At 70.6% G+C, this 57,381-nt stretch carries 48 protein-coding genes (1 of these 48 only partly in view); 27 read left to right on the top strand and 21 right to left on the bottom strand.

All coding sequences use genetic code 11. From position 1 onward, the window contains the following. The 9 genes from ABZ664_RS19115 to ABZ664_RS19075 form a co-directional block, all read left to right on the top strand. Positions 1-682 carry the 3' portion of an ABC transporter permease subunit gene (locus tag ABZ664_RS19115; RefSeq protein ID WP_362511035.1) on the top strand. Its footprint begins 311 nt before the window's first position, so the window shows 682 of its 993 coding nt (coding positions 312-993); its start codon lies off the left edge, out of view; the stop codon is at positions 680-682. Next, the gene (locus ABZ664_RS19110) at positions 676-1,551 is read left to right on the top strand and encodes a carbohydrate ABC transporter permease (protein ID WP_362511032.1); all 876 of its coding nucleotides are present in this window, start codon (positions 676-678) and stop codon (positions 1,549-1,551) included. The genes ABZ664_RS19115 and ABZ664_RS19110 overlap by 7 nt, the downstream gene beginning before the upstream one ends. Positions 1,552-1,603: 52 nt before the next feature. Next, on the top strand, positions 1,604-3,250 hold the full coding sequence (locus ABZ664_RS19105; RefSeq protein WP_362511029.1) for an extracellular solute-binding protein: 1,647 nt from the start codon (positions 1,604-1,606) through the stop codon (positions 3,248-3,250). A gap of 97 nt (positions 3,251-3,347) precedes the next feature. After that, positions 3,348-4,025 carry a hypothetical protein gene (locus tag ABZ664_RS19100; RefSeq protein ID WP_362511026.1) on the top strand — a complete coding sequence of 226 codons (678 nt, stop codon included), beginning with the start codon at positions 3,348-3,350 and terminating at the stop codon, positions 4,023-4,025. Between the two features lie 70 nt (positions 4,026-4,095). Next, positions 4,096-5,229, top strand: a complete 1,134-nt coding sequence (locus tag ABZ664_RS19095; RefSeq protein ID WP_362511023.1) for a Gfo/Idh/MocA family oxidoreductase — start codon at positions 4,096-4,098, stop codon at positions 5,227-5,229. 2 nt (positions 5,230-5,231) lie between these two features. Continuing rightward, positions 5,232-6,155 carry a PmoA family protein gene (locus ABZ664_RS19090; protein ID WP_362511020.1) on the top strand — a complete coding sequence of 308 codons (924 nt, stop codon included), beginning with the start codon at positions 5,232-5,234 and terminating at the stop codon, positions 6,153-6,155. Between the two features lie 84 nt (positions 6,156-6,239). Continuing rightward, the gene (locus tag ABZ664_RS19085) at positions 6,240-7,940 is read left to right on the top strand and encodes a GAF domain-containing sensor histidine kinase (RefSeq protein ID WP_362511017.1); all 1,701 of its coding nucleotides are present in this window, start codon (positions 6,240-6,242) and stop codon (positions 7,938-7,940) included. Positions 7,941-8,072: 132 nt separating this feature from the next. Continuing rightward, positions 8,073-8,927 (top strand): universal stress protein, encoded by an 855-nt coding sequence (locus ABZ664_RS19080; protein ID WP_362511014.1) that lies wholly within the window; start codon positions 8,073-8,075, stop codon positions 8,925-8,927. Between the two features lie 369 nt (positions 8,928-9,296). Next, on the top strand, positions 9,297-9,809 hold the full coding sequence (locus ABZ664_RS19075; RefSeq protein ID WP_362511664.1) for a hypothetical protein: 513 nt from the start codon (positions 9,297-9,299) through the stop codon (positions 9,807-9,809). A gap of 202 nt (positions 9,810-10,011) precedes the next feature. On the opposite strand, the gene ABZ664_RS19070 is transcribed toward ABZ664_RS19075, so the two are convergent. The 6 genes from ABZ664_RS19070 to ABZ664_RS19045 form a co-directional block, all read right to left on the bottom strand. Further along, positions 10,012-10,911, bottom strand: a complete 900-nt coding sequence (locus ABZ664_RS19070; protein WP_362511011.1) for a cation diffusion facilitator family transporter — start codon at positions 10,909-10,911, stop codon at positions 10,012-10,014. After that, positions 10,911-11,267: a metalloregulator ArsR/SmtB family transcription factor gene (locus ABZ664_RS19065; protein ID WP_362511008.1), complete on the bottom strand. Its 357-nt coding sequence runs from the start codon at positions 11,265-11,267 to the stop codon at positions 10,911-10,913. Before ABZ664_RS19065 ends, ABZ664_RS19070 begins: the two co-directional genes overlap by 1 nt. Before the next feature lie 143 nt (positions 11,268-11,410). Further along, positions 11,411-12,484, bottom strand: a complete 1,074-nt coding sequence (locus ABZ664_RS19060; RefSeq protein WP_362511005.1) for a thiopeptide maturation pyridine synthase — start codon at positions 12,482-12,484, stop codon at positions 11,411-11,413. Continuing rightward, positions 12,481-13,539: a lantibiotic dehydratase C-terminal domain-containing protein gene (locus ABZ664_RS19055; RefSeq protein WP_362511002.1), complete on the bottom strand. Its 1,059-nt coding sequence runs from the start codon at positions 13,537-13,539 to the stop codon at positions 12,481-12,483. Before ABZ664_RS19055 ends, ABZ664_RS19060 begins: the two co-directional genes overlap by 4 nt. Beyond that, positions 13,532-16,123: a lantibiotic dehydratase gene (locus ABZ664_RS19050; protein ID WP_362510999.1), complete on the bottom strand. Its 2,592-nt coding sequence runs from the start codon at positions 16,121-16,123 to the stop codon at positions 13,532-13,534. The genes ABZ664_RS19055 and ABZ664_RS19050 overlap by 8 nt, the downstream gene beginning before the upstream one ends. An 11-nt stretch (positions 16,124-16,134) precedes the next feature. Then, on the bottom strand, positions 16,135-16,293 hold the full coding sequence (locus ABZ664_RS19045) for a hypothetical protein (protein ID WP_362510995.1): 159 nt from the start codon (positions 16,291-16,293) through the stop codon (positions 16,135-16,137). 605 nt (positions 16,294-16,898) lie between these two features. Between ABZ664_RS19045 and ABZ664_RS19040 the strand changes: the two genes are divergently transcribed. Then, complete coding sequence (locus ABZ664_RS19040; RefSeq protein WP_362510992.1) at positions 16,899-18,023, top strand: transposase; 1,125 nt, start codon at positions 16,899-16,901, stop codon at positions 18,021-18,023. 43 nt (positions 18,024-18,066) lie between these two features. Here ABZ664_RS19040 and ABZ664_RS19035 read toward each other — a convergent pair whose 3' ends face one another. Then, positions 18,067-18,780, bottom strand: a complete 714-nt coding sequence (locus tag ABZ664_RS19035; RefSeq protein WP_362510989.1) for a CBS domain-containing protein — start codon at positions 18,778-18,780, stop codon at positions 18,067-18,069. A gap of 258 nt (positions 18,781-19,038) precedes the next feature. Then, entirely contained in the window at positions 19,039-19,467 is a 429-nt protein-coding gene (locus tag ABZ664_RS19030; protein WP_362510986.1) for a pyridoxamine 5'-phosphate oxidase family protein, read from the bottom strand. A gap of 310 nt (positions 19,468-19,777) precedes the next feature. Between ABZ664_RS19030 and ABZ664_RS19025 the strand changes: the two genes are divergently transcribed. Continuing rightward, positions 19,778-20,443, top strand: a complete 666-nt coding sequence (locus tag ABZ664_RS19025) for a CBS domain-containing protein (RefSeq protein WP_362510982.1) — start codon at positions 19,778-19,780, stop codon at positions 20,441-20,443. Positions 20,444-20,746: 303 nt separating this feature from the next. Here the strand turns inward: ABZ664_RS19025 and ABZ664_RS19020 are convergent, their stop codons facing one another. Beyond that, entirely contained in the window at positions 20,747-21,616 is an 870-nt protein-coding gene (locus ABZ664_RS19020) for a universal stress protein (RefSeq protein WP_362510979.1), read from the bottom strand. 332 nt (positions 21,617-21,948) lie between these two features. Here ABZ664_RS19020 and ABZ664_RS19015 point away from each other — a divergent pair, with 332 nt between their 5' ends. Further along, a complete protein-coding gene (locus tag ABZ664_RS19015; protein WP_362510975.1) occupies positions 21,949-22,836 on the top strand; it encodes a universal stress protein in 888 nt (295 codons plus the stop codon). 106 nt (positions 22,837-22,942) lie between these two features. Here the strand turns inward: ABZ664_RS19015 and ABZ664_RS19010 are convergent, their stop codons facing one another. Continuing rightward, on the bottom strand, positions 22,943-23,650 hold the full coding sequence (locus ABZ664_RS19010; RefSeq protein WP_362510972.1) for a CBS domain-containing protein: 708 nt from the start codon (positions 23,648-23,650) through the stop codon (positions 22,943-22,945). A gap of 313 nt (positions 23,651-23,963) precedes the next feature. Here ABZ664_RS19010 and ABZ664_RS19005 point away from each other — a divergent pair, with 313 nt between their 5' ends. Then, on the top strand, positions 23,964-25,676 hold the full coding sequence (locus tag ABZ664_RS19005) for a GAF domain-containing protein (RefSeq protein WP_362510969.1): 1,713 nt from the start codon (positions 23,964-23,966) through the stop codon (positions 25,674-25,676). 9 nt (positions 25,677-25,685) lie between these two features. On the opposite strand, the gene ABZ664_RS19000 is transcribed toward ABZ664_RS19005, so the two are convergent. The 5 genes from ABZ664_RS19000 to ABZ664_RS18980 form a co-directional block, all read right to left on the bottom strand. Continuing rightward, positions 25,686-26,339 (bottom strand): CBS domain-containing protein, encoded by a 654-nt coding sequence (locus ABZ664_RS19000; protein WP_362510965.1) that lies wholly within the window; start codon positions 26,337-26,339, stop codon positions 25,686-25,688. A gap of 150 nt (positions 26,340-26,489) precedes the next feature. Beyond that, the gene (locus tag ABZ664_RS18995; protein ID WP_362510963.1) at positions 26,490-27,272 is read right to left on the bottom strand and encodes an HAD-IA family hydrolase; all 783 of its coding nucleotides are present in this window, start codon (positions 27,270-27,272) and stop codon (positions 26,490-26,492) included. Between the two features lie 146 nt (positions 27,273-27,418). Next, complete coding sequence (locus ABZ664_RS18990) at positions 27,419-28,093, bottom strand: pyridoxamine 5'-phosphate oxidase family protein (protein ID WP_362510960.1); 675 nt, start codon at positions 28,091-28,093, stop codon at positions 27,419-27,421. A 300-nt stretch (positions 28,094-28,393) separates the two neighbouring features. Next, complete coding sequence (locus ABZ664_RS18985) at positions 28,394-31,042, bottom strand: GNAT family N-acetyltransferase (RefSeq protein ID WP_362510957.1); 2,649 nt, start codon at positions 31,040-31,042, stop codon at positions 28,394-28,396. 173 nt (positions 31,043-31,215) lie between these two features. Then, entirely contained in the window at positions 31,216-32,709 is a 1,494-nt protein-coding gene (locus tag ABZ664_RS18980) for an AAA family ATPase (RefSeq protein ID WP_362510954.1), read from the bottom strand. A 432-nt stretch (positions 32,710-33,141) separates the two neighbouring features. On the opposite strand from ABZ664_RS18980, the gene ftsH reads away from it, so the two are divergent. The 3 genes from ftsH (at position 33,142) to ABZ664_RS18965 (ending at position 37,124) form a co-directional block, all read left to right on the top strand. After that, positions 33,142-35,049, top strand: a complete 1,908-nt coding sequence (gene ftsH, locus ABZ664_RS18975; RefSeq protein ID WP_362510951.1) for an ATP-dependent zinc metalloprotease FtsH — start codon at positions 33,142-33,144, stop codon at positions 35,047-35,049. 120 nt (positions 35,050-35,169) lie between these two features. After that, the gene (locus ABZ664_RS18970) at positions 35,170-36,519 is read left to right on the top strand and encodes a phosphoribosyltransferase family protein (protein WP_362510948.1); all 1,350 of its coding nucleotides are present in this window, start codon (positions 35,170-35,172) and stop codon (positions 36,517-36,519) included. 146 nt (positions 36,520-36,665) lie between these two features. Next, on the top strand, positions 36,666-37,124 hold the full coding sequence (locus ABZ664_RS18965; protein ID WP_362510945.1) for a cation transporting ATPase C-terminal domain-containing protein: 459 nt from the start codon (positions 36,666-36,668) through the stop codon (positions 37,122-37,124). 6 nt (positions 37,125-37,130) lie between these two features. On the opposite strand, the gene ABZ664_RS18960 is transcribed toward ABZ664_RS18965, so the two are convergent. The 6 genes from ABZ664_RS18960 to ABZ664_RS18935 form a co-directional block, all read right to left on the bottom strand. Continuing rightward, the gene (locus ABZ664_RS18960) at positions 37,131-37,706 is read right to left on the bottom strand and encodes a hydrogenase maturation protease (protein WP_362510942.1); all 576 of its coding nucleotides are present in this window, start codon (positions 37,704-37,706) and stop codon (positions 37,131-37,133) included. Positions 37,707-37,731: 25 nt separating this feature from the next. After that, positions 37,732-39,018: a Ni/Fe hydrogenase subunit alpha gene (locus ABZ664_RS18955; protein WP_362510939.1), complete on the bottom strand. Its 1,287-nt coding sequence runs from the start codon at positions 39,016-39,018 to the stop codon at positions 37,732-37,734. Further along, positions 39,008-39,799, bottom strand: coding sequence for an oxidoreductase (locus tag ABZ664_RS18950; RefSeq protein WP_362510936.1), 792 nt, complete (start codon positions 39,797-39,799; stop codon positions 39,008-39,010). The genes ABZ664_RS18955 and ABZ664_RS18950 overlap by 11 nt, the downstream gene beginning before the upstream one ends. Next, positions 39,799-40,617 (bottom strand): FAD/NAD(P)-binding protein, encoded by an 819-nt coding sequence (locus tag ABZ664_RS18945; protein ID WP_362510933.1) that lies wholly within the window; start codon positions 40,615-40,617, stop codon positions 39,799-39,801. Before ABZ664_RS18945 ends, ABZ664_RS18950 begins: the two co-directional genes overlap by 1 nt. Then, positions 40,605-41,678 carry a 4Fe-4S dicluster domain-containing protein gene (locus ABZ664_RS18940; RefSeq protein WP_362510930.1) on the bottom strand — a complete coding sequence of 358 codons (1,074 nt, stop codon included), beginning with the start codon at positions 41,676-41,678 and terminating at the stop codon, positions 40,605-40,607. The genes ABZ664_RS18945 and ABZ664_RS18940 overlap by 13 nt, the downstream gene beginning before the upstream one ends. A gap of 124 nt (positions 41,679-41,802) precedes the next feature. Beyond that, complete coding sequence (locus ABZ664_RS18935; RefSeq protein ID WP_362510927.1) at positions 41,803-42,489, bottom strand: CBS domain-containing protein; 687 nt, start codon at positions 42,487-42,489, stop codon at positions 41,803-41,805. Between the two features lie 320 nt (positions 42,490-42,809). On the opposite strand from ABZ664_RS18935, the gene ABZ664_RS18930 reads away from it, so the two are divergent. The 11 genes from ABZ664_RS18930 to ABZ664_RS18880 form a co-directional block, all read left to right on the top strand. Further along, a complete protein-coding gene (locus tag ABZ664_RS18930; RefSeq protein WP_362510924.1) occupies positions 42,810-44,951 on the top strand; it encodes a glycosyl hydrolase family 65 protein in 2,142 nt (713 codons plus the stop codon). Between the two features lie 26 nt (positions 44,952-44,977). Beyond that, complete coding sequence (locus ABZ664_RS18925) at positions 44,978-45,769, top strand: universal stress protein (protein WP_362510921.1); 792 nt, start codon at positions 44,978-44,980, stop codon at positions 45,767-45,769. Between the two features lie 120 nt (positions 45,770-45,889). After that, complete coding sequence (locus ABZ664_RS18920) at positions 45,890-46,756, top strand: universal stress protein (RefSeq protein ID WP_362510918.1); 867 nt, start codon at positions 45,890-45,892, stop codon at positions 46,754-46,756. Then, positions 46,756-47,238: a CBS domain-containing protein gene (locus tag ABZ664_RS18915; protein ID WP_362510915.1), complete on the top strand. Its 483-nt coding sequence runs from the start codon at positions 46,756-46,758 to the stop codon at positions 47,236-47,238. The genes ABZ664_RS18920 and ABZ664_RS18915 overlap by 1 nt, the downstream gene beginning before the upstream one ends. 111 nt (positions 47,239-47,349) lie before the next feature. Further along, complete coding sequence (locus tag ABZ664_RS18910) at positions 47,350-49,647, top strand: heavy metal translocating P-type ATPase (RefSeq protein WP_362510912.1); 2,298 nt, start codon at positions 47,350-47,352, stop codon at positions 49,645-49,647. A gap of 231 nt (positions 49,648-49,878) precedes the next feature. Continuing rightward, positions 49,879-50,913, top strand: a complete 1,035-nt coding sequence (locus ABZ664_RS18905) for a 3-oxoacyl-ACP synthase III family protein (protein WP_362510909.1) — start codon at positions 49,879-49,881, stop codon at positions 50,911-50,913. Further along, the gene (locus ABZ664_RS18900; RefSeq protein ID WP_362510906.1) at positions 50,910-51,143 is read left to right on the top strand and encodes an acyl carrier protein; all 234 of its coding nucleotides are present in this window, start codon (positions 50,910-50,912) and stop codon (positions 51,141-51,143) included. The genes ABZ664_RS18905 and ABZ664_RS18900 overlap by 4 nt, the downstream gene beginning before the upstream one ends. Beyond that, positions 51,140-51,895 (top strand): 2-oxo acid dehydrogenase subunit E2, encoded by a 756-nt coding sequence (locus tag ABZ664_RS18895; RefSeq protein WP_362510903.1) that lies wholly within the window; start codon positions 51,140-51,142, stop codon positions 51,893-51,895. Before ABZ664_RS18900 ends, ABZ664_RS18895 begins: the two co-directional genes overlap by 4 nt. Continuing rightward, positions 51,892-52,974 (top strand): alpha/beta hydrolase, encoded by a 1,083-nt coding sequence (locus ABZ664_RS18890; protein WP_362510900.1) that lies wholly within the window; start codon positions 51,892-51,894, stop codon positions 52,972-52,974. Before ABZ664_RS18895 ends, ABZ664_RS18890 begins: the two co-directional genes overlap by 4 nt. Beyond that, positions 52,971-53,735, top strand: a complete 765-nt coding sequence (locus ABZ664_RS18885) for an alpha/beta fold hydrolase (RefSeq protein ID WP_362510897.1) — start codon at positions 52,971-52,973, stop codon at positions 53,733-53,735. The genes ABZ664_RS18890 and ABZ664_RS18885 overlap by 4 nt, the downstream gene beginning before the upstream one ends. A gap of 111 nt (positions 53,736-53,846) precedes the next feature. Further along, positions 53,847-57,381 (top strand): beta-ketoacyl synthase N-terminal-like domain-containing protein (locus ABZ664_RS18880; RefSeq protein ID WP_362510894.1); only part of this gene is annotated, 3,535 nt, incomplete at its 3' end.

The raw sequence follows: 57,381 nt of genomic DNA, 5'->3' as shown, positions 1-57,381 counted from the left end.
CAACACGCTGGTGCTCGGCGCCCTGACCCTGCTGTTCTGCTTCCCGATGCCGATCGTGCTCGCACTGCTGATCAACGAGGTGCGGCAGCGGCGCCTCAAGCGGTTCGTCCAGTCGATCTCCTACCTGCCGCACTTCCTGTCGATCGTGGTCGTGGCCGGTCTCGTCATAGAACTGCTCTCGGTCGACGGGCCGGTGAACCAGATCCTGCGCGCGGCGGGCGACGATCCCATCTCGTTCCTGCAGCAGCCGGAGTGGTTTCGGACGATCTACGTCTCCTCGGAGATGTGGCAGACCGTCGGCTGGGGGACGATCCTCTATCTCGCCGCGCTCACCACCATCGACGAGCAGTTGTACGAGGCGGCGAGGATCGACGGCGCGGGCCGGTGGCGCCAGACCTGGCACGTGACCCTCCCCGGCATCCGGCCGACCGCGGTCACCTTGCTGATCCTGAACATCGGCGCGTTCATGGCGGTCGGGTTCGAGAAGGTCCTGCTGCTCTACAACCCGCTGACGTACCCGACCGCGGACGTGATCTCCACGTACCTGTACCGCATGGGCGTCGTTTCCAACAACTTCAGCTACGCCACGGCGATCGGCCTGTTCGAGGCCCTGATCGGGCTGATCCTGGTCCTGTCGGCGAATCTCATCTCCCGGCGCACGGTGGGGACGAGCCTGTGGTGACCGTGGACGCCTCCAGGGGCTACCGGGTGTTCCAGGCGGTCAACGCCGTCGTTCTGGCCACTGTCGTGATCGTGACGCTGTATCCCTTCGTCAACGTCGTCGCCCGTTCGCTGAGCGACGAGACCGCCATCCGCTCGGGTCAGGTCAGTCTCATCCCTCGCGGGTTCACCCTCACGACGTACGAGTACGTGATCTCTGACCCGACGTTCTGGACGAACTACCGCAACACCGTGGTGTACACGGTCGTGGCCACGATGATCGCGATGTTCATGACCACCTGTTACGCCTACGTCCTGTCCAAGAAGCACCTCAAGGGGCGCAGGTTCCTGATCGGGATCGCCGTCTTCACCATGTTCTTCTCCGGCGGCATCATCCCCAACTACGTCCTGATCACCAGTCTCGGGATGAAGGACAGCATCTGGGCCATCGTCCTGCCGAACGCCATCAGCGTCTTCAATCTTCTGATCATGAAGGCGTTCTTCGAGGCGCTGCCGGTCGAGCTGGAGGAGGCCGCCGCGATCGACGGCATGAGCACCTACGGCATCCTGCTGCGCATCGTGCTGCCGCTGTCGAAGGCGGTGATCGCCACGATGGTGCTCTTCTACGCCGTCGCCTTCTGGAACTCGTGGTTCGCCGCCTTCCTCTACATGAGCCAGTCCGATCTCTTCCCGGTGACCGTCTTCCTGCGCAACCTGATCGCCGGAGCCACCGGCGCGTCGTCGGTGGGCGCCGACGCGATGAACATGACGGTGGCCGCCAACATCAAGGCGGTGACGGTGGTGCTCACCATCCTGCCCATCCTGGGGATCTACCCCTTCGTGCAGCGCTACTTCGTCACCGGTGTCACGCTCGGCGCGGTCAAGGGATAGCCCCGCCGCCCTCACTCAACCCGTTTCCGATTCCGAGAAATAAGGGGCTTCCATGTACCAGATGAACCGGCGTCAGGCGATGGTCACGATGGGCGCCTTCGCCGTACTCGTGGGCTGCGGCAGCGACGACTCCAAGAAGCAGGCCGACGACCTCTCGGCGAACCGGGAGGGCGCGATGCCCGGCTACGGCGCCGGTACCGGGTTCAAGGCTGCCGCCCCGCTCTCGTTCACCGTCCTGTACAACAACCACCCGATCTACCCGATCAAGAACGACTGGCTGTTCTGGTCGGAGCTCGGCAAGCGGACCAACGTGACGTTCCAGCCGAGTGTGGTGCCGCTCAGCGACTACGAGAACAAGCGCAGCCTGGTGATCGGCGCGGGTGACGCCCCGCTCATCATCCCCAAGACGTATCCCAGCCAGGAGACCCCCTTCGTCGCCTCCGGCGCCATCCTGCCGGTGAGCGACTACCTGGATCTGCTGCCGAACTTCAATGAGAAGGTCGCCAAGTGGAACCTGCAGCCTGATCTGGACACGCTGCGGCAGTCCGACGGCCGCTTCTATCTCCTGCCCGGTCTTCACCAGGAGCCCTGGGTGGAGTACTCCCTGGCGATGCGCGCGGACATCCTGGAAGAACTCGGGCTGGAGATCCCGGGGACCTGGGAGGAGTTGCGCACCGTGCTGAAGGCGATGAAGGAGAAGTATCCCGACTCCTACCCCCTGTCCGACCGCTGGGGAACCCTCACGCCCGGAGCCAGCCTGCTGAACGTCATCGGCACCTCCTACGGCGCCCCCGGCGGCTGGGGCTACGGGGAAGGGGTGAAATGGGACCCCGCCCTGCAGAAGTTCGCCTTCACCGGCGCGATGGAGCAGTACCGGCAGATGCTGGAGTATCTGCACACGCTGGTGGAGGAGAAGCTGCTCGACCCGGAGAGCTTCACGCAGTCCGACGACCAGGCGATCCAGAAACTGGTCTCCGGCAAGTCCTTCGTGATCAGTTCGAACGCGCAGACCCTGGTCAACGAGTACCGGCCGCCGCTGGAGAAGGCGAACCCCAAGGCGAGGCTCGTGAAGATCCCCGTGCCCGTCGGCCCGCTCGGACCCATCAAGTACGGCGCGGGCAACACCCGCCTGGAGAACGGCGTCATGATCTCCAAGAAGGCTCGCGACAGCAAGAACTTCGTCGCCATGATGCAGTTCATCGACTGGCTGTGGTACTCCGACGAGGGGCAGGCGTTCGCCAAGTGGGGCGTCGAGGGGGTCACCCACACCAAGGACGCGTCGGGGAAGTACAAGCTCGCCCCCGACGTCGACTTCGTCGGACTCAACCCCAAGGCGCCCAAGCACCTGCAGAAGGACTTCGGCTTCTCCAACGGCGTCTTTGCCTACGGCGGGTCCACCGAGCTGCTGCAGTCGACCTTCTCCGAGGAGGAGATCGCGTTCCAGAAGGAGATGAACGCGAGGAAGACCCTGCCGGTGCCGCCCCCGCACCCGCTCACCGACGAGGAGCGCGAGCAGGTGACGCTGTGGCAGACACCGCTGAAGGACCACGTCACCCAGAACACGCTCCAGTTCATCCTCGGCAAACGCGATCTGAGCGAGTGGGACGCCTACGTCAAGGAACTCGAGGCGAACAACATGCTCTCCTTCGTCAACATGGTGAACGGCGCCTACGAGCGGTACAAGAAGCAGCACGGGTGACGTCCCCCCTCCCGGGAGGGAGAAGGCTCCCGGGAGGGAATTCCCGCTTCACCGCCGGTCGTCCGCCAGGACGAGGTTTTCACGCTGGAGATGTTCGATGACCGACACGACGGCCGGAATCCGGTTCGGCGAAGGGCCCCTGGCGCGCGTCTGCGCGCTCGTCTACACCCTCGTGGTGGTCGAGTCGCTCTTCCTGCTCACGGCCGTGCCCGGCCTGGTCGGGCTGGTGCTGCTCGGCCGTGACGCCGGCAACGTCCCGCTGGCGGCGCTCTGCCTGATCCCGGCCGGTCCCGCCCTCTCGGCCGCGCTGTACGCGCTGCACCACCGCCGCCTGGATCTCACCGATCTCCGTCCCGGGGCGGCGTTCTGGCGTGGCTACCGGGCCAACCTCCGAGGGGTCGTGAAGCTCTGGGTCCCCTGGCTGCTGTGGATGGCGGTCATCGGATCGAACCTCGCCGTCGCCGGCGTCGGGGGATGGTGGGCGGTGTCGTCGGTCGTCATCGCCGTGGCGGCGACCCTCTGGGTCGCGAACGTGCTGGTGATCACCTCTCTTTTCGCGTTCCGCGCGCGAGACGTCGCCCGCCTGGCCGCGTACTTTCTCACCCGTTCCCCCCGGGCGTCGCTGGGCAACGCCTGCCTGCTGGTCCTGGTGGCGGCCGTCACGCTGATCGCCTCCGAGGTGGCGGCGGTGCTGCTCGCCTCGGTGCTGGCATCGCTGCTCCTGCTGAACGGCCGCACGATGATCGCCGAGGTGAGGGAGAGATTCACGGCCTGAGCGCTCGGCGTCGAGAGGTCGCCTCCACCGTCAGGTGGCCGCCGTCAAACCCAAAGGAGTCTCACATTCGATGACGAAGAGAACACCCGTACGGGTCGCGATCGTCGGCACCGGCGGAATCGCGACGATCTGTCACCTGCCCGCGCTGAAAGCCCAGGGCGACCGGGTACGGATCGTGGCGGCCTGCGACGTCGACACCGAACGCGTCAAGGCCTTCTGTGCCGAGAACTCCATTCCCGGTGTCCACACCGACCTGGCCGAGATGCTGGACGTCGCCCGGCCCGACCTGGTGCACCTGTGCACCCCACCGGGGCTGCACGCCCGGCAGGCCGAGCAGTGCCTGCTCGCCGGGGCCTGGGTGTGGCTGGAGAAACCCCCGTGCCTGTCGCTGGCCGAGTACGACACGATCACCGCGGCCGAGCAGGCCCGCGGCGCCTACGCCAGCGTCGTCTTCCAGCACCGGTTCGGCGCGGCGGGCCTGCACGCCGCGAAGCTGATCGCCTCCGGTGAGCTGGGCCGTCCCCTCGTCGCGCACTGCAGCACCACCTGGTACCGGCCGCACTCCTACTTCGAGGTGCCCTGGCGCGGGCGCTGGGACACCGAGGGAGGCGGCCCGACCATGGGCCACGGCATCCACCAGATGGACCTGTTGCTGGCGTTGCTCGGCGACTGGTCGGAGGTCACCGCCATGGCGGGGCGCCTGGACCGCGACGTCCAGACCGAGGACGTGTCGGTGGCGAGTGTGCGTTTCGAAAGCGGGGCCCTGGCGACGATCGTCAACAGCGTGCTGTCGCCACGGGAGGAGAGCTACCTGCGCGTCGACCTCGTCGAGGCGACCGTCGAGCTCAGGCACCTGTACGGCTACGGCAACGACGACTGGACCTACACCGCGGCGCCGCACCTGGCCGGCGCCGAGGACGGCGCGGCACGCCAGGAGCGCTGGTCGGCTCCCGGCTCTGAGACGCGCAGTTCCCACACCGCGCAGCTGACCGCTCTGCTCGACGCCTACGACCGGGGAGAACGGCCTCCGGTCAGCGGCCACGACGGGCGCCGCACGCTCGAACTCGTGACGGCGATCTACCGTTCGGCGTTCACCGGGACCACGGTGGCGCGCACCGACCTGATCCCCGGCGACCCCTTCTACCACCGGCTGCACGGCGACGTCGACGGCTGGGCGCCGACGGCCACCACAGGAGGAAACTGATCGTGCCCTCGACCGAATCCGCTCTGGCACTGACCCGCCTGGACGACACCGCCTTCACCCTGACCGGGCATGGCGTCGAACTGCTCGGCTACACCTTCGGCTCCGACGTCGCGCCCTCGGAGTGTCCGGCGCCCTACTTCCATCCGCTGCGTACCCTGGGCGGCCAGGTCGTCTCGGGGCACCGGCCGCACGATCACCGCTGGCACAAGGGCCTGGCCATGACCCTTTCCCACCTGTCCGGGCAGAACTTCTGGGGCGGCCCCACCTTCGAGGGCGGCCCCGGACACGGCTACGTTCAGCGCGACAACGTCGGGACCCTGCGCCACGAGGGATTCGACGCTCTGGAGTGCGACGGCCGGGAACTGACGTTCGCCGAGCGGGTCACCTGGCTGACCGCGCGCGGTGAGCGGTGGATCACCGAGCTGCGCACCGTGCGCGTCCACGACGTCGACCTCGCGAGCCGATCATGGATCCTGGAGTTCGGCACCGAGCTGACCAACGTGCGCGGGCAGGAGCTCAGGATCGGCAGCCCCACCACGGCGGGCCGGCCGAACGCCGGATACACCGGCCTGTTCTGGCGGGGGCCCCGCGACATGACCTGGGGGGGCATCCTGGCCGAAGGGGACCTCGAAGGCGAGGAGGTCATGGGACACAGAGCGGGCTGGCTCGCCTACGGCTCGCCGCACGACGAGGTCGACGCCGCCTCCACCCTGGTCTTCGAGCAGCACCCGGACAACGCCGACGCGCCCACCCACTGGTTCGTGCGCAACCAGCCCTTCCCCGCGGTCGCCCCCTCCCTCGCCTTCCACGAGGAACTCGTCCTGCCGGACGGCGACACGCTGGCCCGCCGTTACCGGATCATCGTCGCCGACGGGCTGTGGGGGCGAGACACCGTCGAGGGCCACCTCAAGGACCACCCGTGGTGATCTTCACCGCCAGGACCACGGTGTCCTGGTCAAAGAGCGGCACCCGACTGTCCTAAGCGTTGCCCGGATGCGAGACTTCGCGCTATGACGGAAAAGGAGCCGCGTTCCCTGATCCCGAACATGCGGCTGGACGAGTTGCTGTCAGAGTTGCAGGGGCGTCTGGAGGCGGTGCTGGCGACCCGTGACCGGGTGCACGCGCTGCTCGAGGCCGTGGTCGCGGTGGGCAGCGACCTGGATCTGGAGACGGTGCTGCGCAGGATCGTGGAGACCGCCACCACCCTCGTCGACGCCACCTACGGCGCGCTGGGGGTGGCCGGTGAACAGAACACGCTCGTCCAGTTCGTCCCGGTGGGGCTGAGTGAGGAGGAGATCGCGCGGATCGAGCACTGGCCGCACGGGCTGGGCCTGCTCGGGTTGCTGATCAAGGAGCCGCAGGTTTTGCGGCTGGCCCACATCACCGACCATCCCGCCTCCTACGGTTTCCCGCCCGGCCATCCGCCGATGGGGTCGTTTCTGGGGGTGCCGGTCCGGGTGCGTGAGGAGGTGTTCGGCAATCTCTATCTGACCGAGAAGCGCGGTGGCGGGGCGTTCGACGAGGAGGACGAGGCGATCGTGACGGCGCTGGCCACCGCCGCGGGTGTCGCGATCGAGAACGCCCGTCTGTACGAGGAGACGCGGCGCAGGGAGATGTGGTTGCAGGCGTCGGCGGAGGTCACCACCAGCCTGCTGTCGGGTGCGGAGCCACGCGAGGTACTCGGGCTGATCGCGCGGCGGGCGCGAGACCTGGCCGCCGCCGACATCACGATGATCATGCTTCCCGACGCGGGCCGCGAGGTCCTGCGAGTGATGATCGCCGACGGTCCGGAGTCCGGCGGGCTCGACCGGGCCGGGGTGGACGTCACGGGCTCGCTCCCCGGCCGGGCCCTGCTGGGCGGCGAGCCGGTCATGGTCGCCGATCTCGGCGAGGCGGACCTGCCCGCGGCACTCATCCGGGATCTGACGGTGGGACCCGCCGCCGCGGTGCCGCTGGGCGTGGCCGGGGTGGTGCGAGGAGTGCTGGTGCTGGGTAAGCGACCGGGCCGCATCCCGTTCAGCGGCAGCGAACTGCGGGCACTGCACTCCTTCGCCGGGCAGGCGGCGGTCGCGCTGGAGCTGGCCGAGGCCCGTCAGGACGCCGAGCGGCTGGGGTTGCTGGAAGACCGCGACCGGATCGCCAAGGACCTGCACGACGTCGTCATCCAGCGGCTCTTCGCCATCGCGATGACCTTGATGAGCATCGTGCGCTTCGTCGAGCATCCGGAGGCCTCCGAGCGGCTCCAGCACGGGATCAACGAGCTGGACGAGACCATCCGGCAGATCCGCTCGACCATCTTCGCCCTGCAGACCCCCCGCGATGCCGACGAGCCCAGCCTGCGCGCGCGGATCGTGGAACTGGTCGAGGGCGCGCGCGGGCACCTGGGCTTCATGCCCGGCCTGCGGATGGAAGGACAGCTCGACCACAAGGTGCCCGCGCCGGTCGCCGAGCACCTGCTGGCCGTCCTGCGCGAGGCGCTTTCCAACATTGTGCGCCACGCCAAGGCTTCCAAGGCCGACGTCTTCGCCGAGGCGGCCGATGACCGGCTCACCCTCACCGTCACCGACAACGGCGTCGGCCTGCCCGGCGAGGGCAAACGCAGCGGCCTGCGCAACATGCGGGAACGCGCCACGGCGCTCGGCGGCTCCTTCGAGGTCGACTCCTCCCCGCGAGAGGGGACCCGGCTGACCTGGCACGTCCCCCTCACCTGACGGGCGGGGCGGCGCCCGCACCTCGGACACGGTGACGGAGGTTCCTCGGCCAAGGGATCTTTACCGCCGTCGTGGGCCGGTCACCCGCCGCTGCGATGATGCCTTGGACACCATGGGGAGAGGGAGGACATCATGATCGTAGTAGGAGTAGACGGTTCGCAGGCCGCGCTCGCGGCCGCGGGCTGGGCGGCGCGGGAGGCCGCGGCGCGTGGTGGCGCGCTGAGCGTCGTGCACGCCATGCCCGCATGGCCCTTGGAGATCTCAGAAAAAGACCGTTACGCCGATGTGGGCCGCTGGATGCGTGAAGGGGCCACGTCCATGCTGGACGCGGCGATGGAACGCGTCCGGCAGGAGGATTCACGCGTCGTGGCGGAGCCGCGGCTGCTGGGCGGCGACCCGCGCGCCATCCTGATCGAGGCCGCCGCGGACGCGGAGCTACTGGTGGTCGGCAATCACGGGCTGGGTGGTTTCACGGGGATGCTGCTCGGTTCGGTCGCGCTGGGGGTCGTCGGACGGGCCGCCTGCCCGGTGGCCGTCATCCGCGACCCGTCCGCCTGGCCTGCCGGGGAGGTGGTCGTCGGTGTCGACGGTTCGGAGGCGGGCACGGGCGCCCTGAGCTTCGCCTTCGCCGAGGCGTCTCTGCGCGGTGTCGGCCTGCGGGCGGTGCACGCCTGGAGCCGTCCGGTCGTCGGGGGCGATCCCTTCGCGGAGGATACGGCCGAGGTCGAACGCCGTCTGCTGGCCGAGGCCCTCGCCGGCTGGGGCGAGCGCTATCCCGACGTCAAGGTCACCGAACAGCTCGAAGACGGTCACCCGGCGCGCGTCCTGGCCGAGGTCTCGGCCCGTTCCGGCCTGCTGGTCGTCGGCTCACGCGGTCGCGGCGAGCTGACCGGGCTGTTGCTGGGGTCGGTGAGCCATTCGCTGCTGCACCACGCCACCTGCCCTCTGGTCGTCACCCCCGCCCCGGCCTCTCCCGGCTCCTCCTGACCGGTCCCTCCCGCGACCGGTGTCCCCTTCGGGCGGCGGCGGTCAGGGAGCGGCATGGCCGAAGGCCGTGCGTGTCGCCGACGTTCGCGGATCCGCGAACGTCGGCGACTTCGCCGGCGTTCGCATGCGTGCCGTCCTCTTCCCGGTGGTGAGATTCCCGGTTCCCGTCGTGCTCGGCGTGACAGGGCCGAAGGTCCCGCGCCGAGGGGACGTTCGAGAGCGTGACGCGGTCCGTACGGCACTGTGGCCGGGCTCCGGGAAACGGTGTGATGAGTACGTCACGAAGACCGCTGAACATCACGCGACAACATGGAAAGGGGAGCCGTCATGGCCACCACTCACGGGCACGACGTTCACACCGGGCCGGTCATGGACACCGTCCCCGCGCCGGCCGTCAGGCGTCCGGTCGACTACGTCTGGGCGATCGCCCGGATCAGCCTGGGCTGGATCTTCCTGTGGGCGTTCCTGGACAAGACCTTCGGCTGGGGGTTCGCCACTCCCGCCGAGCGCGCCTGGATCAACGGCGGCAGCCCCACCACCGGCTTCCTCAAGGGCACCGGCGAGAACGCCCTGGGCGGACTGTTCAGCGGCCTGGCCGGACAGGCGTGGGTGGACTGGCTGTTCATGCTCGGCCTGCTGGGCGTCGGTGCCGCCCTGCTGCTGGGCGCGGGTCTGCGCGTCGCCGCCGTGGCGGGCGGCCTGATGATGGTCCTGATGTGGGCCGCCGAACTCCCTCTGCAGACCAACCCCTTCATGGACGACCACCTCGTCTACGCCGTCGTGCTGACCGGCCTGGCCCTGAGCGGCGCCGGCACCACCTGGGGCCTGGGCGCCTGGTGGGCCACCACCCCCCTGGTGCGTCGCTACCCCGTCCTCAGATAACCACCCCCGGACACATCCATCCCCTGAACACCACCCCCGGATCACACAAGGCTCGCCCCCCCGTACGGGGAGCGGGCCTTCTCGTGTCGGTCTGGGGTGGCCCGGACGTCCTCCACCGTGCCGACACCGTCATGCCGACACCGTCATGCCGACACCGTCATGCCGACACCGTCGCCGCGTGAGCGCGGCGACGGTGAGGTTCTCACCAGCCCAGTTCGTCGCAGCCCAGGTGGTCGGCCGGTTCGACCTGCAAGGTCGCGTGGGCCACGTTGTGGCGCCTGAGCAGCAGGTCGCGGGCCTGGTCCAGGACGGCGTGGCTGTCGGCGCCCTCGGAGGTGACCAGGTGGGCGGTGGCGACGTTCATGCCGGAGGTCAACGTCCACAGGTGCAGGTCGTGGACGTCGCGCACGCCCTCGACGGACTCCAGGTCCCTGGCGACGGCGGAGGCGTCCATCCCGGCCGGGACGTGCTGGCCAAGGACCGCGAACACCTGCCGTCCGAGTGAGACGGCGCGCACCGCGACGAAGGCACCGATGGCGAGCGCGATCAGCGTGTCCCAGATCGGCTGGCCGGTCGTCGCGACCAGCCAGCCGGCGACGATGACACCGACCGACCCGGCGGTGTCGGCCACCACCTCGTAATAGGCGCCCTTGACGTTCAGGCTCTCGGCCGCGCCCGCGCGCAACAGCAGCAACACGATCACGTTGATGACCAGGCCGATGGCTCCCACGACGAGCATCGGGCCGAAGGAGACCTCGGCGGTGGCGCCGATGCGGCCCACCGCCTCGGCCACCACGTACACCGCCACGCCGAGCATCAGCAGCACGGCCAGCAGGGAGGCGAACACCTCCGCGCGGTAGGAGCCGTAGCTACGGCGCCCCGTGGTGTCGGGACGGGTGGCGATGCGGGTGGCCACCAGGGCGGCGCCCAGCGTCACCACGTCGGCGGCCATGTGCCCGGCGTCCGACAGCAGTGCCAGCGAGCCCGACAGCAGCCCGTAGACCAGCTCGACCACGAAGAAGGAGCCGATCAGGGCGAAGGAGACCGCGAGCCGCCATCGGTGCCGGCCCGCCGCGTGTCCGTGGCCGTGCCCGGTGCCCATCAGCGGGTTCCGTCGCGTTCGGGGTGGATGGCCTGGGTGTGCTCGGTGTGGGCGAGCGCGAGGTCGAGCAGCATCCGCACGTGCGCGTCCTCCAGCCGGTAGAAGGCCATCCGGCCGGCCCGGCGAGCCGTCACGACGCGGTGCGCCCGCAGCAGCCGCAGCGCGTGGGAGACCGCCGACTCGCTCTGGCCGCTCACCGCGGCCAGATCGCACACGCACATCTCGCCCTCCAGCAGAGCGAGCAGCAACCGCAGGCGGCCGGGATCGGACAGCAGCCCGAACACCTCGGCGGTGTCGGTCAGATCCTGCGCGGCGGGCATCCGCTCACGCACCGCCGCCACCCGCGGCGCGTCCACGATCCGGGCTGTACACCCATCTATCGCCACGAATCGCTCATCTGAAGAACTATTCATATATAAAGATTAGCGTTCGCCGGAGGCGGCCTGTCAAGCGGTGCCGTGCCCGGGGACGGCCCACGGCCTGTCCGGCGGGTGGCGGCTCAGCCACTGAGCAGGTAATCGCGGGCCCTCTCCAGCGGGGAGACGCCGTACTCCTCCTCCACCGCCGAAGCGATCAGATGGCAGAACAGGTGCCGCTGGATCGGGGTGACGCCGAGCCGGGCCAGATGGGCGTAGAGCATGTTGACCGCGAGGCGGTGGGCGAGGAACCAGTCCGATTCGAGGATCTCGGTGCGGTGCCGGTCGGTGGACATGAGCACGTCGAAATAGTCGACCCGGTGGCGCTGGAGCACCGGCTGGTCGGAGACGTCCAGATCGATCTCCTTGCGGGCCAGCAGCGGCAGGGCGATCTCCTTGTGGCGGTGGGTGAAGGCGATCCAGTCGCGTACGTGCGGCGCCGGGTCGCCCGCGTCGATCGATGCGACCACGTCGACCACCGTCGCGCGCATCTGCCTGGCGTTCTCGCGGTACCTGGCCTCGAACGCGGCCATGATCGCGTCCCGGTTCTCACAGCACGAGGCCGCCGCCGCGACGTGAGATCGATAGGACATGTAACCGCGGCTGACCGGAGGGACGCTCACGTGCGCCACGGCGACCATGAGGTCGATGGCGACCGCGAACAGCGCGAGCTCACCCCGGCGGACCAGGTCCAGCGTGCCGAAGACGAGCCGGGTGCTCTCCGCGGCGGACGCGTCGATCAGGTTCGCCAGCGACCGGCCGCCGAAGACGCGCAACCGGTCGTCGTACGGCTCGATCTGCAGGGAGTTGTCCGGATACCACGGCCGCAACGGCCCGGTCTCGTGCTCCCGTACGGCGAGCAGGCGGTGGGCGGCGAGGTGCTCGTGCTCGTCGAGGCGGGTGGTGGAGGGATGCTCACGCAGATAGCCGGTGATCGCTTCGGTCGCGACGGGGAGGATCTCGCGTTCCCAGTCTCGCGGGGTCGCGCGGAAGTTGAGCCGCAGGTGCGGCCCTCGGCGCCAGTGGCGGACGAGGTAGGGCTGCTGGATGAGGCCGTCCAGACGCTGGAACAGCGGGCGGACGCAGTCCAGGATCAGCGCGTCCTTGTCCTGGTCGTAGTAGCGGATCTGGATGCCGTGCCAGGGGAGTTCGCTCACGAGGTTTCCTCGCATCGTGCCGCCCCCTCCAGGGTGACTGCGGTGAGGTAGCGCAGGTGCGCCTCTTCGGCGATCGACAGGCCGAGACGGTTGCAGAACAGGTGGACGCACCGGTCCAGCACGCTCAGGATGTCGTGGCGGTCCGTGTCCGCCGGGGCGTCGACGGCGCCGGAAGTACGGAACGCGCCCTGGGCGCGGACCGGGGAGAAGCGCCCGGCCCGCTGGAGCGCGACAAGGCGCCGGTGCAGGGTGTCGACCGAGCGCCACCAGGCGCCGGGCGAGTCGTACGCGTCGCCCGTATCGAGGACGCCGCCAAAAGATGGCCCGCCGACGGAACGGCCGGCCGTGGCGTGGTTCTGGGAGGAGACGGCGCGGGCGGCGATGAGCCGGCACCTTTCCGCCTGCGCGGTGAGGGCTTCGCGCTGCCTCGTGAAGATCTCCACCTGCCGGGCACGGGCCGGTGCCGGATCCCAGCGGTCACGTTCCCCGGCCAGCAGAGGGCCCAGGCGGCGGGGGTCGGGCTCCCAGGCGATGAGGGCGAGCATCATCGCGGAGAGGGCGTGGCCCAGCCGCCGCCGGTGGTCGTGCTCGCCGCGCAGGATCGCGAGCGCGATCCGGCTGGAGTCGGTGAAGTGCCGCTCGACGGCGGCGATCGCCTCCGGCCCGCCGAACGTCGCGTACTCGGGCCGGTAGGCGACGGCCTCCACGTGGTCGTCGGGCCGCAGCCGCCGGTCGTAGGTGTCCATGCCCTCCCGCCCGGCGAACTCCCGGGCGAGCAGCGCGTAGCCCTCGCGGTCCCACGGGTCCGTCGTCGGATGCGCCGCGAGGTGCTCTTGGAGCACGGCTGTGGCGCGTTTCTCGATCGTCGTCGCGTCGCCGGGGACGCGCGGCAGCAGGCGGAGCCGCAGATGCGGGCCGCCCTCCCAGTACCGCAGGAAGAAGAACCGGTCGAGCCGTTCGTCCAGCTCCCGCACCAGGCCGTGGACGGCCGTGCCGAGCAGCAGGTCGGTGTCGGTCCGGTGGAAGGCGTGCAGGGAGATCCAGCGGTCAGGCATGGCCCACCTCGACCACGTACTCGCTCACATGGCGGCGGCGATCGGGGTGGTCGCCGTCTCCTCCGAGGTCGGCCGCCGCCTCGAAGTCCGGGAGCGGCTCACGAAAGACGACCATCGATCCGCTCGCGTCCAGCCCTCGGTCGAACAGCGCGACCAGCGCCGGATCGGCCAGATCGAGATAGGTCGGTTTGGCGAGCCGCCCCACGCGCAGCCTGTCGCGGACCGGCGCGCCGGGATCGGCAGAGGAGACGAAACAACGTTCCGGCAGGGCGTGCTCGGCGAACCAGGCCGCGAGCGCGAGCAGGTGCGTCGCGGCGGAGTCGCCCCTGCCCCGGCGCGGGATCTCGCGCACCGGGACGTACCAGGCGGCACGGGCCACGGTGACCCGGCCGACCGACACCCGGGCCGTACGCCCGACGCGGGCCGGCACCGCCTCCGGCGGCCGGGAGAAGATCGGCTCCAGCCCCATCACCGGGCTGGGCATGTCGCCGAAGAGCTGGAGCAGGAGGCGTGCCGTACGCGGCAGCAGCATGGGCGCGACCATTCCGGTGTACACCGGCAGGAGCGGGGTGTCGTGCCCGGCGTGCGTCAGAACGAGACCGCCGGCGCCTGGCTCGTGCCGGACGGCGAGGTCACGCAGGCCGAGCACGGCCGGGCCACTCGGGACCACGCCCGGATAGCCGATCTCCTGGGTCGCCACCGCGGAACGCAGGTTGACGTTGCTGCCGAACAGCCCGGTGATCTCCACCGGCACGCCGCGTTCCGTCCCGAGCGGACGGTTCTCACCGGCGGGAACCCCGGCGACCCGCAGCAGGCGGTGCACGCGGCTGCGCATCGCGCCGTGCCCGGGACCGAACCCGTTGAGCACCAGCCGAACCGGCGTGTCCTCCGGCGGGCCGATCGTCTGCACGAAGCATGACAGCGACCCGACGGGACGGACGAACGCGGGACGGCCGGCGGTAAGACCGGCCAGCACCGTCGGATCGACGGTGAGCGGGTCCGGGGTCTGGGGCAGCAGCCCGCGCACCGCGGCCAGCGCCGCCGCGCGGGCGTCTCGAAGCTCGTCGAGCCGGGGCACGGCGGGCGTCCGGCCTTCTGGGTGCCGCTCCTGCCACGGATACATGAGCGCGTGCAGTTCACCGGCGAGGGTGCCGGGTACGGCCCGATGGGTTCGCTCGGCGAGCGTTCGGTGGAACCGGCCGAACGACACCCGCGCGCCGGCGCCGAACCACTGCGCGAACAGGTCGGCGGCGAGCAGCCGGGCGACGCCGTCCCGATCGAAGACCGCGGCGAAGTCGGTGATCGCGTGCAGGTCGCCCAGGGCGGGACGCCAGGCGGCCAGGCCCAGCCGAGGTCCGGGCGTGGTGACCACCGCGTTCTCGTGGAAGAGGTTGCGGTCCGGCAGGCGGTCGGCGTCGTCTTCGGCCAGCCGGGTGAACGCTGAGCGCACCTTCCGTCGCAGCGCCTCGCGTTCCGACACGCGGGCCGCCTCCGGGTAACGGGCGAGCGCCTCCTGCGCGGCGGCGAGCGCCTTGCCCGCGGGATGTGTGCCGAGCCGATCGGTCAGGTCGGCGAGGTGCGCGGTGGCCTGGTCGGCGACCGGGGGATGGAGTTCCAGCACTCCCAGGTCGAGCAGCCGGCCGAGCGCGTCACCGGCCCCGGTACGGAGATCGCCGTACGGCGGGCGCAGCAGCCGCCGGAGCGGTTCGGAGGCGGCGATGCCGTTGTAGGCGTCCTCCTGGCCGGTCACGTACCACAGGCGGCCGTCGTCCTCGTCGAGGCTCGGGTTGGGCCTGATCTCGAAGAGGTCCGCGAGGCCGTCGTCGGCGCGGGCCAGGTCGGTGAGCAGCCGCAGCAGCAGGGGGACATTCGGCTCGACCGCGCTGCGCCACGCCCACGGCCCGTCCCAGCGGACCGGCTCGCCGTCGTCGCTCCACCGTCCGAGAGCCGCCATCATGAAGGTCGCGTGCGGGCTCGTCTTCGCCACGACGCGGGCCAGGTAGCGGCTGAGGCGGAGCGCGACCTGGCGCGGCGGGGCGGTGCCGGGCGGTGCGGCCAGCCACCGGCGCAGCGCGGCGGACATCGCCGGTCCCGCCTGGAGCACGCCGTGGCCGAAGGCGTCGGTGCCGACCCATCGGCGCAGCGCCTCGTAGGTGCCCCGGCACTCCTGATCGAGCTCCTCCGGTAGCCGCCGGACGAGCGCGTCATGCCGATCGAGGTCCGCGATCCAGGCCGCGACGCGCGGAGCGAGGCCGGAGCCGACCTCCACCGGCCAGGCGCGGCCCGCCGGGCGTCTCGCGTTGTACAGCGCCCGGCGCAACGCCACCAGCGCCGGCCGCTGCGGGCCTGGCCCGACCGCTCCGATCACCGTCTCCAGCTCGTCCGCGAGCCGTCGGCCCTCGTCGGCCAGCCGATCACGAATCGCCAGGATCTCCTGGACGCTCCGCCACGTGGCCGTGCACCTCAGCTCCGCGAGCGCCGCCACCGGTAGCGCGGCGATTCTGGCGACCACGGTCGCGTCCACCGTGCGATGAGCCGCGTCGATCTCGACGCGTCCCGGCAGGCCACGACGCGTCGAGACCATGTGCGGGGAGCCTAGACGAGCCAGCTCGTGCGCCCGGTGATGCCCGAGGCGCCCACTTCGGTGTTACCGAGACCCATGCCCAGGGCCTTCACGAGATCCTCGCCGGGGAGCTCGACCGTCATCACGTCGAGCGCCTCCAGATCGAGGTGGAGTGGTTCGTTCGTCGCCATCTGCACTCCCATTCCTGCCCGCCGGAGCGGGCTGTGTCGGTGACGATCGTTATCGTAGGCGCGGTCAACGATCTCGTCACTCGGTGGAAGGGGGAATAAATGACCGGGAGGCGCGGAGGTCGAATGTTAATCGCCCCTCGGTGTCGCGGTGATGAGTGTCGTCGCCTTTTCCACCAGGCATGAATAACCATCAGTGAGATCGCCGAACCATTTGGTTCCACGATGGTAAGAGATTGCTGTCCATCGAAGTAGGGGCATTTATCGGTGCCCATGGAGGGTCTTCGGGCAAGCGGCAGAGTGGTCCTTTATTAAGCTTCGGAAGGCCGATGTGATTAACGGTGAGTCATCGCGTGTTACGTTCTTGTTTCGCTGTCGCACGGTCGTGGGATCGCGAAGCCGAATCGCGTGGCCTCGCGCTTTCCGGCGACCGGGTCGCGTTCTTCTTCCAGGATCGTTCGCCGCTCGGGAGGATCCTGGCCGGGACGCGTGAGGGGCGGGGGAGCGACCGGTTCAGCATGTCACTTGCGAGGAGCCCCGGGCCTTCGGGCCCGGGAGGAATCGCATACGGACCGCACGTGTCGGCCTGAGTGGTTACGCTTCGCAGCGTGAAATTCGTGGTGCAGGTCCGGCTGTTACCCACGCCCGCCCAGGAGGCGGCGCTGGCGGACACGCTGCGCCTGTGTAACGAAGCAGCCAACCTCGTCGCCGGTATCGCGTGGCAGACGAAGACGTTCCGCAACTACGACCTGCGCAGGCACACCTACGGCCGGCTCAAGGAGATGGGCCTGTCGGCCCAGCCCGCCCAGCACGTCATCAAGAAGGTCACCGACGCCTACACGACGGTGAAGGCGCAGGCGAAAGCGAAGCTGCGCAAGCCGCTCGCCAAGCCGGTCGCCTTCCGCGCCGACGCCGCCCAGCCGCTCGACGACCGGTGCCTGTCCTGGCAGACCGCTGAGCGGACCGTGAGCATCTGGACCACCGGCGGCCGGATGAAAGGCGTCCGATTCGGCTGCTCCGATGAGCAGGCCCACGCGCTGGCCGCCTACCGCAAGGGCGAATCCGACCTCATCCACCGCGACGGCCTGTGGTTGTTGATCGCCACCTGCGATATCCCGGACACCGAGGTCATCGAACCCGACGGATTCCTCGGCGTCGACCTCGGCATCGCGAACATCGCCACCACCAATGACGGCGAACACCACTCGGGCAAGCACTTGAACGCCGTCCGGCACCGCAACCGAGAGCTGCGGCGGCGCCTGCAGGCCAAGCAGACCAAATCCGCCAAACGGCTGCTGAAGGCACGCCGCCGAAAAGAGGCCCGCTTCGCCCGCGACGTCAACCATGTCATCTCCAAGCAGATCGTGACCGAGGCTGCACGCACCGGACGCGGCATCGCCCTGGAAGACCTCCAGGGCATCCGTGAGCGGGTACGGCTCCGCAGGCCCCAGCGGGTCACGCTGCACTCGTGGGCGTTCCACCAACTCGGTGCGTTCATCGCCTACAAGGCCGCCCGTGCCGGGGTCGCCGTGGTCCACGTCGATCCCGCGTACACCTCGCAGGGGTGTTCGGCGTGCGGCCACATCGACAAGAAGAACCGGCCCGATCAGGCCACCTTTTCCTGCATGTCGTGCGGCTTCGCTGAGCACGCCGACGTCAACGCGGCCCGCAACATCGCCGCACGCGGCGTTGCGAGCTGGGCAGTGAGTCACGCTGCCGACGACGCGGCCTGAACCGTCGAATCCATCGACGGCGAGGAGCCGCAAGCTCGGTCGTTTACGACCGAGAAGCTGACCCTCCGCTCCAGGTGTCGTCGTCCTGGAGCCAGCGCACCTCGTTCACCACGTCGACGACGCCGTTGACGCGGCCGACCACCCGGGCCGCTATCTCGGCTTCGCTGCGACGTTCCATGGTGCCCGTCAGGGTGACGACACCATGGTCGACCCGGACGTTGACCTGCGCGGTCTCCATCCGCAGGGAGCGGCCGAGGACCTCCTCGCGCACCTCGTCGGCGATGTCGGAGTCGGGCCGGACGAAAACCCTGATGAGGTCGCGGCGGCTGACGATGCCCACCAGGCGGCCATCCTGGTCGACGACGGGGAGCCGCTTGATGCCGTGCGCCTCCATGAGCCTGGCGGCGCCGACCGTCGGCGTCTTTCCGGTGACGGTGATCGCGGGGGAGGACATCAGCTCGGCGGCGACGTCGCCCCGCGCCTTGGCCTTCGGGGCGCGGACCTCCTGGTTCAGCCGGTGCCGCAGCCGGGCGCGCAGCGGCGGCTGGTAGCCCTCACGGTAGTACTGCTCCCGGAACTCCTCCTTGGCGAGCAGATCCGCCTCGGAGACGATGCCGATGACACGGCCCTCCCCGTCCACGACGGGAACGGCGCTCACCGCGCACGCGATGAGCGTCTCGGCGATGTCCTTGAACGGGGTGTCGGCGGTGACCAGCGCCACGTTCCTGGTCATGACGTTCTCTACCTTGGTGCGCATGGCATGTTCTCCACCCGTGATGGTGCGGGCCTGCTCGCCCGGCTCGAAGGTCCGCCGGGCGGAGTTCTCCGGGAACGGCCCCTTTCCGCTCCCTGCGGACAAGTGATGAGTGTGGTCATCTGCCCGGCTCCGTGACCGTCTCTTCTCATCTCCATCTCACGCCCGGTGGACGGCGGGATGTAGGGCCGGAGGTCCCTGTCCGGCCGCCATTGGTCGCTGCCACCGGACGCGGCTGTGGGCGGTGCCGGAAACGGGCTGTCAGGTCTCCCGCTCGTCATGCCTGGACGAGAGGAGGCGGCCGGTTATCTGCTCGGCGCGTACCACGATGTAGTGGTCACGGTTGGCCGGCGCCCAGGTGCGCAGGGGGAGTGCGGACAGGCGCTCGATCTCGTCCGGTTCGCGTACGGCGCGTGCGGGGCCGACGGCGGTGACCGACCAGCCGGTGCGGGCGGTGAGGTCGAACTCGTCGGCCTCGAAGGCGACGATCGCGTCGCTGGCCGCGGCGGCGAGCTTGGATCCGAAACCCGTGCGGATCACGATGTTCTCGCCGTCGAGCACGAAGTTGACCGGTTGCACCGCGGGCAGGGCCCGGTCGGTGAACACGATGCGCCCGATCGAGGCCGACGCCAGGAGCGTGACGCACTCCTGGCGCGAGAGGATCTGCAGACCTGCCGAGTCGAGCTTCATGCCCTCAAGGCTGCCCGGTCGCTCTCCAGCGACGTTAGGGGCGAAAGTCCCCTTCATCACCGACGATCTGCCCTCAGGCCGGGCGCCGACGGGACATCGGGCGATGACGCGTACCGGGTCCGGGACGAAAGACTCTGCCCTCACGCGGTGAGATCGGGACCTGTGGCCCTGGAGCGGACCGCCGGGAGGGATGTCTGATGGGAGAGAAGACGGAGGATGCCACGCGCATCGCGGTGTGGCGATCGTCCACTCCGGGCGGCGCCCGGAGGGCGGGAGCATCCGTGAGGACTCGCAGGAATTGGAGAAGAAAATGTCGATCACCGTGAGTGACGTGATGGGGCGCACCGCCATCGCCGTGCGGCAGGACGCGGGTTTCGCCGACATCGTGGCCGTGATGCGACGCTTCGCCGTGGGCGCGGTGACGGTCGTCGACGTGGAGCGCCGTCCGGTCGGGGTGGTCTCCCAGGACGACCTGTTGCTCAAGGAGAGCGACGCGGTGCGTCACAGCATCTCCATCTTCGAGAGCGCCGCTCGCCGGCGCGAGCACGAGAAGGCCGCGGCGGTGGTGGCCAAGGACCTGATGACCTCGCCCGCGATCACCGTTACGCCGGGCATGCCCGCCAGGGAGGCGGCGCGACTCATGCACGACAAGAGGATCCAGCAGCTTCCGGTGATCGACCCGGTGACCGGCCGCCTCGCCGGCATCCTGCACCGGGCGAACCTGTTGCGCGTCTTCGACCGCGCCGAGGCCGAACTGCGCGCCGAGGCCGAGGCGGTCGCCAGCGACCTGACCACCGGATCCGAGGTGGTCATCGGCGTCGAGAACGGTGTGGTGACGCTCGACGGCAAGGTCGAACGCCGCTCACAGGTCGTCCAGCTCGTCGAGGCGATCCGCCTGCTCGAAGGCGTCGTCGACGTCACCTCACGGCTTGAGCACGGTGACGACGACCTGCTCGTCCTCCCGCCCCTGCTGTAGGCCCCTCGGGATCATCGCCGGACACGGCGGGGCATGCTCTGCGCCGCCGTGTCCGGCGGCGGTCGCGCGTGTCCGGAAGGTTCGAAGGGGTGAAAGACATTGCTGATCTACTTTGTAAAGGGAGCGGGTTAGTTCAAAACCGACAAACAAGACAAAAAGGACTAAAGGGAGCGCTGAAAAAGCAGGGCCAGCGTGCGCTACGTGAGGGCCGGCCATCGTTCGCTCGTGAGGTGCCCGGTGCCGGGACATGTGCTTTCTCGTCGTACGGCAGGCGGTGCCACGGCGGTCTCGCGCCGGGAAGGCTCAACTCCGGGGAGCGTGCGAGGTGCGATGGACGGCGACGGGCGCCCGAGCGTGGTGGAGCAGGGCGCGTACGGTCGAGTTGAGGAACATCGCCCGGTCGCGGGCGCCCACGACGACCAGCTCAGCGGTCTCGGAGGCGTCGATGAGCGCCTTGGCCGGATGCTTGTGCACGACCTGCTCGATGAGGGGCACGTCGGGGAACCTCTCCCGCCAGCCACCGAGCGACTCGGCCAGCAGGCGGGCCTCCTCGTCGCCGACGTCTTCGACGTCGTAGACGAGTGGCTGCATGTCGCCGGGTGCTCTGCTGGCCGGGTGGGTCCAGGCGTGGACCGCTCGCAGTGGGCGCCGGTGCAGGGACGCCTCGCCGAAGGCGAACTCCAGGACGGGGTCCTGGTCGGCACGTCCGGTGGCGCCGACGACGATCTCGCTGCCCCGGGTGGTGTGCGGTTGATTGACGATCACTACCGGGCACGGGGATCGGGCGGCCAGGTCGTGGCTGACCGAGCCCAGTAGCAGCCCGGCGAATCCGCCCAGGCCTCGGTGGCCGACGACGACCAGCTGTGCGTTCTCGGCCACGGCGGCGATCGCCTCGGCGGCGTTTCCGTCGAGGATCTCGGTGGTGACCTTCAGCGCGGGGTCGTGGGAGCGGACCTGTTCGGCTGCCCGGTGAAGGAGCTCCTCGCAGGCGGCTTCCTCGGCGGGGCCCCAGTGGCCGGGTTGGGGGACGAGCGGGACGTCGTAGGCCCAGCGCAGGGCGGCGTGGACGACGCGTAACGGCGCCTTTCTCAGGGTCGCCTCTCGCGTTGCCCAGGTCAGGGCCTGTAGCGAAGGCGTCGAGCCGTCGACGCCGACGATGATGGGTGCTGTCATGGTCACCGCCCTCGGTGCGTTGTCAGGGGTCGGTGCTCTGTCCCGGTGGCTGGGGCCGGGATCTGGCGGGTCTTGCGTGTTGCACGCCCCTGGCCCGTCTCATTCTTCGTGGCTCCGTCGTTCGCCGGGTAGGGACGAAGGTCCCCTGGGTTTCCTCGGGGGCCGCCTCGTCGCCCGGCCGGGTGAGGGTGGGTGGAGGATCAGGGTTCGTCGCCTGGGTTTCGCGGGTGGGCGCCGTGGGGTGAGCAGGGCGGAAGGTCCCACCGTGGTGGGACCTTCCGCCCTGCTCTTCTGCGTGTGCCCTGGCGAGCATGGAGAGGGAGGTGAGGGCGATGAGCGATATTCGTGAGGTTGTCGTCGGCTATGACGGTTCCGACTTCTCCATGCAGGCCCTGGAGTGGTCGATGGACGAGGCCGAGCTCGGGAGGTTGCCGCTGAAGGTGGTTCACACGTGGCGGTGGCCGTATGGGGAGGCCGATGAGGATGCCAGGCTTCACCTGCGTAACGCCGCCGAGCATGTGCTGTATCACGGGGCCGACTGCGCTCGCGCGTGTAGCACGCTGACCGATATCACGACGGATCTGTATGAGGGCGCGGCCGCCGAACGGCTGGTCGAGCTGTCGGAGCGTGCGGCGATGATCGTCGTGGGTTCTCGGGGCATGGGCACCCTGGCCAGGACCGTTCTGGGGTCGGTCGCTGGGTATGTGGCGGCTCATGCGGGGTGTCCGGTGATCGTGGTGCGCGGGCCCGGTCCGATCCCGGTGCCGAGGGAGCGTGGTGCCGTGGTTCTGGGGATGAGCGGCGACACCCCTGACGGGGTGATCGAGTTCGCTTTTCGTGAGGCCGCCCTCAGGCGGTTGAAGCTGACGGCGGTGCATGCCGGGCGCCTGCAGCCGTTGGTGCACGACACGCGGGTCGCGGCGAACGCGGCGGAGGACGGCATGCTGGAGCGGCTGGGGCCATGGCGGATCACCTGTCCAGGAGTGTTGGTCCGTACCTGTTTCGCCGCGACGTCCGCGAAGGACCTGCTGGAGGACGTGTCCAGGGAGGCGAGCCTGGTGGTGGTCGGCGGAGCGCGTGATCACGGCAGGCTCGGCTCGACCTCGAGGTCGGTTCTTCAGCATGGCTTCTGCCCCGTGGCGGTCGTTCCCGCAGGCTGGGAGAGTCCGTCGCGGAACGAGCCCGTCCTGTCGGGTTCCGACACCTCCGGTGATCTCTAGGGTCTCTTCGGGGGTTCGGAAGGGCTGATGGGGTGAGGGCTTCAGGTCTTCGGGAGCCGCCCGGGTCACGGCCGAGGGGCTGAAGAACCCGGGGGAGGTGAATTTTTTACCTTCGGTGTCTTGTCCGGGCTGGGACGTCGTCGACGTCCCACTCCAGGTTGTCGATCACATCGACGACTCCGTTCACCCGCTGGGTTATCCGTACCGCGAGTTGGGCGTCCTCGCGTCGGTGCATGTGGCCGCTCAGGGTGACGACGCCGTGCGCGACGGTGGCGGTGGCGGTGTTGGGGGCGGCCCACAGGGAGTGTCCGAGAATGTTCTCCTCCACCTCACGGGCGATGTCGGCGTCACCGCGGACGAAGACCTTGAGCAGGTCGTGGCGGCTGACGATGCCCTGGAGCGATCCGTCGGCATCCACTACCGGCAGCCTTTTGACTCCGTGTTCGATCATGAGGCGTATGGCGGACACGACGGAGGCGTGCTGCTGGATCGTGATCGCGGGGGCGGTCATCAGGTCGGCGGCGGTGTCGCCACGGGCCTTGGCGCGGCCGTCGCCGCCCTTCTGGCCCAGGCGGTGGAGTAGCCGGATGCGTAGCGGTGGCTGGTAGCCCTCGCGGTAGTAGCGCTCCTTGAAGCCCTCCTTGTGGAGCAGGTCCTCTTCGGAGACGATGCCGATGACGTGCCCTTCGTCGTCGACGACGGGAAGCGCGCTCACCGTGTGGGTGATGAGCGCCTCGGCGACGTCCTTGAACGGGGCGTCGCCCCTGACCGACGTCACCTTCGTGGTCATGACGTCTTTGACCGTGGCGTACATCGACGACCTCCTTCGGGACACGCGGGTCCTTCGTGGTGTGATGGGCGGCCCTGCGCGGATCGGGGGCGGCTCGCCGCTGTCCGCCGGGTTCCCGGATCTCCATCTCACTGCCGGGAGGGCCGTTCGGGCAGAGGCCACAGGTCCTCGATGTGGAGGTCTTTCGGCCACCGGGTGCCGGGATCCCGAGCGGGCCGACGAGGTCGTGTCTTGTCGGTCAGGTGTTCGTCATCGGAGGGTAAACAATGGCCGGAAGAGTGGACACGGTCTCCTTGGCGGGGCGGGTGTCCGCGTGCCCGGGTGCGAAACTTGGGGTATGGCGAAGATCGAGCCGGGTGCGTTGATCACGCACATGCGCCTGGACGAGCTCTTGGCGGAGTTGAGGGTGCGTCTGGAGGCGGTGCTGGCGACCCGTGACCGGGTGCACGCGCTGCTTGAGGCCGTGGTCGCGGTGGGTGGCGATCTGGATCTGGAGACGGTGCTGCGCAGGATCGTGGAGGCCGCCACCGCGCTGGTGGACGCCACCTATGGGGCGTTGGGGGTGGCCGGTGAACACAGCACGCTCGTTCAGTTCGTTCCGGTGGGGCTGAGTGAGGAGGAGATCGCGCGGGTCGAGCACTGGCCGCATGGGCTGGGCCTGCTCGGGTTGCTGATCAAGGAGCCGCAGGTTTTGCGGCTGGCCCACATCACCGACCATCCCGCCTCCTGTGGCTTTCCGTCCGGCCATCCGCCGATGGGGTCGTTTCTGGGGGTGCCGGTCCGGGTGCGTGAGGAGGTGTTCGGCAATCTCTATCTGACCGAGAAGCGCGGTGGCGGGGCGTTCGACGAGGAGGACGAGGCGATCGTGACGGCGCTGGCCACCGCTGCCGGGGTGGCGATCGAGAACGCTCGCCTGTATGAGGAGACGCGGCGCAGGGAGATGTGGTTGCAGGCGTCGGCGGAGGTCACCACCAGCCTGCTGTCGGGTGCGGAGCCACGCGAGGTGCTCGGGCTGATCGCGCGGCGGGCGCGGGAGATGGCAGGGGCCGATGTCGTGGCTGTTCTGCTGCCTGATGAGGGTGGCCGGGTTCTGCGTACGTTGATCGCCGAGGGGGAGGCCTGTGATCAGGTGGCTCATGCCGAGGCGTTGATCGCCGATTCTCTGGCCGGTCGCGCTTTCGTCACCGGTGAGCCGCTCATGGCGACTGATCCGGGCGAGGTGAAGGTTCCGGTGGTGATAGCCGGATACATCTCGCTCGGCCCGGTGGCCGCGGTGCCGATCGGAGCGTCGGGAGGTGTGCGGGGGGTGTTGTCGCTGGGTAAGCGTTCGGGGCGTCTCCCGTTCAGCGGGGATGAGCTGCGCACCCTGCACTCTTTCGCGGGGCAGGCCGCGATCGCCTTGAAGCTGGCCGAGAGCCGGATGGACGCCGAGCGGCTGGGTCTGTTGGAGGATCGCGACCGGATCGCCAAGGACCTGCACGATGTGGTGATTCAGCGGTTGTTCGCCGTGGCCCTGACCTTGATGAGCACGGTGCCGCTGATCGAGCGGCCGGAGGTCTCGTCGCGGCTGCGTGGCTCCATCGACGAGCTCGATGGCACGATCCGGCAGATCCGTTCCACCATTTTCGCCTTGCGTGCCTTCCCTCAGGAGGGCGATCCCGGTTTGCGTGCGGGGATCGTGGCCCTGGTGGAGGGGGTGCGCGGCGAACTGGGTTTCATTCCGGGCCTGGAGATGGGGGGCCGGCTGGACGGCGCGGTGCCGGAGCCGTTGGCCGAGGACCTGCTGGCCGCGTTGCGTGAGGCGTTGTCCGATGTGGTGCGTCATGCCGAGGCCTCGAAGGTGGAGGTATCGGTGGACGCCGGTCAGGAGCGGCTCGTCTTGACCGTGGTCGACAACGGGGTCGCCGTGTCCGCGGACGGCGGGCACGATGGGCTGCGTGATCTGCGGGAGCGGGCCGAGCGGCTGGGTGGGTCCTTCGTCGTCGGCTGCTCGCCGGAGGGTGGCACCCGGCTCATTTGGAGCGTTCCACTGGGTGAGGGCAGGTCGTGATCGCGAAGTTCACAGCCGTTCTTCGGTGCGGGTGTTGTCCCGGTCCCAGGCGAGTTCGTTGATCACGTCGATGACTCCGTTGATCTGGCGGGTCATCTCCAGGGCGATCCTGGTGTCCCCGCGCAGGGTCATCCGTCCGCTCAGTGTCACCATGCCGTCCTTGACGGTGACCTGGACGAGGGAGGTGTCCATCCACAACGAGCGTGTCAGGACGTCCAGGCGGACTTCGCGTTCGATGTCGTGGTCGGAGCGGATATATGCCTTCAGCAGGTCGCAGCGGCTGACGATGCCCGCCAGGCGGCCTTGTCCGTCGACCACCGGGAGCCGTTTGACGTCGTTCTCCCTCATGAGGTGGCCGGCGTCCGTCACCGGGGCGTCCTTCGAGATCGTGATCGCGGGGGCGTGCATCAGCTCCCTGGCGACGTCGCCTCCGGTTCGGTGTGCGTAGGGCTGCCGTTCGTGCGGAGTGGGTGGTGGAAGGTGCTCGCCGGAGAGCGTGTCCTTGGCTTCCTGTCTGCGGAGCAGGTCGGCCTCGGAGACGATCCCCACCACGTGGCCGTCGCCGTCCACGACCGGCAGGGCGCTCACCGTGTGGGTGAGAAGCGTTTCCGCGATGTCCTTGAAACAGGTGTTCTCGCCGACAGAGATCATCTTTCGGGTCATCACGTCCTTGACGGTGAGGTGCATCTCGCCTCCGAACAGGTGGTGACACGGGCCGGCCTGGTCATCGGGGCTTCCGCGCTCGTCGGCCGTGACTCGTCCATACGGGCAGCATCGTTCGGGTTCGCGGCGTTTTCCAGGGTCCAAGGGCTCTTATGAGCCGGGACTGTCGGCTCTAAGGGGGTGCGGGGCGCCTGAGCGATCAGGGGGCGGTTTCAGTCGTAGTTCGGCCAGGTCGGTGACGGTCAGGTCGGCTCCGGCGGCCCGCAGGGCCTGTCCCCGGGTGTGCCGATCGACGCCGATGACGAGTTTGAAGTGGCCTCGCCTGCCGGCTCGCACACCGGCCAGGGAGTCCTCCACGACGGCCGCCCGGCTCGGGGCCACCCCCAGTCGCCGGGCCGCGTACAGGAACAGTGCGGGATCGGGTTTGCTCGCGAGTCCAAGCCGGGCGGCGGTCACGCCGTCGACCAGGATGTCGAACAGGCCGGTGGCGTGCGCGGCGTCGAGCACCCGTGCGCAGTTGCGGCTCGCGGAGACGGCGGCGGTGAGTACTTTTCTGCGTCGCAGTTCGCGAACGAGTGCAAGGGTCGAGTGGAAGGGGGTCACGCCGCGGGTGTCGAGTTCGGCCAGGAAGAAGGCGTCCTTCGAGGCGGCGAGATTCGCCGCCGTGTCCGGATCGATGGTGATGTTTCGGGATCGTAGAAAGTCGTTCACCCCGTCCAGCCGGGATTTGCCGTCGACGTGAGACAGATAGTCCTCGTCGGCGTCGAACATCCGGAACGGCTCGCCGGACCGTTCGGCGTGCTCGCACAGGAAGGCGTCGAAGATCTGTTTCCACGCGGCGGCGTGCACGGTGGCCGTGTCGGTGATGACCCCGTCGGTGTCGAAGATCATCGCGGAGATCTCTTCTAGGTCCACCACTGCGGGAGGCGTCATGGAGCGGTCCCTTCCCGCCGGGTGCGGCGGCTGCCCGATCCCGCCGTCGGGGCCGGTCGGCCCTGACGGTCCCGCGGGCCGGCGCCCTTTCCCAAAGGCGACGTGCCGGAGGTGGACGGTCGCCCGGGCGGCCGCACCGGTGTGGATCACGGGCCGTGCAGGATGCGGCGGCCGGTGATCTCGGAAGGGGTGATCTTGACGTAGAGTTCGCGGTCGCCACCGGCCCAGGGGTGGACGCCCAGGGTCATCACGGCCGCCTGTTCCTCGGCGGTGGTGACATGATGGACGCCGCCTCGGATGAGGACGCTCCAGCCCTCGCGGTTGGCGTCGTCGATTCGATCGACCTCGAAGGCGACTTTGAACTCGACCCCCTTCACGCCGGTCCTCAGGCTCTCGTCGAGCGGGCCGCCGAAGGCGGTACGGAAGATCACGCAGCCTTCGTGCAGGACGTAGTTGACCGGCAGGATCATCGGGCCGCCGAGGTCGTCGAAGGCCAGCCGGCCGACCCCGCCGGGGGAGATGAGCCGCAGGCACTCCTTCGCGTCCAGGCGCTTCAGCTCAGGGTGGAGTGCGGCTCGTCCCTGCCCGGGGGGCTGGTCGACGGTCCCTCCGAGGAGTTCGGCGGTGCTGGTGTCCAGGGCGGAGGCGAGGCGCTCGATGGTCTCGATGGCGGGTGCGGCCGCCCTCTGCTCCACGTAGGCGAGGTAGGAGGGGTTGATTCCCGCGCGCTTCGCCAGTTCTTCCCGGTCGAGGCCGAGGCTTTCACGTCGCCGGGTGATCCGGCGGCCGAGGTCACCGGGAGCGGCGAGGCGTTCAGCCATGGGGTTTTCCCCTTTCAAGGTGGGTGTCGTCCGCGGAGGCGGGCGTTTCATGCCGTCGCGGTGTTTTTCAAACCTCCCCGCATGCGACGCCGGGCTCTGGTGGCCGGCCTTCGGGGAATCTCTTCACTGGGAACGCTATGGCGCGAGGAGGGGGCGGTAACAGGGTCGAAAGTCCTGTGCGCCGCGGCCAGGTGACCTTGTCGGCCGCATGTCGGCCGCATGTCGGCCGCACGCCGGCCGCACGCCGGCCGCACGCCGGGTCGCATGCCGGTCGTGTGCCGGTTGTGGGACGACGGCTCGTCAGCGGAGCCGGCGGCGCAGGGGGGAGGGGACGGGCGAGGCCGGGGCCAGCCGGATCCGCGCGTCCACCACGACGGCGTCGGCGGGACCGGCGACGATCGGGTTCAGGTCCAGCTCGGCGATCTGGGGAAGGTCTTCTGCGAGTTTCGCCACCCTGACGATGTGATCTTCCAAAGTGGCGGTGTCGGCCACCGGGCGACCCCGGTAGCCGAACAGGAGTGGGGCGCAGTGCAGCTCCCGGATCGTTTCCGCGGCGTCCTGGCCGCTCAGCGGGGGGCTGCGGAAGGCGCGGTCGGTGAGCAGCTCGGCGCTCACGCCTCCCAAGCCGACCATGACCAGAGGGCCGAAGGAGGGGTGGCGGACCGCGCCGACGATGATCTCCACACCGTCGGGGACCATCCGCTGGACGATCGCGCCGGTCATCTCCTGGCCGACCATGTCCTTCATCGCCCGGTAGGCGCCGCGAACCTCCGCCGGGGTGCGCAGCCCGAGCCGGACGCCGCCGACGTCGCTCTTGTGCACCGGTCCCGTCGCCTTCAGCGCGACGGGGAATCCGAGGTGGGTGGCGGCGAGGGCGGCCTCTTGCGGAGTGTCCGCCTCGATGAACTTCGCCACGGCTACCCCGTAGCAGCCGAGAAGCCGGGCGGCCGTCACCGGGTCGAGCCAGCGGCCCTGAGGATGGCGCGACAGGTCTTCCTCGACGAGTTCCCGTGCCGCCTGGATGTCCGTCCCCGCTGGGGGGACGAAGGGCGGGACCGGACGTGAGCGCCACCGCGCGTAGGCCGCGGCCCGGCTCACCGCCTGCACGGCCTGCTCGGGAAAGGCGTAGACGGGCACCGGGCCGGTCGTCCCGTCACGGCCCACCACGCAGGCGACGACGGTCTTGTTCGCCGAGCCGGCCACCCGTGCGATCGCCTCACGGGTCCGCTCGGGACCGGAACCGAACGGCGGGGTGTAGACGATCAGCACGGTGTCGATCTTCGGGTCTTCCAGCGCGGTCAAAGCGGCGAACTCCAGCTCCTCGGCCTGCCCGTCGGCCGTCAGGTCGACCGGGTTGGCGACGGCGGCGGCCGGGCGCAACCCGGAGCGCATTCGTCGCCGGGTGCCGGGCGACAGTTCCGGGACGAGAAGGCCGTGGCGTTCACAGGCGTCGGCGGCGAGCGCCTGTGGCCCGCCGGAGTTGCCGACGATCGCCACCCGGCCTCCGGCGGGCAGCGGCTGGGTGGCCAGCAGTCGTGCGGTGTCCAGCAACTCCTGCATGCCGTCGACGCGGATGACTCCGGCGGCGCGCAGCAGGGCGTCGACGGCGACGTCCGGGGTCGCGGCGGCGGCGGTGTGCGAGCGTACGGCCCGGTCTCCCGAGGTGCTGCGGCCGCTCTTGATCGCGACGATCGGCTTGTGCCGTCCCACCCTGCGGGCGATCCTGCCGAACCTCCGCGGGTTGCCGAAGGACTCCAGGTACAGGGCGATGACCTTGGTCTGGGGGTCGTCCTCCCAGTACTCCAGCAGGTCGTTGCCGCTGACGTCGGCCTTGTTGCCGACCGAGACGAAGGAGGAGATCCCGATGTCGAGTGTGGTGGCCCGGGCGACGAGCCCGGCGGCCACCGCTCCGGACTGTGACATCAGCGCGACGGCGCCTGGAAGCGGAGGGTGGGGCAGGAAACTGGCGTTGAGGGCGGCGCCGGTGTTGACGATTCCGAGGCAGTTGGGGCCGATCAGCCGCATCCCTCCGGTACGGCAGATGCGCAGCAGTTCCGTCTGGCGTTTCGCGCCAGGCGGGCCGGTCTCCGCGAAGCCGGCGCTGACCACGACGAGCCCGGCCACGCCGTGGCCGGCGCACTGGCGCGCGACGTCCAGGACCGCGCTCGCGGGCGTGGCCACGACGACCAGGTCGACCGGCTCGTCGATCGAGGACAGGTCGGGATGGGCGGGGACGCCGAGGATGTGAGTCGCCTTCGGATTCACCGGGTAGACCGGGCCGGGAAATCCGCCGTCGAGCAGGTTTCCCAGCAGCCGATGCCCCACCCGGTCCGGCTCGCGGCTCGCACCCACGACGGCGACCGAGCGGGGAGACAGCACCCGCCTCAGTGAGGCGCGCTCCGCCTCGTGGTCGCGCCGCTCGATCGCGGCCGTGAGCGTGTCCGTGGGGCGCAGGTCGATCCGGACGCGTATCTCGTCGCCGGTGAACTCGCGCGTCGTGGTGAGGCCGAGGTCGGAGAGGACTTTCAGCATCGTCCCGTTTCCGCTGAGCACGTCGGCCACCAGCTCGCCCACGCCGCGGGCCGCGGCGTCGAGCGCGAGGTGTTCCAGCAGAAGGGTGCCCAGGCCACGGCCGTGGACGTGGTCGTCGATGAGGACGGCCACGTCGGCGCTGTGCCGCCTCTCGTCGGGGATGTACTCCGCGACCGCGACGAGCCGCCCGGAAAGGAGGGCGACCTGGGCGTGCCCGCGGTAGTCGGGGCCGGTCAGCCGGTCCATGTACAGGTGGGCCGTGGCGCGACCTCCGGTGAAGAACCGCAGGTAGGCCGATTTCTCTGAGGTGTGGTCCACCAGGGCGTGCAGGGCCGCGCGGTCCGTGTCGCGCAGCGGTCTGATGTGGGCGATCTCCCCGGTTCGAAGCAGTACGTCACATTCGTCCAGGATCGACATGAAGCAAGCCTTTCTCGGTGCTCCGCCGCCTGTCAGGGGTCCTTCGGCCTCATCGCCCGGCCGAAGGCCACCGTCAAAGTCACCCTCAGGGTCGCTGTCAAGGTCACCGTCCTAAAGTCCGGTGACGGATCCGGGTTTCGTGTCGATCTTTTCTTCGGCCTCCGGTGGTGTCCTCAGCCGGGTTCCATCTGAGGGCGCCGGAACCGCCGGGCGACGACGGCCGAGGGAGGATGGATCGCTGCCAGGGCCCGCTCAAGTGCCTGTTCCACGGTCGTGCCGGTGTCGATCTCGGCCGCCTCCGGCCAGGGCGCCGTCCTCGCCGCCATGGTCGCGGCGATCGCCTGATCGGCGTCGGACACCCCGCCGGTTCGCCGGGTGAGCCGCCCGGCGGTGATCTGTGGCGGGGCGGTGCAGCGCAGCGCCACGAGGTCGCTGAAGGTGCGCCGGGCGAGGTGCTCGGCCGCCGCCCGGTGCTCGGCGTCGGTCCAGGAGGCGTCGAGGATGACCGGCTCGCCGTGCCGGAGCAACCTCTCGGCTCGAAACAGCAGCTCGTCGTAGGTGCGCTCGGTGCGCTGCCGGTCGTAGATGCCCTCGCCGAAGGGTGCCGCCGCCGGTTGTTCCGGCGCGATGCCGGCGAGTTCCTTGCGAACGCGGTCGCTGTTCAGCAGCGTGTGTCCGAGGCGGTCGGCGAGGGCGGCGGCCAGGGTCGACTTGCCGGTTCCGGGATTTCCGCCGACGAGGACCAGGGAGATCGCCCCCGCTCGCAGGTGGCGGAGTGTGAGCTCGGCGAGTTGCCGGGCCTCTCGCACCGGGCCGGAGTCCTCCTGCCGCTGCCGCAGGCAGGCGACCTTGGCGCGGACGAAGGCCCGATAGGCGACGTAGTGGTGCCAGAGCGAGGGCGGGGCGGGATCGGCGGTGAACTCGATGTAGTGGTGCAGGAAGACCTCGGCCAGGCGAGGTGCCCCGAGCCGCTCCAGGTCCATGGCGAGGAAGGCCACGTCGTCAAGGCCGTCGAGAAAGCGGAGCCGTTCGTCGAACTCCAGGCAGTCCAGGATCCTCGGCCCGTCGTGCAGGCAGAAGATGTCTTCTGCGAGCAGGTCGCCGTGGCCGTCCACGATGCGGCCCTCGTCGACGCGGGCGGTGAGCAGGGGTTCGCGGCCGTCGAGGAAACGCAGTGTGAGCCGTTCGATCTCCGTGACGATCTCGGGGTCGAGGACCGTGTCGGGAAACGCGCGGATCTGGTCGAAGCTCGCGTTCCAGCGGGACCGCAGTGCCTGTCTTTCCCCGTTCCGGTCGATGCGCGGGTTGTGGGGGGATCGGGTGTGCATGCTCGCGATCATCCGTGCGATGCTTCGCAGGGGTTCCTCGACCGGTTGGCCCAGACGGACCATGACGGCGAGGCGGCGTTCCTCCGGCATGCGCCGCATCACGACGAGATGATCGCAGACCTCTCCGTCCGGGCCCAGTACGTCGGCGACCCCCTCGTAGACGTCCGGGGCGAGCCGCCGGTTGAGTTCCACCTCCCGCAGGCAGGCGGCTCGCCGGGCCTCACGGGTGGTGAAGTCCAGGAAGCCGAGATCCACCGGCTTCTTGAGCTTGAAAACACGATCTCCGAGCAGGAGCACGACGGCGATGTGCGTCTCCTTGATCTGTGCCCACGGTCCCATCGGCAATGCCTTCCACGCTCAGCTCCACCCTCGGATGACCGAAACCCCGGTTGAACGGCCGGATCCGCCTTTGAGGTGATCTTGGGCGGGTGGGCGGACTCCCCATCTCCCAGTCCTTCCCCTGGTCGCGACCTGTGACGCGGCCGCCGACGGTCGGTCAGGGCGGCACAGGGAGACAGTGAAGGGCATCAAAGGGCACAGAGGGGTGCAGAGGTGCGGGGGGACGCGGGGAAACACGGTGTGGGCGGGATGGATGTGTCTGTTGCTCGCCTTGCCCGCGGCCTACCCAAAAAAGGATTTATGTCATGATTTCGGGTCTTTAGGCCCTGCACGGCCCCCGCCGGGTGGCTGAAAACTGGCAGGTGAGGGGCACATCGGGGAGGCCAGGTGGTGATCACGCGAATCCGGCCGCATGGCCGGCACAGTCGGCACATGACCGGTAAGGCGAAGCCCGGACCGCCGAACGAGCCCCCGCCGACGCCCCCTTCGTCCTCCCCGCCGCCTACCGGCTGGCGGCGCTGGCTGCCGACGATCGGCATGCTGATCGTCGCGCTGTGGTTGCTGGTGCCCCTGCTGTTCACCGGGCCGTCGAACGCGTCGTACCCCTACAGCGATTTCGTCGCCAAGGTGAGCACGGGACAGGTCAAGGCGGTGACGATCGACGATCAGGGCGCGGTGTCGGGCACGCTGAGCAACGGAACCACCTTCACCAGCCAGATCCCCACCGCGCTCAACGCCGGTCGGCTGGAGGAGCAGCTTCGCTCCAATCACGTCCAGATCACCGCGACGCGAGCGGACAACTCCCTGATCTCGCTCCTGGTCGGCTTCCTGCCGCTGGTACTGCTCATCGCCCTGTTCGGCTGGATGGGAAGAAAAGCGCAGCAGTCCATGGCCGGTGGCATGGGAGGTTTCGGCCGGTCGAAGGCGAAGATCATCGAGGCCCAGCGGCCGGCGACCCGGTTCGGCGACATCGCCGGTTACGACGGCGTCAAACAGGAGATCAGCGAGGTGGTGGACTTCCTGCGTGCCCCCGCCCGGTACGCGGCCGCCGGCGCGAAACCACCCCGAGGAGTGATCATGGTCGGTCCTCCGGGAACGGGCAAGACGCTCATCGCCCGGGCGGTGGCCGGAGAGGCGGACGTTCCCTTCCTGTCGGTCACCGGCTCGGCGTTCGTGGAGATGTTCGTCGGCGTGGGCGCCTCACGAGTCCGCGACCTCTTCGACGAGGCGCGTAAACGCGCCCCCTCGATCGTCTTCATCGACGAGATCGACGCCATCGGCGGCCGGCGTGGCAGGGCGATCGCCGGCAACGACGAACGCGAGCAGACGCTCAACCAGCTGCTGGCCGAGATGGACGGCTTCGACCAGGGCAGCGGGATCGTCGTCCTGGCCGCGACGAACCGGCCGGAGACCCTTGACCCGGCCCTGCTGCGTCCCGGCCGTTTCGACCGGCAGGTCACCGTCCCCCTGCCCAACCAGGCCGAACGCGCGGCGATACTGGCCGTTCACGCGGCCGGCAAGCATCTGGCCCCGGACGTCGACCTCGGCGTGATCGCCCGTGCCACTCCGGGATTCTCCGGCGCCGACCTGGCCAACCTCGTCAACGAGGCCGCGATCAACGCGGTCAGGGCCGGCCGCACGACCATCAACGCCAGGGATCTCGACGCGGCACGCGAGCGGGTGCTGCTGGGACGGCGGGAGACGACCAACGCGCTGCTTCCCCAGGAACGCCACTCGGTGGCCGTGCACGAGTCCGGGCACGCCCTGCTCGCCACGCTGTGCGAGCAGGCCGACCCGGTCGCGAAGGTGACCATCCTGCCCGCCGGCCTGACACTCGGCGTCACCGAGCAACTGCCCGAGGCCGAACGGCATCTCTACAGCGAGACCTACCTCACCGATCTGCTCACCGTGCGGCTGGGCGGCCGGGCCGCGGAACTGGTCGTCTTCGGTGAGGGCTCCACCGGCGCCGCCAACGATCTCGCGGCCGCCACGCAGATCGCCACCCGCATGGTGCGCGACTTCGGCCTGTCACCCGCGCTCGGTCCGGTCGGCTACTCTCCCGCGGGCCCTCAGTTTCTCGGCGAGGACGGTGAGGATCTCCAGCGCAGGCCGTACTCGGAGCGGACGCAGCAGGTCATCGACGAGGAGGTCGCCCGCCTGATCCGCGAGGCCGAGAAACGCGCGGTCGACCTGCTGAGGGTGCACCGTGGCGCCCTGGACCGGCTCGCCACGATCCTGGTCGAGAAGGAGACGGTCGACGGTGCCGTCGTCGGCGGCGTGCTGCGCGACGAGCGGCAGGCGCATCCGGACCTGAACACCGCCGACGACGTCACTGTCTGAGAGGGGGACGTTTCCCGCATACAGGGAGGTGAATCGGGACCTTCAGCCCTATCGCCGGCGTGATTTTCCCATCGACGCTGGTGAATGGGGTGTGGTTTCGCGGATTGCGAGGTGGACGGGGTGTTCGTCGATCGCCATGAGGCGGGAATGCGGCTGGCCGAGCGACTGCGCGGGCTCGTCGATGTCAAAAACACCGGGAACACCGGGCACGCCGGGGACACAGTCGTCGTGGGACTGCCCAGAGGGGGAGTGCCGGTGGCGTTCGAGGTGGCCAAGGCCCTCGGCGCCCCGCTGGATGTGATCATCGTCCGCAAGCTCGGGGTGCCGTTCCAGCCGGAGGTCGGGTTCGGTGCCCTCGGGGAGGGAGGGGTACGCGTCGTCGATCGCGACATCGTGTGGCGCGCGAATCTGACCGAGGAGGAGATGGCCGCGGTGGAGGAGCGGGAGCGCGCCGAGCTCCTGCGCCGCGGTCGCCACCTGCGAGGTGAGCGCGCCCCGGCGGATCTGACGGGCCGCACGGTGATCGTGGTGGACGACGGTGTCGCCACCGGCGGAACGGCTCGTGCCGCCTGCCAGGTGGCCCGTGCGCGCGGGGCCTCCCGAGTGGTGCTGGCGGTTCCGGTCGGAGCGCCGAGAACGATCGAGAGCCTGCGTGAGGTCGCCGACGAGGTGGTCTGCCTGCGAACACCGCACGCCTTCTACGCGATCGGTGCCTGGTACCTCGATTTCAGCCAGGGCACCGATGACGAAGTGGTCGAGTTGCTGCGGCGGGCCGAAGCCTGGGGCGGCAGGGGTGAGGAGAACGCGGGGGGAGGCGATCCTCCCGGCCCGGCCGAGGAGGTCTGGGTGGACGCCGGCCGGGTCCGGCTGCCCGGCAGGCTCGTCGTTCCCGAGAACCGCGCGGGGGTGGTCGTGTTCGTGCACGGCAGTGGCAGCAGCCGCCACAGCCCGCGCAACCGGTACGTGGCCTCGACATTCAACCGCGCGGGTCTGGCGACGCTGCTGTTCGACCTGCTCACCCCCGAGGAGGAGTTCGACCGGGGCAACGTGTTCGACATCGGGTTGCTGGCGGAAAGACTTGTCCGGGTCACAGGCTGGCTGGGGGATCAGCCTGAGGTGGCGGGCGTCCCGATCGGTTATTTCGGGGCCAGCACCGGAGCCGCGGCCGCGCTGTGGGCGGCGGCGGAGCCGGGCTGCGAGGTCGCCGCCGTCGTCTGCCGGGGTGGGCGGCCCGATCTGGCCGGTCCGCGACTTCCCGCGGTGCGGGCGGCGACCCTGCTGATCGTGGGAGGCCGCGACGAGGTGGTGATCGACCTCAACAGGGCGGCACAGGAACGGTTGCTTTGCGAGAACCTGCTCCGGATCGTCCCCGGCGCCGGTCACCTGTTCGAAGAGCCTGGAACGCTTGAGAGCGTCGCGGCTCTCGCACAGGAGTGGTTCGCCCGCCACTTCGGCCCACCGGTGAGCTGAGAGGCATCGCAGCCACCTCGCCGAGGCGAGCCGTGCCGCTCGGCCGTGCCCCGGCCCGGATGCCTGAGGGACCTTGGCCTCTAACGCGCCGGCGGCGCGAGCGCCCAGGATCTGAACAGGACCAGGGCGCGAGGTAAAGGGAGCCGATGATGGTTGCGACGGCCCGCCTGGGCGGCGCGGCCCGGCTGGACGTCGCCCATGCGAGCCCTGGACGCAGCGACTGGTTCGTCGAGTCCCTCGCCACCCAGACCTTGGTGATCTTCGCCATCCGTACCCGCCGCGTCCCGTTTCTGCGCAGCCACCCCAGCCTGCCCCTGCTGCTGGCAGCCCTCGGCGTCGTCGGTGTCGGTGCCCTGCTGCCGTCCACCCCGGTCGCCGGCGCACTCGGCTTCCAGCCCCTGCCCGCCCTGTTCTTCCTCGCGCTGGCCGTCATGGTGATCGTCTATCTGGTTCTCATCGAGTTCGGCAAGCGGTGGTGCTACCGCACCGTGCCCGCCGCACCTCCCACCCGCCCGCGCCCTCCCGGTCACCGCGTCCACCGCCGCGCGAGCCGGTTCGGCACCCCGGAGCCCGTCGCGTCCGCCGAATCCGCGAAACACCCGTGATCCGGTTCAACGGGGCCGCGTCGGCTCCGAGCGGACAAGCTCGGTCACCGTCTTGGACACGGTCTCGGCGAGCCGTTCGACGGCGAGTCCGACGGCGGGCGTCACCGGGGCACCGAGTCCGAAGTCGGCGCCCTCGACGGTGTGGAGCACGAGCTCACGAGGCAGGCGGCCGAGGGTACGGCCGAGCGCGAGCGCGTCGGCGATGCCCAGGGCGTGTGAACTGCCGTGCCGGACGGCGGGCGGCGTCCAGCGGTCGCCTCGGGCGCGGGGGCCGGAACCGAGGACGGCGCGGCGGCCGGTCGTGCCCGGAGGCGCGCCGGAGACCACCGTGTCGATCACGATCGCGAGCCGGGCGCCGGTCCACGCCTCGATCAGTTCGGCGGGGTCGCCCGCGTTCTCCAGCACGGTGACCCGCGCCGGGAGCGTGCCGCGCAGCAGCCGGGCCACCAACAGCCCTGCGGCGTCGTCTCCCCGGAACTCGTTGCCGATCCCGACGATGACGACGTCGGCGGTGGCGGCGGCGACGGGGGCGACGGGGGCGACGGGGGCGACGGGGGCGACGGGGGCGACACGGTCGCACATGGGCCCTCCCGGGTGCGGATCGGCCTCACCGGTCCAGGTGAAGGCGCAGGAAGTGGGTCGAGCAGGAGATGCACGGGTCGTGGTTGCGTACCGTCCGCTCACACAGTGCCGACAACTCCTCCTGTGGCAGGCCGAGGCGGGGCTCGATGAGATGACGCAGATCCATCTCGATGCGGGCCTGGTTCTGCGAGGTCGGAGGCACGATGTCGGCCTCGGTGATCAACCCGGCGCGGTCGATCCGGTAGCGGTGGTAGAGCGTGCCGCGCGGAGCCTCGGAGACGCCGTTCCCGACCCCCGGGCGTGGTTCGACCGCAATGGCCGGCGCGTCCGGTTCGGTGTAGTTCTCGATGATCCGCAGTGCCTCCTCGCAGGCGTGCAGGACCTCCACCGCCCGGACCACGATGCTGCGGAAAGGGTTGCGGCAGACGGGGCCGAGCCCGGCGTCGGAGGCGGCCGAGCGGGCCAGGGGGGAGAGCAGGTGGGCGTTGAGGGCGTATCGGGCCAGTGCGCCCACCAGGTAGCCGGTGTCTCCGTCGAGCCGCGCGTGCAGGGCGGTGGAGTGCGGCACCTGGTCCTCCACGACGTGGTCGGGCCAGTCGGCCGCCGCGAACTCGGTGCCGTCGCTCACCGCGATCGAGCCGGACAGGATGGCGTACTCGGCCGGATGGCGCAGGGCCAGGAAGCGGTAGTCGTGTTCCACCTCGGGAAAGTCGAAGCCGGCCACCCAGCCCACCGTCTCCAGCGCCGCGTCGCGGGCCCGGCGCAGCCGTTCGGCGAGCGGGGCGAGCTCGGCGCGGGCGGGCACCCGGTAGAAGCCGCCCACCCGCACGTTGACCGGGTGGATGGCCCGGCCCCCGAGGGCGGCCACCAGCTCGTTGCCGGTCTTCTTCAGCGCGAGCCCCCGCTCCACGGCGTGGCGGTGGTCGGCCGCCATCGCCACACCGCTGTCGTAGCCGAGGAAGTCGGGGGCGTGCAGCAGGTAGATGTGCAGGGTGTGCGACTCGATCCACTCGCCGTAGTACATCAGCAGCCGCAGGTCCCGCAGCGGCCCGGCCACCTCCGCCTCGCAGGCCGCCTCGATCGCCTGGCAGGCGCTCATCTGGTAGGCCACCGGGCAGATGCCGCAGATGCGGGCGGTGATGTCGGGAGGTTCGGTGTGCGCCCTTCCGCGCAGCAGGGCCTCGAAGAAGCGGGGCGGCTCGTAGATGTTCAGCTCCACGTCGGTGACGCGGCCGTCGCGGGCGCGCACCAGCAGCGAGCCCTCGCCTTCCACCCGGGCCAGTCCGCTGATCCTGAGCGACCTATGCGTCATCGACGGCCTCCTCGGCTGCCTGAAGGAACGGTTCCTCGGTGGCGTTGAACGTCCGGTAGACGCGCACCAGCTCGGGGGTGCTCATGCCGAGCTCTCGCAGCCGCGCGTTGAGCGCCCGGGCGTTGGGGCTCTCCATCGGGCCGAAGCAGCCGTAACAGCCCCGGTTGAACGCCGGGCAGAGCGCTCCGCAACCGGCCTGGGTGACCGGGCCCAGGCAGGGGGTTCCGTGGGCGACCAGGACGCAGATGTTGCCCCGGGCCTTGCACTCGACGCAGACGCTGTGGCCGGGCACGAAGGGGCGGCGCCCGGCCAGGAAGGCCGAGATGACCTCCAGCAGCTGCCGCCTGTCGATGGGGCAGCCGCGCAGTTCGAAGTCCACCGGCACGTGGGCGGAGATCGCGGTGGAACGCTCCAGTGTGGCGATGTAGTCGGGCCGGGCGTAGACGACGGAGAGGAACTCCTCGACATCGGCGAAGTCGCGCAGCGCCTGGATGCCTCCCGCCGTCGCGCAGGCGCCGATCGTCACCAGGTGCTTGGAGACGCGGCGTACGTGCCGGATCCGGCGAAGATCGTCTGGGGTGGTGATCGACCCCTCGACGAGTGACAGGTCGTACGGCCCGGGCCCGACCGCGCTCGAGGCCTCCAGGAAGTAGGCGATGTCCAGCTCGGCGGCGACCGAGAGCAGCTCGTCCTCGCAGTCCAGCAAGGTGAGCTGGCAGCCGTCGCAGGAGGCGAACTTCCACACCGCCAGCCGCGGGCGCCGGGGCGCGGGCCGGGCCATCACAGCTCCGGAACCGCGAGCAGCCCGGCCGCGCGCTCGTAGCTCAGTACGGGGCCGTCCAGGCAGGTGAGCAGCGGGCCGAGCTGGCAGTGGCCGCAGCGGCCGACACCGCACTTCATGTCGCGCTCCACCGACAACGCCACCCGCCCGGCGGGCACACCCCGCCGTACCAGCCGATCCGCGGTCTCCCGCATCATGAGTTCGGGGCCGCATACGAAGGCGAAGGTGCGGCGAGGCTCGAAGACGATCCGGTCGATCAACCGGGTGACCAGCCCCACCGGCCCCTTCCAGGCGTGGTCGGGATGATCCACGATGATCTTGACGTCGATGTCGTGTTCGTCGCGCCAGCGGGCCAGCTCACCCGGATACATCAGGGTCGCGGGGGTGCGGGTGCCGACGATCAGGCTGACCCGCCTGTACCGGGAGGCGTGGGCGGCCAGCTCGCGGATCACCGGTCTCAGCGGGGCGAGGCCGAGGCCGCCGGCCGCCACGACCACGTCCAGCCCGGCCGCCGCCGGCAGGTCCCACGACGTGCCGTACGGGCCGCGGACCCCCACGACGTCACCGGGGCGCATCCGGCACAGCGCCGCGCTGACCGCGCCCACCGCGCGGATCGTCTGCACGTATCCGCCGGAGCGGGCGCGGCCGCTGATCGAGATCGGTATCTCCCCGACACCGGGGGCGTACAGCATCGTGAACTGGCCGGGCAGGAACGGCAGGCAGTCGCCCTGGAGCGGTCTCAGCGTCAAGGTCACCGTGTCGGCCCGGTCCGGGCGGCGCGACCGGACGCGGTAGGGCACCGGCGTCATAGGATGCATCCCAGCTCCTCGGTGACGTCGATACCGGTCGGGCACCAGGTGATGCACCTGCCGCAGCCCACGCAACCGGACATGCCGAACTGGTCGTACCAGGTGGAGAACTTGTGCGTCAGCCACTGCCGGTAGCGGGCCGGCCCCGAGGCGCGTACGGGGGATCCGCCGACCTCGGAGAAGTCCAGGGTGAAGCAGGAGTCCCACAGTTCCGTCCGCTCCGCGACGGTGCCGGTGAGGTCGGTGGAGTCCTCGACCGTGGTGCAGAAGCAGGTGGGGCAGGCCATCGTGCAGTTGGTGCAGGCCAGGCAGCGGGAGGCGACCTCGGCCCAGCGCGGCGAGTCGTGGGCCGCGGCCAGGCGCTGCTGGATGTCCGTGGTGTCCACCTGACGGCCCATCCGGGTGGCGGCCAGCCGTGAGACCTCCGCCGCGGCGGCGAGGTCGTCGTCGGTGCAGGGCCGGTGCGGGAGCGCCGCGGCGATCCGCGAGCCCTGCTCGCTTCCCGTCTCGACCAGGAACCGGTGCGGGCCGCTCAGCTCGGTGAGCGCCAGGTCGAACCCGCTGGTGGCCTTAGGCCCGGTGCCCATGGAGACGCAGAAACAGGTGCCGCCGGGCACCGCGCAGTTCACCGCGACGAGGAACAGCGCCTCACGACGCCTGCGGTAGGCCGGATCGGGGTGCCTGCCGCCGAGGAAGACCCGGTCCTGGACCGCTATCGCGGCCAGGTCGCAGGAGCGCACGCCCAGCAGGGCGATCCGGGGCGCCCGCTCCTCGACCTCCTCCACCGTCTCGCCGTACGTCCGAGACAGCCTCTGCCGGGGCGGCTGGGTGTAGCGTTTGGCCGAGTCGGGGCTCGCGGCGAAGCCGAAGACCAGCTCGTCGTCCCGCTCGGTGAGCCGGTAGTGGCCGGGGCGCTGCTCGTCGCCCCGTCCCGCGGGGAGTTGGGCGGAGCAGGAGAGCTCGGCGAACCGGATGGCTCCGTCCCGTGCCGTGGGACCGACCACGGTGAAGCCACGCGAGCGCAGCTCGGTGATGAGTGCTTCCAGCGAATCTGTCACAACGGTGCTCATGAGCCGTTCCCCCCGGTCCCCGCTGTTGTCATGCTGCCGTACGAGGGCTCCACCTCCTGGTGGGAATCGCCGTACGGTGAGGTGCCGGTTCGCGAACCTCGCGATCGGCGGGTGGTGCGGCGGCTCAGGCCCCGCCCCAGATGATCGAGAGAGGTACGACGTCGTCCTGCCGCCAGGTGAGCTCGTTGGTCACCTTGACGACTCCGTTGAGGTTTCGTGCCTTCTGCGCGAGGGTGACGGCCTGGCTGTGCTCGTCCACCTGCCCCGAGAGCCGCACGAGGCCGCCTCGGACCTCGATCCCGACGCCTGCGGGATCCATTCCCAGCTCGTGGACGACGAGGTCCTCGCGGATGCGGCGCCCGATCTCGTCGTCGCTGCGGACGAAGACCTTGATCAGGTCCCGGCGGCTGACGATACCGGCCAGCCTGCCGTCGGCGCGTACGACCGGCAGTCGTCTCACCCCGTGCAGGTCCATCACGCGAGCGGCGAGCAGCACGGGGGAGTCGGCGGTGATGACGACGGCGGGGCGGCTCATCAGCTCGCCGGCGGTCTCACCCGCGGCCTTTCCCCGCAGGCCCCCCTCGCCGCTCATCCGGTGACGCAGCCACGCGCGAAGCGGCGGCCGGTAGTGTTCGCAGTGGTAACGCTGTTTGAACTCCTCCTTGCGCAGCAGGTCGGTCTCGGAGACGACGCCGAGTACGCGGTCGTCCTCGTCCACCACCGGTACCCCGCCGACGTCGGTGGCGATGAGGAGTTCGGCGACCTCGCGGAACGCGGTGTTCTCCCGCACCGTGGCGACCTCGGTGCTCATAACATCCTTAACAGTCATTTTCATGACAAACCCCCGCATATTTCTAAATGTTCACGTTATGGCGTGCCGGGGGTCGTGAGCAGAGCCGAAGGTCCTTCACGGCGTGGCCGGACGGCCCGATCCACCGCCAGGTGTCCCGGCCCGGGACCCGAGGTCCCCGGTCCGGGCAAGGATCCGATACCCGCCGGCGGCAAGCCTTGACGGGACGAAAGTCCTTTTCGACCGGGGCGGAAGGCTCTGCCGCGACGGCGGGGACCACGAGAACCTGTGGTGGCCGCCGTAGCCGCTCCCGGCGCCGGCGCGAGGCGATATGGGAGCCGATGGACGACCCGGACCGCCGATGGCGTGATCGCACCTTCGCGGTGGTGTTCGACCGGTGCGCCACCGGTGTGCCGCACGGGGCTCGCGACGGGCGGGTTCCCCGGGTGGACGACGATCCGGCGTGGACGATCCGCGAGACGGGCACCGATCCGTCGCGGCACCGGGTGACCGAGACGCTCTTCACCCTCGGCGCCGGAGGTTTCGCCACCCGAGGGTCGGTGGAGGAGTCCGTCCCCGGATCGGTTCCGCTGGTGCTCGCCGAGGGGATCTACACCGGGACCGGATCGGGGCAGCACCTGCTGCCGGGTCCTCAGTGGACCGGGCTCGTCCTGCGCCCGCCTCCCGAGGAGGACCTGCGCGTGCTCGACCTGCGCGGTGGCGTGCTGGTCCGGGAGGAGATCGGCCACACCTGTCCGGTACGGACGCTGCGATTCGCGTGCGTGAGCCGGCCCGGGGTGGTGGCGATGCGCGCCGAGGCGGGCATCGGGCGGCTGCGGGCGGGGCCGGCCCTGCGGTCGCCCCCGGAGGGCCAGGTCACCGAAGGCCGGCTCGACGGCCACACCTGGTCGCGCGTCACCGCCGACCACGCGGGTATGGCCGCCGTGGCGACGCAGCGTACGGGCCGTGACGGCGAGGTACGCACCCTGGAGCGGATCGTCGCCTACACGGCCGACCCCGCTCGCCGGCCGGTGCCGCGCGACGCCGTCGCGGCGCTGGAGGCGGCCAGAGGGCTCGGCTTCGACCGGCTGCTCGCCGAGCAGCGGGCGGCGTGGGCCGCACGCTGGGGGGCCGTGGACGTCCGCATCCCCGACGATCCCCAAGCGCAGCTCGCCGTACGGTTCGCGCTGTTTCACCTGTGGAGCGTTGCCGGGCGCGGTGAGGAACTGGCCGTCGGCGCGCGAGGGCTCTCGGGTGGCGGCTACGCCGGTCACGTCTTCTGGGACACCGACGTGTTCGTCCTGCCCGCCCTGGTGAGCATTCATCCGGCCGCGGCCAGGGCGATGGTCGTCTACCGGCTCCGCCGCCTGGCCGCGGCGCGGGCCCGCGCCGCGGCCCTGGGTCTTTCCGGCGCGCGCTTCCCCTGGGAGTCCGCCGCCACCGGAGAGGAGGTGACCCCCGCCCGAGGGTGTCTGGGCGGCGAGCCCCTCGCCATCCTCACCGGGCGGATGGAGGAGCACATCACCGCCGACGTCGCCTGGGCCGCCGCCCACTACGCGCGCTGGAGCGGCGACGGCGCCTTCCTGGCAGGACCCGCGCGCCCTCTCATGATCGAGACCGCCCGCTACTGGGCGTCGCGCTGCCGGGTGGACGAGGAGGGGCGGGCCCACATCGGGGAGGTGATCGGGCCGGACGAGTACCACGAGGCGGTGACGGACAACGCGTTCACCAACGTGATGGCCCGGTGGAACCTGCGGCAGGCGGCCGACCTCGTCGCCTCCGGCTGTGCGGAGGGCCGCCGGTGGCGCGCGCTCGCCGACCGCCTGGTGGACGGCTACGACCCCGCCTCGGGAAGATACGAGCAGTTCGCCGGATATTTCCGGCTGGAGCCGCTCACGATGGAGGGAATCGCCGTCCCTCCGGTCGCCGCCGACCTGCTGCTCGGCCACGAACGGCTCGCCGCCACCCAGATCATCAAACAGCCCGATGTCCTCATGCTTCACCACCTGGTGCCCGAAGAGGTCGAGGCGGGCTCGCTGGAGGCGAATCTCGACTTCTACGGCCCCCGTACCGCCCATGGCTCGTCGCTCTCACCGGCGATCACCGCCTGCCTGCTGGCCAGGGCGGGCCGCCCTGAGGAGGCGCTGGGCCTGCTGCGCACCGCGCTGGTCCTGGATCTGGACGACCTCACCGGGACCACGGCCACCGGCCTGCACATGGCCACGTTCGGGGGTGTGTGGCAGGCGCTGCTCACCGGCTTCGCGGGAGCGAGGGTACGCGAGGGAATCCTGTGCCTGGATCCCCGGCTTCCCGCGTCGTGGGGAAGCCTGGGCGTGCGATTTCGGTGCCTGGGCCGCCGGGTGCGGCTGGAGATCACCCCGGAGGCGGTCGACGTGCGAACCGACGGAGCGCTGCGGGTACGGCTGGGTGCGGGCGACCCGCGGGAGGTGGTCGGCTCCGCCCGCCTGCCGCTGGGCCGATGACGCCGGAAAAAGGGAGGGGAGTGGACATGGTCGAGGTGCTGGCCGTGGTCGACGACGGCGGCGACGAGGGCGAGGCCGCGGCCGTGACCGGCGTCGCCCGGGCGGTGGCGGAAATTCTTCGCACGGGTATTCGAGAGATTCACCTCGCCGCCGGCTCCGGGGCACGGGAAACCACGACGACGGTACTCCGCGAACTGGAGCGGGCGAGCACGCTTCTCGGCGTCCTCGCCGACGGCGCCTCATCCGGGGTCATGTCCTGGTGGGTCGTGCGCCGCTGCACCAAGCCGGTCGTCCTGCTGCCTCCTTCCCCGGTGCCTTCGGTGGCGCCTGTGACGCCTGTGGCGGGAGGGACGCCGGTGGCACCTCACCACGTCATCTCCCGGGTGCTCCTGCCGTTGGACGGATCCTTCGAGGCCGCGGCGGCCGTCATCGAGACCGCGCGGCTGTTCACCCGTACCGGCGTCGATCTGGTGGTCCTGCACGTCTTCGACGAGGTGACCGTTCCCCGCTTCTGGGATCAGGCCGTACACGCCCGGCAGGCGTGGGAGCAGGAGTTCCTGGCCCGTCACTGCGCATGTCCCGGGGTGCGCATGGAGCTTCGCAGCGGAGTCGCGGGAGAGCAGGTGGTGAGCGTGGCGGCGGCCGAACACGTGGATCTCATCGCGCTGGGATGGTCACAGCACCTCGACGAGGGAAGGGCGCGGACCGTGCATGAAACCCTTGCCGGCGCCCGCGTCCCGGTCATGCTGATCCCGGTGGCGCGGCACGAGGACACCTCACCTGGCAAAAGCAGGGCGCGAGAGTGGCCGGCCCGATGATCGGACCCGCAGGCGACGGGCCGGTGGCGCGGGTCGGAAGTCCCTGACGGACGGGCCTTTGGCCCGCTGCGAAAAACGCCGCCGGCCGGTCGAATGGAAGCAGAACCCAAGGAGGTCGACATGGCAGCTCACATAGTGGTGGGCGTGGACGGCTCATCTCCCTCGGACGGCGCGGTCGAATGGGCCGCCGACGACGCGGTCCGGCGCGGATGCGCCTTGAAGATCGTTTATGCGTGCGAGGCGTGGCCCGGTGACATCCCGCTCCAGACCCCTCCGGGTTTTCGTGACTCCGTCGCCGAGTACGGCCTCCAGACCCTGGAACGCGCGGCCGCACTCGCCCGGGAGCGCGCCCCGCACCTGGAGGTGGACACCCTGCTGGGGACGGGCCCGGTGATCGAGGTCCTGCGGCGGGAGGCCGAGGACGCCGAACAGGTCGTGCTGGGCAGCCGAGGGCTGGGCGGATTCACCGGGCTGCTGCTCGGATCGGTCTCCCTGGCCCTGGCAGGGCATGCCGCCGCCCCCGTCGTGATCGTCAAGGGCGCCCCCAAGCAGACCTACGGCCGCATCGTCGTGGGCTTCGACGGCTCCGGCCACTCGGCGGTGGCGCTGGAGTACGCCTTCGAGGAGGCCGCCCGCCGCGGCGCCGGGCTACGGGCGATCCACACCTGGCAGATGCCCGTGGTGGGGCCGGGCGCCCTCGTCTACACACCGCTGGTCGAGGACATCCTCGCCGCCCAACAGCACCTCTGCACGGACACGCTCACCGCCTGGCGGGAGAAGTACCCGCGGGTCGAGGTCGAGCAGACGCTCGTCTGCGGGCATCCGGTCGGCGTCATCTGCGAGGCCTCGGCCACCGCCGACCTGGTCGTCGTCGGTTCCCGTGGACTGGGCAGGGTCGGCTCGGCCCTGCTGGGCTCGGTCAGTCACGGAGTCCTGCACCACGCCCGCTGCCCCGTCGCCGTGCTCCGGACCCGAGGGGAGGCGTGATGGACACCGGTAACCTCACGGTGGCGCAGGTGATGAGCCGGACGCTGGTCGCCGTCGACCTCGGGGAGTCCCCGCTCATGGCCTGGGAGATCATGCAGCGCGCGGGTGTCCATCACCTGCCGGTCGTCGACGGGCACGGCCGCCTGCGCGGGATCCTGACCCGAGAGGACCTCACCGCCCACTGGTCCGGCGGCCCGATCGAACAGTCACGCGTGCCGGTCCACGCGTTGCTGGCCGACCGACGCCGTCCGCACACCACACCCGACACGCCTCTGGCCGACGCCGCCGCCGCGATGATCGACGCCGGCGTCGACGCGATCGGGGTCATGGGGAGAAATCACCGGCTGGTGGGCATGATGACCGCCACCGACGTGCTGCGAGCCGTGGCCGGCCGCGTCACCGAGCGACCGGAGCCGCCGGAGCTGATGACGGGGATGTTCCGCCTGGTCCCTGTGGTGCCGTCCCACGTCCCCGCGGGATGAGCCGGACGCCGCGAATCGGCTCCCACCGCCGCCATCCGTCCGCGGCCCCAGAGCCCTGACCGAAGCAGACCTCCGTCCCTGGGCCGGGACGCCTACCCGCGGGAGGCGCGGATGACGAGACGCCTTGGCATGGTCGTCTTCCTCGCGGTGACCGCGTGCGGGCTCCTGGCAGGAGCCGTACTTCACCTCGCCGGCGCGGGCGCCGCCGGTGATCTTCTGTGGGCGGCGGTCACCTGCGTCGCCCTGGTGCCCGCGGCGGGATGGGTGGTGTCGGCGCTGCGCGGTGGCCGGCTGGGCGTGGACGCCATCGCCGTACTCGCCCTGGCCGGAGCGCTCGCCGTGCGGGAGTATCTCGCCGGAGCCCTGATCGGCGTGATGCTCGCCACCGGCAGGGCGCTGGAGGACTACGCCTCACGCCGAGCCCGCCGGGACCTGACCGCGCTGTACGAACGCGCGCCCCACTCGGCCCGGCGCTACCGGGACGGGGTGGCCGGCCTCGTGGAGGTCGAACAGGTGCGGCCCGGCGACCTGTTGCTGATCCCCCACGGTGAGACGGTCCCCGTCGACGGCGTGATCGCGAAGGAGCCGGCACTACTGGACGAGTCGGCCCTGACGGGAGAGTCCGTCCCGGTGAAGCGCGCCACGGGTGAGAGCGCGCGCAGCGGCGTCGTGAACGCCGGCCCCGCCTTCGACCTGTGGGCCAGCCGCAGCGCGGCCGAGAGCACCTACGCGGGGGTGGTGCGGCTGGCACGGCAGGCGGAGGCGGACAGTGCCCCCGTCGTACGGCTCGCCGACCGGTTCGCCGTCTGGTTCCTGCCCCTCACGCTCCTGCTGGCGGGAGCCGCCTGGCTGTTGTCCGGCCAGCCGGTACGGGCTGTGGCCGTACTGGTCGTGGCCACCCCCTGCCCGCTGTTGCTCGCCGCACCGGCGGCCATCGCCTCAGGACTGTCCCGTACGGCGCGGCACGGCGTGGTGGTGAAGGGCGGGGCGGCGCTGGAAAGGCTGGGGCAGGCCCGCACCCTCATCGTGGACAAGACCGGAACGCTCACCGCGGGACGCCCCCAGGTCGTCGACGTCGTGGCCGCGCCCGGCGCCCGCGCCGACGACGTGCTGCGCTGGGCGGCGGCGGTGGATCAGATGTCCTCCCACGTCCTGGCCGCCGCGATCGTCGAGGCCGCCCGCACCCACCGGGCCGAGCTGCCGCGGCCGACCGAGGTGCTGGAGCGGCCGGGCACCGGTACCGAGGGGGTGGTGGAGGGCCGCCGGATAGCGGTCGGCAAGGCGACGACCTCCCCTGTTGTGGACTCCGCGGGCTCTCCGGGGTGGGAGCGGACCCAGCGGGCGCGGGCCGCGCTGGACGGAGCCATAACGGTCTGGGTGACGGTGGACGGCGAAACGGCGGGCGTGATCCTGCTCCGCGACGCCGTACGGGCGGACGCGGCACGGACCCTGCGGCGGCTGCGCACCGCCGGGATCGAGCGGGTGATCATGCTTACCGGGGACCGGGCCGAGGTCGCCGAGAGCGTGGGCACGGTGCTCGGTGTCGACCGGGTACTGGCCGAGCAGAGCCCCGAGGCCAAGGTGCGGGCCGTACGGCAGGAGACGGCCAAAGCGGTGAGCGTGATGGTGGGCGACGGCATCAACGACGCCCCCGCCCTGGCCGCCGCCGACGTCGGGGTCGCGATGGGCGCCCGTGGTTCGGCCGCCTCCACCCAGGCGGCCGACGTGGTGCTCACCGCCGACCGCCTGGATCGGCTCGCCGACGCCATGGACGTCGCCCGTCGCTCCCGCCGCATCGCCGTGCAGAGCGCGAGCGCGGGGATGGCCCTCTCGTTGCTGGCCATGGCCGTGGCGGCGGCCGGAGCGCTGCCGCCCGCCTCCGGCGCCCTGCTCCAGGAGGTCATCGACGTGGCGGTGATCCTCAACGCGCTGCGGGCCCTGCGTCCCGCGAGGGGAACCCGCACGGTGGTCGACGCAGGCACCGAGTCCCTGCTGCGCCGCTTCAAGATGGAGCACTCCTCGCTGCGGCCGCCCCTGGAACTGATCCGGGAGACCGCCGACGAGCTGGCCGGCACTTCCCCGACGGAGGCCCTCGGCCGCCTGCGGGAGGTCCACACCTTTCTCACCGAACGCCTGCTCCCGCACGAACGGGCCGAGGAACGGCGGCTCTACCCGGCGATGGGACGCGTTCTCGGTGGACCCGAGGCCACGATGACCATGAGCAGGGCACACGCGGAGATCGAACGGCTCGTGCGCCGGCTGGGGCGTCACCTCGCACTCGCCGAGGACGGCGGGGTGCGCCCCGAGCAACTCGACGACCTGTGCGCCTGCCTGTACGGCCTGCACGCGGTCCTCCTGCTGCACTTCGACCAGGAGGAGGAGGCCTACTTCTCCCTGGCCTCCCTGTGACGCCGATCGCGACCGAGCGCAGGCGTCCATCGTCCGGCGTCTCCGTCCGGCGTCTCCGTCCGGCGTCTCCGTCCGGCAGGGCGGTTCATCACTCGCTTAGTGCTGCTTTAGCAGGCGTCATTAGCGTTCCGACGAGGAAGGCCGACGTGGGATCCGCGACGCCACCTCGGGAGTACCGGACCGCCTGGCGACGACACGCGTGACGCGGACACGGCTCGATGGAGGAGCAGCATGGGGGAAAGCCCGATACGAGTTCTGTCCGTGGGGACGGCCCTTCCCGGGCCTCCCGTCGACACCGCCGCACTGGCCGAACGTTTCGGGATGGACGACCTCTGGCGGCAATGGGTCGACACCTTCATCGGCACACGGACCCGGCACCTCGCGATCGACCTGAAATCGGGCGAGCGCCACCACGACCTGGCCGATCTCGGCGAGCTCGCGGCGGTTCAGGCCCTCGACCGAGCGGGGATCTCCGCCGCGGAGATCGACGTGGTGGTGCTCGGAACCGCCACCCCGGACACGCTGATGCCGACCACCGTGAACGTGATCGCCGACCGGCTGCGTATCGACGGCGTGCCGACCTTCCAGCTCCAGTCGGGCTGCTCGGGGGCCGTGCAGACCTTCGACGTGGCGGCCGCGCTGCTGGGCACCGGCCGGTACCGGACCGCGCTGGTGATCGGCGGTGACGTCATCGCCAAGCACTACGACCTCAAGGCCGACCTGGCCGCGTTGCCGCCCGACGAGGTCGTCAACTACCTGCTGTTCGGTGACGGGGCCGGCGCCGCGGTGCTCAGCACCGAGGACCACCCCCGGGCCCCGGTGGTCCGGTCGGTGCTCACCAGGCTGTCGGGCCTGGACCGCGCTCCCGGCCAGACCTTGCGGTGGTACGGCCTGGCGGACCGCGACACCGCCGAGGCGCCGGCGAGTGAGGACTACAAGGCCATCGAGAAGCTCGTGCCCGTCCTGGCCGAGGAGATCGCCGAAGAACTCCTGGACGACCTCGGCTGGGAGCGGGACCAGGTCGACTATCTGCTGCCTCCCCAGTTGTCCGTCACCATGACCGACAAGATCGCCAAACGGCTGGACTTCTCGTCGGCCAAGGAGATCTCCTGCGTCGGCGAGACCGGCAACAACGGCAACGCCCTGCTGTTCTTCCAGCTCGACCGCCTGCTGCCGGAGATGGCGACACCGTCGCGCGCGGTCGCCGTGGCGATCGAGTCGAGCAAGTGGATCAGAGCGGGCCTCGCACTGGAGCGTGACCGATGACGGCCGGAATCTCGCGGGCGGAGTTCGTGGACCTGCTCCAGGACGAGATCGGGCTCGACGTCGACGCGGAGAACCTGGGGCGGGCCTTCGACGATCTTCCCGGCTGGGATTCGGTACGGCTCCTGGCGATGCTCGTCCTGCTGGAGAAGCACCTGGGAAAGCCGTTGTCGCTCCCGGACTTCCTGGAGGCGGCGAACCTCGAATCGATCTACGAGGTGGTGAACCGTTGACCGAGCAGCCTTTCGCCAGCCAGCGCCGCCACACCCTGTTCTTCCTCGACCAGATCCGTGACTTCTCGCCGGTCTTCCTCGACACCGAGATCGACGCGACGGCGATCGTCGCGGGACGCGAGCGGGCGCGGCGAGTGGGGGAGCGCCGCTCGGTGGTCTCCTACGTCGTGCACGCGGCCGCGGGCGTGCTGCGCAAGCACCCCGAGGCGAACACGGCGATCCAGGGCCGCCTGGACCCGGTCGTCGCCACGTACGACACCGTCGCCGCCAAGGTCACCCTCGACAAGACGCTGGACGGCCGCAGGGTCGTGCTGGCGACGGTGATCCCCCGCCTGGAGAGCGCGAGCCTCGCCGACGTCCAGGCGCACCTGGACCGGGCGATCGAGGCCGACCCCGACACCGCAGAGGAGTTCGCCGGTATCCGGGCCCTGCGGCGGCTCCCGTGGCAGGTGGCGCTCGACCGGTTCCGGGAGGCCGCGGGACTGCTGGAGCGGCGCCCCGCCGTCACCGGGACGTTCAGCGTCACCTCGCTCGGCCACCGGGCGGTCGACGGCTTCCACTCCGTCGGCGGCACCACGATCACCCTGGGGGTCGGCCGGATCGCCGACCGCCCGGTCGTCAGGGACGGCGAGATCGTGATCGCCCCGGTCATGCGGCTCTCCATGGCGTTCGACCACCGCGTGATCGACGGCGCGGAGGGCGCCGACGTACTCACCGAGATCAAGGACGCGCTGGAGGGATACGCCGAATGAACGACCTGTCCGAGCTCAAACGGTTCGTGGTGGCGCACGCGATCTCCCAGAACCTGCCCACCGGCCACTACGCGAGCCCGCTGGAGCGGATCACCTCCGACAGCGGTGACGAGGCGGGCTCGTGGCCGTACGAGTGGATCCGCGCGGGGGAGGAGGCGGAGGCCGCGGGTGAGACGCTGGCGGCCTGCCAGTACTACAACCTGGGACGGTTCCCGTTCGTCGACGGCCCGGGCCGCAAGCGGGCGCTCGCGCGCTGCTTCGAGGCGTTCGAACGCTGGCGGCGGGAGCGGCCGGAGATCGAAGCGGTCACCGTCGAGGTCGGCGGGATGCCCGTCAAGGTGTGGGCCACGGGCCTGTCCGCCGAGGAGCCGCGCCCGCTGCTGGTGATGACCGGCGGCATCGTGAGCCCCAAGGAGCAGTGGGCCCCGGTGCTGCCGCAGATCGCGGCCTTCGGGATGGCCGGGGTCGTGGCCGAACTCCCCGGCGTCGGTGAGAACCCCCTGCGCTACGGTCCGGACGGCTGGCGGCTGTTCACCGCGATACTGGACGCCCTGGCCGGGCGGGCGAAGGTGTCCGAGACATATCTGCTCGCGCTGAGCTTCGGCGGCCATCTGGCGATCACCGCCGCGTTGCGCGATCGGCGGATCCGCGGCCTGGTCGGAAACGGGACGCCGATCCACGACTTCTTCACCGACACCGCCTGGCAGGCGAGGGTGCCGAGGATCACCAGAGACACCCTGGCGCATCTGGTGGGCGTGCCGCCCCAGGCGGTGTTCGCGCGCATCCGGGACTGGGCACTCGACGACGAGAGCCTGCGCGACCTGCAGGTCCCGTTCGCCACCGTGACCGCGACCAGGGACGAGATAATCCCGCCGGGCGACACCGAGCGGCTCAAACGCTCGGTGCGCGACCTGAGGCTGATCGAGCACTCCGACGTGCACGGCGCCCCGTCGCACCTGGCGGAGACCCGGGCGTGGAGCCTGCTCGCGATACAGGAGATGCGGCCCGACGCCGACCCCCGGGTCACGGCGGCGCTCGGTGCCGCCCTTGAGGCGGCCCGCGTGGGAACGGGCCGATGACCGCGACGGGAACGGCGGCGAGGAGCGACTGGCTGCGGCAGTTCGCCCCGGCCGACGCCGGCGCCCCCTGCGTGGTGGTGTTCCCCCACGCCGGTGGGTCGGCCGCCTTCTTCACCCCGCTGGCTCAGGAGCTCTCGCCGGCGGTGCGCGTGCTCGCCGTCCAGTACCCGGGCCGCCTGGACCGGCGCGGCGAACCGGCCGTCGAGGACCTGCGGGAACTCGCCCGCAGGATCGCCGCGGTGATCGCTGAGGAGCGGCCGGCCGCGCCCCTCGCCTTCTTCGGGCACAGCATGGGCGCCCTGGTGGCCTTCGAGGCCGCGCTGTTCGGCGAAAGAGGGCTCGGCGCCGTACCTGATCTGCTCTTCGTCTCCGGCGGGCGCGCCCCGGCCCTGACCCGGGTCGACCCGCGGATCCTGCGTGACGACTGCTCCCTGATCGAGGAGGTCGTACGCCTCGGCGGGACCTCCCGGCGGGTGCTGGAGGACGAGACCCTGCGCGACCTCGTCCTTCCCGCGCTGCGCAGCGACTATCGCGCGCTGCGGGCGTACGTCCCGGCGCCGGGCGTGCGGGTCGGCTGCCCGATCGTGGCGCTGACCGGGGACCGTGACCCGATCGCGGCCGTCGCCGAGGTGGAGCGGTGGCGCGAGAACACCTCCGGAAACTTTCGGCTCAGGGCCTTTCCCGGGGACCACTTCTACCTGACCCCGCGGTCGCGGGACGTGGCGGAGACGGTGTGGCTGGCGCTCACCGGCCGGGACTGAGCTCGCGTACCTCCCACCACGACATCAAACCCACGACACCGGCACGACACCGCACCCACGGCCTCGCACGGCCCTGCCGTCATGCCGTCACGAGCGAGAGTGAGGCAGCAGTTGAGCAGCAACGACCAGCGGGCGTCCCGGCCGATCGCGGTGATCGGAGCAGCGTGCCGTCTCCCCGGGGCATCGGACCCGCGCGCTTTCTGGCGGTTGCTCGACGAGGGACGCGGTGCCGTTCGCGAGATCCCCGCTCATCGGGGCCTCTCCGCCGTCCCGGCCGAGCTCGCCCAAGACAACCCGGGCCTCCGCTACGGCGGCTATCTCGACGACATCGCCGGGTTCGATCCCGAGTTCTTCGGCGTCTCACCGCGCGAGGCCGCCGCGATGGACCCGCAGCAACGGCTCGTACTGGAGCTGGCCTGGGAGGTGCTGGAGGACGCCGGCCTGGTCCCCGCCACGCTCCGCGACAGCGCGACCGGCGTGTTCGTCGGCTCCATCGCCGACGAGTACGCCGCGCTGTCACGCGCCTCGGCGATCGGGCGTCACACGCTCACGGGAACGACCCGAGGCATCATCGCCAACCGGGTGTCCTACGCCCTCGGCCTGCGGGGACCGAGCATCGCGGTGGACACCGCCCAGTCGTCGTCGCTGGTCGCCGTGCACCTGGCCGTCGAGAGCCTGCGGCGCGGCGAGAGCCGGCTCGCGCTCGCCGGTGGCGTGAATCTCATCGTGGACCCCGCCGGCACCGCCGCGGTCGCGCGCTTCGGCGGGCTGTCCCCTGACGGGCGCTGCCACACCTTCGACCGCCGGGCCAACGGCTACGTTCGCGGTGAGGGCGCCGGGCTGGTGCTGCTCAAGCCGCTGGACGCGGCGGTCGAGGACGGCGACCGCGTCTACGCGGTGCTGCTCGGGAGCGCCGTCAACAACGACGGCACGACCGACGGGCTCACCGTGCCGAGCGCGCGGGCGCAGGCCGAGGTGATCGGGAAGGCGTGGGCGGCGGCCGGGGTGTCACCGTCCGACGTGCAGTACGTCGAGCTGCACGGCACCGGCACGCGGGTCGGGGACCCGGTGGAGGCCAGAGCCCTCGGCCTCGCCCGAGACGGCGGCCCCGTGCTGCACGTCGGCTCCGTCAAGACCAACATCGGGCATCTGGAGGGCGCGGCCGGGATCGCCGGCCTGCTGAAGACCGTTCTCAGCGTCAGCGAGCGCCGGCTGCCCGCGAGCCTCAACTACTCCGAGCCGAACCCGGACATCGATCTGGACGCCTGGCGTCTGGCGGTACGCGACCAGGGCGGCGCCTGGCCCCGAGAGGACGACAGGCTCGTCGCCGGTGTCAGCTCGTTCGGCATGGGCGGGACCAACTGCCACATCGTGGTGGCCGAGGCGCCCGAGCCACACGGACATCCCACGTTGCACGGACATTCCGCGGTGCCGGGACCTTCTCGGGAGCCGAACGCCCGCGCGCCGCGGACCCCCCTGGTGCTCAGCGCCAGGACCGAGCCCGCGCTGAGGGAGCAGGCGGCGCGGCTGCGGGACCTCGTCGCCGGGCACGGTGAGATCCCTCCGGGGCTGCCGCGGAGCCTTGCCGGCACGCGGACCGTGTTCGAGTGGCGCGCCGCCGTCACCGGTGACGCACTGGCCGGGCTGGAGGCGCTGGCCGACGGCCGTCCGGCGGCCGGGGTCGTTACGGGGCGGGCAGGGAGCGCGCCGGTCGCGGTGCTGTTCCCCGGGCAGGGCAGCCAGCGGCTCGGCATGGGACGCCGGGCACACCGGGACTTTCCCGTCTGGCGGTCGGCGTTCGACGAGGTGGCCGCCGCTCTGGACGATCGGCTGTCACGCCCGATCAAGGACGTCGTCTGGGCAGAGCCCGACAGTGCCGAGGCCCGGCTGCTCGACCGGACCGCCTTCACCCAGCCCGCGATCTTCGCGGTCGAGGTGGCGACCTTCCGCCTGCTCGCCTCCCTGGGTGTCGAGCCGTCCTTCGTGGCCGGTCACTCCATCGGAGAGGTGGCCGCCGCACACGTCTCGGGCATCCTCGACCTGCCCTCCGCCGCGGAACTGATCGTCGCCAGAGGCCGGCTCATGGAGTCGCTGCCCGCGGGCGGCGGCATGCTCGCCGTGAGCGCCGGGGAGGCGGACGCCGCGGAGCTGCTCGCCCTGGCCGGCGGGACCGCGGTGGTCGCCGCCGTCAACGGCCCGCAGTCCGTGGTCGTCGCGGGTGGGACGCGCACGCTGGAGGAGGTCGCCGCGCTCGGTGCCGCTCGGGGGTACCGCACGCGCAGGCTCCCGGTGAGCCACGCGTTCCACTCCCCGCTGATGGACCCGATGCTCGACGACTTCCGGGAGGTGCTCGCCGGGATCTCGTTCGGCGGATCCCGCATCCCGTTCGTGTCCACCGTGACCGGTGAGCTCGTCGAGAGCACCGATCCGGAGTACTGGGTGGAGCACGCCCGCCGGACGGTGCGGTTCGCCGACGGGCTCACCCGGCTCCGCGAGCTGGGTGCCGGGATCTTCGTGGAGGCGGGACCCGGGGCGACCCTGAGCGGGCTCGGCCGGGAGGCGGAGGGCAGGAAAGCGGCATTCGTGCCGGCCCTCGGCAGGCACGACGAGGTGGAGGTCGCCGTCGGCGGGCTGTTCACCGCCGGTGTGCCGCTGGACTGGGACGCGGTCTTCCCGCCCGGCGGACCTCGCCTCGCCCTGCCCACCTATCCGTTCCAGCGCGAGCACCACTGGCTGGACGCCGTTCCCGGCGGGGAACCTGCCGTCGCAGAGGTCCCGGTTCCCGGCAGGGGATCCGCTCCTGCGGTTCTCGCGGTCCCCGCAGGGGCGGCCGGGGCGGCCGATGTGGGGCGCCGCGTCCTCGGTGAGGTGGCGGCGGTGCTGGGCTTCTCGGATCCGGCCCGCGTCGACCAGGAGGCCACCTTCAAGGACCTGGGCCTGGACTCGCTGGGCATGGTCGAGCTGCGCGACAGGGTCGGTGCCGCGCTCAAGGTCGACCTGCCCGCGGCCACGCTGTTCGGCTACCCCACCACCGCCGCCCTGGTCCGGCACCTGACCGCCGATACGGCACCGGACGCGCCGGCCCCCACCGCGGGTCACCGCGACGATCCGGTGGTGATCGTGGGGATGGGGTGCCGGTTTCCCGGTGGGGTGGCCTCGCCTGAGGAGTTGTGGGAGCTGGTGGCGTCGGGGACGGACGCGATCGGGGAGTTTCCCGCCGATCGCGGCTGGGATCTGGAGGCCCTCTACCACCCCGACCCCGAGCGTCCCGGCACGTCCTATACCCGGCAGGGCGGTTTTCTGAGCGGTGCGGGTGAGTTCGACGCGGCCTTCTTCGGGATGAGTCCGAGGGAGGCGTTGGCGACCGATCCGCAGCAGCGTCTGTTGTTGCAGGTGGCGTGGGAGGCGTTGGAGCGGGCGGGCATCGATCCGCTGTCGTTGAAGGAGAGCGACACGGGCGTGTTCATCGGCGCGACCGCGTCGGACTACACCCCCCGCCTGCACGAGGGCGACGGGGCGTCCGACGGCTACCTCCTCACCGGAGGCAGCATCAGTGTGGCGTCGGGTCGGATCGCGTATGTGCTGGGGTTGCGGGGTCCGGCGTTGACGGTGGATACGGCGTGTTCGTCGTCGTTGGTGGCGTTGG

Source organism: Streptosporangium sp. NPDC006930 (genome assembly GCF_040635605.1).
Classification (GTDB): Bacteria; Actinomycetota; Actinomycetes; order Streptosporangiales; family Streptosporangiaceae; genus Streptosporangium.
Note: the sequence above shows the minus strand (reverse complement) of the source record. Positions and strands in the feature narration are given on the sequence as shown.

Coding starts and splice junctions, on each gene's coding strand:
- ABZ664_RS19025 (WP_362510982.1), top strand. CDS start 19,778: ATGTCGATCACCGTGAGTGACGTGATGGGGCGCACCGCCATCGCCGTG.
- ABZ664_RS18905 (WP_362510909.1), top strand. CDS start 49,879: ATGGGGGAAAGCCCGATACGAGTTCTGTCCGTGGGGACGGCCCTTCCC.
- ABZ664_RS18890 (WP_362510900.1), top strand. CDS start 51,892: ATGAACGACCTGTCCGAGCTCAAACGGTTCGTGGTGGCGCACGCGATC.
- ABZ664_RS18945 (WP_362510933.1), bottom strand. CDS start 40,617: ATGCATCCTATGACGCCGGTGCCCTACCGCGTCCGGTCGCGCCGCCCG.
- ABZ664_RS18915 (WP_362510915.1), top strand. CDS start 46,756: ATGGACACCGGTAACCTCACGGTGGCGCAGGTGATGAGCCGGACGCTG.
- ABZ664_RS18920 (WP_362510918.1), top strand. CDS start 45,890: ATGGCAGCTCACATAGTGGTGGGCGTGGACGGCTCATCTCCCTCGGAC.
- ftsH (WP_362510951.1), top strand. CDS start 33,142: ATGACCGGTAAGGCGAAGCCCGGACCGCCGAACGAGCCCCCGCCGACG.
- ABZ664_RS19010 (WP_362510972.1), bottom strand. CDS start 23,650: ATGTACGCCACGGTCAAAGACGTCATGACCACGAAGGTGACGTCGGTC.
- ABZ664_RS18930 (WP_362510924.1), top strand. CDS start 42,810: ATGGACGACCCGGACCGCCGATGGCGTGATCGCACCTTCGCGGTGGTG.
- ABZ664_RS18980 (WP_362510954.1), bottom strand. CDS start 32,709: ATGGGACCGTGGGCACAGATCAAGGAGACGCACATCGCCGTCGTGCTC.
- ABZ664_RS18960 (WP_362510942.1), bottom strand. CDS start 37,706: ATGTGCGACCGTGTCGCCCCCGTCGCCCCCGTCGCCCCCGTCGCCCCC.
- ABZ664_RS19055 (WP_362511002.1), bottom strand. CDS start 13,539: ATGCCTGACCGCTGGATCTCCCTGCACGCCTTCCACCGGACCGACACC.
- ABZ664_RS19035 (WP_362510989.1), bottom strand. CDS start 18,780: ATGCGCACCAAGGTAGAGAACGTCATGACCAGGAACGTGGCGCTGGTC.
- ABZ664_RS18995 (WP_362510963.1), bottom strand. CDS start 27,272: ATGACGCCTCCCGCAGTGGTGGACCTAGAAGAGATCTCCGCGATGATC.
- ABZ664_RS18965 (WP_362510945.1), top strand. CDS start 36,666: ATGATGGTTGCGACGGCCCGCCTGGGCGGCGCGGCCCGGCTGGACGTC.
- ABZ664_RS18925 (WP_362510921.1), top strand. CDS start 44,978: ATGGTCGAGGTGCTGGCCGTGGTCGACGACGGCGGCGACGAGGGCGAG.
- ABZ664_RS19105 (WP_362511029.1), top strand. CDS start 1,604: ATGTACCAGATGAACCGGCGTCAGGCGATGGTCACGATGGGCGCCTTC.
- ABZ664_RS19000 (WP_362510965.1), bottom strand. CDS start 26,339: ATGACCCGAAAGATGATCTCTGTCGGCGAGAACACCTGTTTCAAGGAC.
- ABZ664_RS18955 (WP_362510939.1), bottom strand. CDS start 39,018: ATGACGCATAGGTCGCTCAGGATCAGCGGACTGGCCCGGGTGGAAGGC.
- ABZ664_RS19050 (WP_362510999.1), bottom strand. CDS start 16,123: ATGGTCTCGACGCGTCGTGGCCTGCCGGGACGCGTCGAGATCGACGCG.
- ABZ664_RS19020 (WP_362510979.1), bottom strand. CDS start 21,616: ATGACAGCACCCATCATCGTCGGCGTCGACGGCTCGACGCCTTCGCTA.
- ABZ664_RS18935 (WP_362510927.1), bottom strand. CDS start 42,489: ATGAGCACCGAGGTCGCCACGGTGCGGGAGAACACCGCGTTCCGCGAG.
- ABZ664_RS19075 (WP_362511664.1), top strand. CDS start 9,297: ATGGACACCGTCCCCGCGCCGGCCGTCAGGCGTCCGGTCGACTACGTC.
- ABZ664_RS18985 (WP_362510957.1), bottom strand. CDS start 31,042: ATGTCGATCCTGGACGAATGTGACGTACTGCTTCGAACCGGGGAGATC.
- ABZ664_RS18885 (WP_362510897.1), top strand. CDS start 52,971: ATGACCGCGACGGGAACGGCGGCGAGGAGCGACTGGCTGCGGCAGTTC.
- ABZ664_RS19030 (WP_362510986.1), bottom strand. CDS start 19,467: ATGAAGCTCGACTCGGCAGGTCTGCAGATCCTCTCGCGCCAGGAGTGC.
- ABZ664_RS18990 (WP_362510960.1), bottom strand. CDS start 28,093: ATGGCTGAACGCCTCGCCGCTCCCGGTGACCTCGGCCGCCGGATCACC.
- ABZ664_RS19005 (WP_362510969.1), top strand. CDS start 23,964: ATGGCGAAGATCGAGCCGGGTGCGTTGATCACGCACATGCGCCTGGAC.
- ABZ664_RS18940 (WP_362510930.1), bottom strand. CDS start 41,678: ATGAGCACCGTTGTGACAGATTCGCTGGAAGCACTCATCACCGAGCTG.
- ABZ664_RS19045 (WP_362510995.1), bottom strand. CDS start 16,293: ATGGCGACGAACGAACCACTCCACCTCGATCTGGAGGCGCTCGACGTG.
- ABZ664_RS19080 (WP_362511014.1), top strand. CDS start 8,073: ATGATCGTAGTAGGAGTAGACGGTTCGCAGGCCGCGCTCGCGGCCGCG.
- ABZ664_RS19100 (WP_362511026.1), top strand. CDS start 3,348: ATGACCGACACGACGGCCGGAATCCGGTTCGGCGAAGGGCCCCTGGCG.
- ABZ664_RS18900 (WP_362510906.1), top strand. CDS start 50,910: ATGACGGCCGGAATCTCGCGGGCGGAGTTCGTGGACCTGCTCCAGGAC.
- ABZ664_RS19015 (WP_362510975.1), top strand. CDS start 21,949: ATGAGCGATATTCGTGAGGTTGTCGTCGGCTATGACGGTTCCGACTTC.
- ABZ664_RS19085 (WP_362511017.1), top strand. CDS start 6,240: ATGACGGAAAAGGAGCCGCGTTCCCTGATCCCGAACATGCGGCTGGAC.
- ABZ664_RS19095 (WP_362511023.1), top strand. CDS start 4,096: ATGACGAAGAGAACACCCGTACGGGTCGCGATCGTCGGCACCGGCGGA.
- ABZ664_RS18910 (WP_362510912.1), top strand. CDS start 47,350: ATGACGAGACGCCTTGGCATGGTCGTCTTCCTCGCGGTGACCGCGTGC.
- ABZ664_RS18950 (WP_362510936.1), bottom strand. CDS start 39,799: ATGGCCCGGCCCGCGCCCCGGCGCCCGCGGCTGGCGGTGTGGAAGTTC.
- ABZ664_RS19070 (WP_362511011.1), bottom strand. CDS start 10,911: ATGGGCACCGGGCACGGCCACGGACACGCGGCGGGCCGGCACCGATGG.